We start from the raw sequence: 57,671 nt of genomic DNA on the forward strand, positions 1-57,671 counted from the left end.
CAACCTGCTGGTCACGGTGGCGGTGCTGTGGGACCTGACCCGCCGCGAGGGCAGCCGCTGGGCGGGCGTCGGCATCGGCCTGGCGACCGCGGTCAAGCTCACACCGGGGCTCTTCGTGGTGCTGCTCCTGGCGGCCGGCCTGCTGCTGTGGCGGCGGGACCGGGCGGTGAACCAGTGGCTGCGCACGGCGCTGACGGCGACCGGCACCTTCCTCGCCGTCACCCTGGCCATGGTGGTGGCGCTGCCCGCAGACTCGAAGACCTTCTGGACCCGGACCCTGTTCGAGACGGGCCGGGTGGGGCACGCCGAGGAGACCGCCAACCAGTCCCTCAGCGGGGTCCTCGCCCGGCTGATGCACACCGACGCGCCGGGCCTGTGGTGGCTGGCGGCGGCGGTCCTGCTGGGCGGCGCGGCGATGGTCCTGGCGGTCCGGGCGGCGGTCCTGGGCGACCGGGCGGTGGCCGTGGTCGGCACGGCGTTCACGGCCCTGATGGTGTCGCCGATCTCCTGGTCGCACCACTGGGTCTGGTGCGTGCCGCTCCTGATCCTGCTGTACGACCGCGCCACGCGCGCGTGGCCCGTGACGATCGCCGTGGGGCTGGTGTTCGCCTCGTTCGCGCTGTGGTGGGTGCCGCACGACCCGGGCCGGCCCGAACTGGACCAGAACGCCGGACAGATGCTGCTGTCGGCAATCTACCCGCTGACGGCGCTGGCGGTCTTCGCCGGGTACGCGCTGTCGGTGCGGCGGTCGCGCCGGGAGGGGGCTCCCGTGGTGGCACCCCGGGAGCCCGTCGCGGTCCGCGAGCCTCAGGCCGTGGCGAAGGAGTAGAAGCGCTTGAGGGTGCAGTGCTCGTCGAGGAGCCGGCCGTAGATCGGCTCCCCTTCGAGTTCGCGGTAGGTCTCGATGGGGTCGCCCTTTATGATCAGCGCCCGCGCGCACTCCTCGCACCAGTACTGGTACTCGGGGTTGACGGGGTCCATGTCCCGCACGATGGGCGTGCCGCTGCCGCACCAGTCGCACTTCCGCCTGTGCGCACCCAAAGGCCACCCTCCCGTCCGGATCCTGGTCCCCCTCCGGCGGTCCGATTCTGCCATGGCGGGGTGGTCGCCCAGAAGTGACAAAACGACAGATCCCGCCCCCCTGATGGGGAACGGGATCCGGTGATTGTGGAGCTAAGGAGAATTGAACTCCTGACCTCCTGCATGCCATGCAGGCGCTCTACCAACTGAGCTATAGCCCCTCACGTCCTTGGCGCTGCGCGCCGCGAACAAGATGAACTTTAGCCTGCGACCTGCCGGAAAGTGAAATCCGGGGCGGGTGGGCGCCCTGTGTGTCAGGTGTCGTCGCCGAGGACCGGCTCGGGCAGCGAGCCGGCGTTGTGCTCCAGCAGGCGCCAGCCGCGCGCGCCCCCGCCCAGGACGGACCAGGAGCAGTTGGAGAGCCCGCCCAGGCCCTCCCAGTGGTGGGGCTCCAGGCCGAGGAGCCGGCCGATGGCGGTGCGGATGGTGCCGCCGTGGCTGACGACGACCAGGGTGCCGTCCTCCGGCAGCTTGTCGGCGTGCCGCAGGATCACCGGGGCGGCCCGGTCGGCCACCTCGGTCTCCAGCTCGCCGCCGCCCCGGCGGACCGGCTCGCCGCGCTTCCAGGCGGCGTACTGCTCGCCGTACCGCGCGATGATCTCCTCGTGGGTCAGCCCCTGCCACTCGCCCGCGTACGTCTCGCGCAGCGCGGCGTCGTGGGTGACGGGGAGCCCGGTGAGGGCGGCCAGCTCGGCGGCGGTGGCCGCCGTCCGCTTCAGGTCGGACGCGACGATCGCGTCCGGCCGGAGCGCGGCGAGCAGCCGGGCGGCGCGGCGGGCCTGGTGGATGCCGGCGTCCGTGAGCTCGATGTCGGTCGAGCCCTGGAAGCGGCGCTCCAGGTTCCAGGCGGTCTGGCCGTGGCGCCACAGCACGATGCGGCGGCCGGTGCCGCCCCTGGCGGTGCTCAGCTCAGCTCACCGTCCGCCCCGTCGGCGCCGGTCAGGGCGGCGTGCTCGGCGGCCTTGCCGCGGGTCTTGAGGGCGTCCTCGGGCAGGGGCAGCTCGGGGCAGTCCTTCCAGAGCCGCTCCAGGGCGTAGAAGACGCGCTCCTCGCTGTGCTGGACGTGGACGACGATGTCGACGTAGTCCAGGAGGATCCAGCGGGCGTCGCGGTCGCCCTCGCGGCGGACCGGCTTGGCGCCGAGTTCCTTGAGGAGCCGCTCCTCGATCTCGTCGACGATCGACTTGACCTGGCGGTCGTTGGGCGCGGAGGCGAGCAGGAAGGCGTCGGTGATCGACAGCACGTCGCTGACGTCGTACGCGATGATGTCGTGCGCGAGCCGGTCGGCGGCCGCCTGGGCGGCGGCGTTGACGAGTTCGATGGAGCGGTCCGTGGCGGTCACAAGCAGGCTTTCGTCGGCGGTCCAGTACCCCTCAAGGGTCTCACGGACCGCCGACGACCCCACAAACGTTTACGGAGCGCCCGGAATCTCGTAGTCCCGGCCGAGGACGACGGTGACGGCGGCGGTGCCGAAGGGCTTGCCCTTGACGGCCGCGGAGGCGGGCAGTCCGAGGGTCTTGGCGACCTCGGCGGCCGTGTCCTTCTGGGCGTCGTCGGCGTAGACGACCTCGGACTTCGCCTGGCTGTCGGCCTTGGTGCCGCCGACGAAGACGTAGCCGCCGTTGATGAGGACGATCTTGGCCGCCTCGGTGGCGTCCTTGCCGGAGGCGTCCTTGATCGAGACGCGCGGGACGCCGCCGGTGTCGGGGGCGGTGACCTTGCCGCCGAGGACGTCCTTGACCACGCCGTCGCCGGCGCCCTCGGCGAGCGAGCCGTCCTCGCCGACGGGGAGCACGGTCGTCTTGTAGGCGCCGGTCTTGGCGTGGTCGGCGAGCTTGGCGAGGGAGGCGCCGAGGTCCTTCTCGGGGAGGGAGGGGTCGGCGATCTGCTGGAGGTACTCGATGGCGGTGGTGGCGTTCTTCGCGTCGCTGGGCAGCTTGCGGAGCAGGCCGCCGACGACCTGGCCGAAGCGCTGGAGCTGCTTGGCCTCGGCCTCGCCGGCGCCCCGGTGGGTGGCGTAGGCGACGGCGGCGCGGCCGTTCAGGGTCTGCTTCTCGCCCTGGGCGACGAGCGGCTCGGCGCCCTTCTTGCCCTTGGGGTCCGGGATCGCCACGTCGGTGTCGACGTCGACGCCGCCGAGGTACTCGACGAGGTTCTCCAGGTACGGGGTGTCCAGGCGCCAGGTGCCGGCGAGCTTGGCGCCGAGGAGGTTGCCGAGGGCCTCGCGGGTGCCGCTGGAGCCGTCGTCCTCGACGGACTTGCCGAGGGTGGTGGTGGCGCCCTCGGTGTCGGCGACGGCGAGCGCGTTGGGGAGCAGGACGGTGGTGCCCTGTCGGGTGGTGCTGTTGTCGACGAGGAGGGCGGTGGACGTGGCGCCGCCGGCGGTGTCGTGGAGGTGGAGGACGATCGTGGCCCGCTGCTGCGGGCCGGTGGCGGCGGCCTGCTTCTGCTCGGGCTCGCCGGTGCCGGGGAGCAGACCGGCCGACCAGAGGTAGCCGAGGCCGCCGACGACGGCGAGGGCGAGGACGACGCCGAGCGCGACGATCCGGTTGCGGCCGCGGCGGCGGGCCTCCTCGCGGCGCTCGGAGCGGCTCTCGGTGAACTTGAGCCAGTCGATGACGTCCTCGGAGTCCTCGTCGGGCTCCTCGATGAAGGAGAACTGCTCGGTCCGGTAGTCGCGGTCGTCGTCCCCGGCCGCGGGCCGGGGCACCCGGGGCGCGGCGGCGGGCGCCTGGGGCACGGGGGCGGGCCGCTGGCCGGGGACACCGGCGGGGGCGGCGGTGGGCGCGGCGGGCACGGGCGCCGGGGCGGCGGGGGCGGGCGCGACGGGTTCGGGGGCCTGCCAGCCCTGCTGTCCTCCGGCGTAGGGGTCGTACGGGTCGTGGACGGGCTGCTGGGGCGCGTAGCCCTGCGGGACGGCGTAGGGGTCGTACGGCTGCTGCGGGGGCTGCTGCGGCTGCTGTTCCTGCGGCTGGGCGTAGGCGTCGTAGCCGTACGCCTGCCGCTGGTCGGCGTACGGGTCGTACGCCTGCTGCCCGGGGGGCGGGGTCTGCTGCTGGTACACCGGCTGCCCGTACGCGTCGTAGCCGATGATCTGCGGCTGCTGCGGGTAGTACGGGTCGTACGGGTTCTGCTGGTCGTTCACCGGTGGCCCCTCCCCGGGTGTCACTCGCCTCGGTACAGCTGGCGCTTGTCGATGTAGCGGACCACGCCGTCCGGGACGAGATACCAGACGGGATCGCTCTTGGCGACCCGGGCGCGGCAGTCGGTGGACGAGATGGCGAGGGCGGGCACCTCGACGAGGGAGACGCCGCCCTTGGGCAGTCCGTCGTCGGTGAGGTCGTGGCCCGGCCGGGTGACGCCGATGAAGTGGGCGAGGGCGAAGAGTTCCTCCGCGTCGCGCCAGGTGAGGATCTGGGCGAGGGCGTCGGCCCCGGTGATGAAGAAGAGGTCGGCGTCGGCGTTGAGGGAGCGCAGTTCGCGCAGGGTGTCGATGGTGTAGGTCGCGCCGCCGCGGTCGATGTCGATGCGGCTGACCGAGAACTGCGGGTTGGAGGCCGTGGCGATGACCGTCATCAGGTACCGGTCCTCGGCGGGCGACACGGCCTTGTCGCTCTTCTGCCACGGTTCACCGGTCGGTACGAAGACCACCTCGTCCAGGTGGAACAGCGCGGCGACCTCGCTGGCCGCCACCAGGTGTCCGTGGTGGACCGGATCGAACGTCCCGCCCATCACGCCGAGACGGCGCTTGCCGCGGCCGCCAGTAGGCACTTCCTGCTCTCCCATGCGTGCAGAGCCTACTGGCACGGCCGCGGGCACCGACCCGGCGGCCTCCCGGTCGGCGTCCGGCTCAGCGGTCGCGGTTGAAGCGCGTGGTGATCCAGAGCAGCAGCATGAGCGCGATGAAGGCGCCGACGCCGGTGACGTACGGGCTCAGGCTCTCGTGGTTGCCACCGTGCTCGGCGCCCTCGGAGGCGAGCGTGACGAGGTTGGCGGCGGTGCTGTGGAGGCTCATCTTCGGCAGACCTATCCGATCGGGGGTGGGAGCGGAGACTTCGCGCACATCGTATGCGGCACGTCACGGCCGTCTCACGCCGACTCAGGCGTTGGCGTCCCCCGCGTCCTCGGAGGCACCCCGGGCGGCGGTGTCGGCGGGCCGGCCGCCGGGCTCGTCGGCGGTCTCGCCCCGGCGGTAGCCGCGGAGCAGGAACCAGGCGAGGAGGGCGCCGCCGACCATCGAGACCAGTAGCACGACGCGCAGTGTGTTGCCGGGCCCCTGCGGGGCGGCGGCGGCGAGTTCGGTGAGGGCGGCGGCGGCCGTCGCGATGTCCGGCATGGGGTCGTGCTCCCTCGTTGTCCACAGGGCCCCAGTTGTCCACAGCCCTCCGGCACACGGTAGCGCCCTCGCCTAGGCTGGGGCGTGTCAGGGGGACGAGTACCGACGCGTACGGATGGACAAGGGGGCGTTCATGACCGGAAACAACGGCGGGGACCAGCACGGAGGCGTGCCGAGCAGGCAGCGCAAGCGGTTCCCCGGCATCTCCTCGCGGGCCTACGAGCACCCGGCGGACCGCTCGGCGCTGGTGGCGCTGCGGAAGCTGAGCGGCTTCGACACCGTGTTCAAGACGCTGAGCGGGCTGCTGCCCGAGCGCAGTCTCAGGCTGCTCTTCCTCTCGGACTCCGTCCGGGTGAGCGACGCGCAGTTCATCCACCTCAACGACATGCTGCGGGACGCCTGTTACATCCTGGACCTGGAGAAGGTCCCGCCGATGTACGTGACCCAGGACCCGGTGCCGAACGCGATGTGCGTGGGCCTGGACGAGCCCGTGATCGTGCTGACGACGGGGCTGGTCGAGCTGCTCGACGAGGAGGAGATGCGGGCGGTGATCGGCCATGAGGTCGGGCACGCCCTGTCGGGGCACGCGGTCTACCGGACGGTGCTGTTCTTCCTGACGAGCGTGGCGCTGAAGGTGGCCTGGATCCCGCTGGGGAACGTGGCGGTGATGGCGCTCGTGACGGCGCTGCGCGAGTGGTTCCGCAAGTCGGAGCTGTCGGCGGACCGGGCGGGCCTGCTGGTGGGCCAGGACCTGCGGGCGTCGATGCGGGGCCTGATGAAGATCGCCGGCGGCAACCACCTGCACGAGATGAACGTGGACGCCTTCCTCGCCCAGGCGGAGGAGTACGAGAAGGGCGGGGACCTGCGGGACTCGGTCCTGAAGATCCTGAACGTGCTGCCGCGTTCGCACCCCTTCACCACCGTGCGGGCGGCGGAGCTGAAGAAGTGGTCGGAGAGCCGGGACTTCCAGCGGCTGATGGACGGCCACTACCCGAAGCGGTCGGAGGACGGGGACGCCTCGGTGCGGGACTCCTTCCGGGAGTCCGCCGGGCACTACGCGCAGACGGTGAAGGACAGCAGGGATCCGCTGTTCAAGCTCGTCGGGGACATAGCCGGCGGGGCCGGGGACCTGGCGGGCGACCTGGGCGGGAAGCTGCGGACCGTGTTCGGCGGCGGGGACCGGAAGGACTCCGGCGGCGGGACGGACCGGGGCGACGGCGGGAAGGCCGACGGGGGGAAGGCCGACGGGGGCTCCGGCAAGGACGCCTGAGCCGGCGGGCCCCGCCGGGGTCAGGGCCGGGGCTGGGCCGCGGGGTCGAGGGCGCCGCAGAGGGCGGCGGTCCCGGGGCCGCCGGTGGCGTACGGGTCGGTGAGGACCGGCCGGGCTCCGGCCGGGGGCTTCTCCCCGGCCAGGAGCGGCGCGAGCCCGCCCGCGGTGTCGGCGCCGCACGCCTGCGGCCCGGCCTCGACGGTGCTGGTGAGCAGTTCGGCCCGGTGCATGCGCAGGTCCTCGCGATCGAAGCGGAGGCGCAGGGTGCGGTGGACCGTGAAGAGGGAGGCGGGCGCGGTGGCCGGGCCCTGGGCGGGGCGCAGGACATAGGTGAAGGTGTGGTCGGCGGTGACGTCCAGGGTGTCGGCGGCGACCTCGGCGAAGCCGAGGGTGCCCTGCACGCGGGGCGCGGGGGCGGCGACGGTGACCCGGCGGGGGTCGAAGCGGACCAGCCAGGCGGCGACGGCGTGCCGGCCGTCGTCGGCGGGCCGGTCGACGCTGCGGTCGAACTGGGCGAGCTGGTCGGGGTCGATCAGCAGGCGGGCGGGCCGGACGGTCTGACCGGCGAGGACGTCGGGCTCCAGGGAGGAGGCGACGAGGTAGTCCTTGGCGATGCTGAGGGCGGTGACGATCTGGCCCTCGGAGAAGTGGAGGGTGCGGGCGGGGATCGGGAGGTTGATGCCGGCGGCCGCGGTGCGGTGGGCGGCGGCGGGGCTGCGGGCGAGGAGCCGGGCGGGGTCGCCGCCGGGGACGGGGCCCTGCGGGGCGAGCGGGACGACGGTGGTCCGCAGGGGTTCGGCGGGCTGGTCGGGCGGGGGCTGGTAGGGGTTGCGCAGGCCGAGGTAGAAGGCCGTGCCGAAGGCCAGGAGGATCAGCAGGACCAGGAGGAGTGCCTGGCCGGAGCCGCGGCGGGCGGGGCCGGGGCGGCTGCGGACGGCGAGCGCGTGCTCGCCCATCCGTTCCCGGGCGGAGTACTCCTGGAGGTGGGCAGCGCGGACGAACGCCTCGTCGAAGACGAGGGACCGGTACTCGTCCTCTCCGCCGGGGAGTCCCTCGGGATTCCCCTCAGGCGGGTCGCCACGCCCTGCCATACCTTCAGGGTAGGTCGGCGGGGGCTTCGGTAAACGCTCCGGTGCGCGACAAGTCCGGAAGTCCTCCGCGGTTGTCCGCCGTCGGGGGGGGTGCGGGCGGGCTCGTGCGGAAAGGGCCCGTGCGGGTGGGGTCAGGGGGTGTCGGCGGCCGGCGGGGCCGTCCGGGTGATGGTCGGGGGCAGTGCGCCGACCGGGTGAGCGACGGCGGTCGCGGGGGTGCCGGTGAGCACCGGCACCGGGGGGCCGGCGGCCGGGGAGGCGGTGGGTGCCGGGGTGGGCTGGTCGACGCCGGTGGAGGCCGGGGGGACCTGGTCCTGCTCGTTGCCGACGGCGCCCCGGTAGACGGCGCTGAAGGCGAGGGCGACCATGCCGACGCCCATGAGGAGGGCGAGGACCCAGGCGACGGGGCGGTGCCAGCGGGCGCTGCCCCGGTAGGGGCGCAGGGCGCCGCCGTGGCGGCCGTAGGGGCTGGCGTCGTCGCCGATGTCGTCGGGTTCGTAGGTGGGGCCGTGGGGGTCGCGGGCGTCGCCGTAGGGGTCCTCGTCGGCGGTGCGGCGGCCGGTGCGGGCGCGGGCCGCTTCGGTCTCCGCCTCGGCGCGGGCCTGGGCGGCGGCGAGGAGCCGCTCGACGGCGCTGGGCTCGTGGAAGGCGGCGGCCCGGACGAAGTCCTCGTCGAAGACCACGTCCCAGCGGCCCTCGGCGGCGCCTCCGCGCTCGTCGTCGGGCTCCCAGCCGTTCGGGGACGGCTTGCCCCCCACGTCGTCCGGCACGGTTTCAGAGTAGACCCGGGAGGGGTGTTTGGGCAGGGAGAGTGCGAAGTCTCCCCGCCCGTACCGACCCGTACCGAAAGGAGGTGTGCGGGAGGGTGTTACCGGATGTGGCCGTCGCCGGTCACGATGTACTTGGTGGAGGTGAGCTCCGGAAGGCCCATGGGGCCCCGGGCGTGGAGCTTCTGGGTGGAGATGCCGATCTCGGCGCCGAAGCCGAACTGTCCGCCGTCCGTGAAGCGGGTGGAGGCGTTGACGGCCACCGTGGTGGAGTCGACCAGCTGGGTGAAGCGGCGCGCCGCGGCCTGCGAGGTGGTGACGATGGCCTCGGTGTGGCCGGAGCTCCACGTGCGGATGTGTTCGACGGCCTTGTCGAGGGAGTCGACCACGGCGGCGGCGATGTCGTGGGAGAGGTATTCGGTCTCCCAGTCCTCGGGGGTGGCCGGGACGACGGTGGCCTTGGTGTCCCCGGCGTGGGCGAGGACCCGCTCGTCGGCGTGGACGGTGACGCCGGCCTCGGCGAGGGCGTCGAGGGCCCGGGGCAGGAAGGCGGCGGCGACGTCCTGGTGGACGAGGAGGGTCTCGGCGGCGTTGCAGACGCTGACCCGGTGGGCCTTGGAGTTGACGAGGATCTCGACGGCCATGTCGAGGTCGGTCTCGGCGTCGACGTAGACGTGGCAGTTGCCGGTGCCGGTCTCGATGACCGGGACGGTGGACTGCTCGACGACGGTGCGGATGAGGGAGGCGCCGCCGCGCGGGATGAGGACGTCGACGAGGCCGCGGGCGCGCATCAGTTCGCGGACGGAGTCGCGGGACTCGCCGGGGACGAGCTGGACGGCGTCGGCGGGCAGTCCGGCGCCGCCGACGGCGTCGCGCAGGACCGTCACGAGGGCGGTGTTGGAGGCGTAGGCGGAGGAGGAGCCGCGCAGGAGGACGGCGTTGCCGGACTTGAGGCAGAGGGCGGCGGCGTCGACGGTGACGTTGGGGCGGGCCTCGTAGATGATGCCGACGACGCCGAGGGGGACGCGGACCTGGCGGAGGTCGATCCCGTTGGGCAGGGTCGAGCCGCGGACGACCTCGCCGACCGGGTCGGGCAGGGCGGCGACGTGGCGGACGTCGGCGGCGATGGCGCGGACCCGCTCGGGGGTGAGGGTGAGCCGGTCGATGACGGACTCGCTGGTGCCGGCCTCGCGGGCCTTGGCGATGTCCTCGGCGTTGGCCTCGACGATCTCCGCGGTGCGGACTTCGAGGGCGTCCGCGATCGCGAGGAGGGCGGCGTCCTTGACGGCGCGCGGCAGTGGCGCGATCTGGGCGGCGGCGCCACGGGCCCGGTAGGCGGCCCGGGTGACCGGGGTGAGGTTGTCGAGGGGCGTGAGCGAGGTCATGCCCGCAGGGTACTGGCACGGAAGGGGGCGTTCGGCACGGATGAGGGGCGTATCCCGCAGTGCGAGACGCGTCGGTGCCGCCGGGCGGTGCCGGGTGGCGGCGGTCCGTCCGCCCGCTTCGGGAGTGGTGGCGTCGGTGTCCGGATTTCGCCGGTGCCGGTGGCGTCCCGTGCCGTCCTCCGGCGTGCGGTGGACGGCCGTCCGCGCCCCCGCCGTGGTCCGGCGCCGGGCCGCCCCGGGGGTGCGGGCGCCGGGCCGGGAGGGGCGGGGTGCGGAGGGGTCAGTACGGGTGGACGCCGACCGGGGCGGCGGGCGGCGGGCCGTAGCCCTCCGCGATGCGCTGGTGGTAGGTCTCGCGGTCGATGACCTCCAGGCCGACGATCTCCCAGGGCGGGAGCTTCGCCGTCTGCCGGTGCTCGCCCCACAGGCGCAGGGCGACGGCGGCCGCGTCGTGCAGGTCGCGGGCCTCTTCCCAGTACCGGATCTCGGCGTGGTCGTTGGCGTAGCGGCTGGTCAGCAGGAAGGGGTGGTCGTGGGCCAGTTGTTCGAGCCCGCGCCGCACCTCCTTCAGCGGCGACTCGATGCCGGACACGCTGAGGGTGATGTGCCACAGCTTGGACAGGGGGCGTTCCTTGGTGCCCGCCTCCCGTGCGGTGGTCTCGCCCGTCGTGTCGTCCCTTCCTTTCGTGGCCCTGTCCCGTGCCGCGTCGAAGTCGGCTCCGGCCTCGACACTCGTCAGGGCGCGTTCGGCCGTCCCGCGGGGCAGTGCCCCAGGGCGCGCTCGTCTCACCGGCGGCCTCCTGTGTGATGCGTGTGGTGCTGTACCCCGCGTTGCTCGTTACCCCCGAGACAAAGTTGACCAGCCCGGGAGGCCACGTGGGGCGGTTTTGGTAAAGGTCCCTTCCGGATGGCAGGAGTTTCAGCCGTTTCGGCGGCTGTCGCGCGAAAGCCCGCGCGAAACCTCTCCTGTCGTTCCAGGGACTCCCCGGGAACCCTCCCGGGGCTCTTCCGGGGCTCCTGGGACGCCTCTCCCGGGCCGGTTCAGGCGAGGACGACGAGGTCGTCGCGGTGGACGATCTCCCGCTCGTACTCGGGGCCGAGTTCCCGGGCGAGTTCGTGAGTGGAGCGGCCCAGCATCCGGGGGAGCTCCTTGGCGTCGAAGTTGACGAGGCCGCGGGCGACGGCGCGCCCGGCGGCGTCGCGGAGTTCGACCGGGTCACCGGCGGCGAAGTCGCCCTCGACGGTGGCGATGCCCGCCGCGAGCAGCGATTTCTTTCCTTCGACGACGGCGCGGACGGCCCCGTCGTCGAGCCCCAGGGAGCCCTGGGGGGTGGAGGCGTGGGCGAGCCAGAGGAGGCGGTCGGCGAAGCGGCGGCCGGTGCGGTGGAAGTAGGTGCCGGTGTCGCGGCCCGCGAGGGCGTCGGCGGCGCGGCTGGCGGAGGTGAGGACGACGGGGATGCCGGCGGCGGCGGCGATCCGGGCGGCCTCGACCTTGGTGACCATGCCGCCGGTGCCGACGCCGGCCTTGCCGGCGGAGCCGATCTCGACGTGGGCGATGTCCGCCGGGCCGGCGACCTCGGTGATCCGGGAGGTGCCGGGCCGGGACGGGTCGCCGTCGTAGAGGCCGTCGACGTCGGAGAGGAGGACGAGGAGGTCGGCCCGGACGAGGTGGGCGACGAGCGCGGCGAGCCGGTCGTTGTCGCCGAAGCGGATCTCGTCGGTGGCGACGGTGTCGTTCTCGTTGACGACCGGCAGGGCGCCCATGGCGAGGAGCTGGTCGAGGGTGCGGTAGGCGTTGCGGTAGTGGGCGCGGCGGCTGGTGTCGTCGGTGGTGAGCAGCACCTGGCCGACGCGGACGCCGTAGCGGGCGAAGGAGGCGGTGTAGCGGGCGACGAGGAGGCCCTGGCCGACGCTGGCGGCGGCCTGCTGGCGGGCCAGGTCCTTGGGGCGGCGGGTCAGGCCGAGCGGGGCGAGGCCGGCGGCGATGGCGCCGGAGGAGACCAGGACGATCTCCTTCTCGCCGCCGCTGCGGACCTTGGCCAGGACGTCGACGAGGGCGTCGACGCGGTCGGCGTCGAGGCCGCCCGCGGCGGTGGTGAGGGAGGAGGAGCCGACCTTGACGACGATCCTGCGGGCCTCCGTCACGTACTGCCGTGCCACTGCCGCCGGCACCGTCGTCATCTCCGCCGCCCTCTCCGTCGCCACCCGCGCCGACCTCGTCCGCCGTTCGGGGCACCGCGCGCTCCCGGCGCGGTCGCGAGGGGCAATCTACGCGAGCCGGGACGGCCGCCGCTCCTCCGTTCCGCTCTCCGGACCGCCGCGCTCCGGCTCCCGTACCTCCGCGTCCCGGCCGGGCGCGCCGCCGTCCCGGTCCGGTCCGGCCCGCTCCGGGGCCCGGCCGGTGAGGATCCGCCGGGAGATCAGGTACGTGAAGGGGATGGCGACGACGGCGGCGACGAGCGGCGCGATCCGGTCGTCGGTCCCGGCCCAGGTGACGAGGGCGTACAGACCGGCGCTCTGCACCAGGTAGTTGGTGACGTTGGTGAGGGGGAAGAGGGCGAACTTCTTCCAGGTGGGGCGGGTGCGGTAGGTGAAGTAGGTGTTGAGGAAGAAGGAGCCGACCATGCTGAGCAGGAAGGCGAGGGTGTACGCGGCGAAGTACGGCATCCAGGGGTGGAGGAGCAGGTAGCACCCGAAGAAGGTGGCGGTGTTGGCGCCGCCGACGAGGGCGAAGCGCGTGACCTCCGCGAGCCGGGCCCGCCCGCCGCCGCGCCCCGTCCCGGCGCCGGTCCCTCCTCCGTTTCCGGCCCCGTCCCCGTTCCCGGCCGTCGCACCCGTACCGTTCCCGTCCATCGCCGTCGGCCGTCCCTTTCCCTGTACGAGGGGGCGACCGTACGGCGCCGGGGTGGCCCGGGTGTGACGCCCGGGTGGACGGCGCGGATCCCCCCGCCGTCCGGGCGTCGACGAAGCGGCCGGCGGGAGGCCGGAGGAAGACCCTGCGGGAACCCGGGCGGGAGACCGACGGAACGACAGGCGGGGAGACCGGGGGGACAACGGGCGGGGAGACCGGAGGAAGCGACGGGAGGAAGGGCCGGGAAGGGAAGGAGCCGGGGAGGACCTGACGGCCGGAGCGTTCCCCGGCCCGGATCCGGTGTGTTGTGTGCCACTTCGCCACGACGGCGGTCGTAGGGTTTGGGGTAGGTTCTCCCCCCGTGCGCGCGCCCGCCTCCCGCGGGCCCCCGACCGGCCTCCACCTGCGGTTCCCGGCGGAGCTGGGCCGTTGCCCCGAGGGCTTCTTCTCACCTCTGTCACGATCGTGGCACGGGGGCCCGGGCGTGCGCGGAACGGGCAGGAAACACCAGGTAGCTTGGGTGTGTCTGAGAAGAAGGAAAAGTGGATCGAGGTGCAAGTGCCTGACGTCTCCGTGGTCGTCATCGCCTACAACGACGCAGAGCGTCTCCCGACGGCCGTGCAATCGGTACTGGACCAGACCCTGCACAGCGTCGAGGTCGTGATCGTCGACGACTGCAGCAAGGACAGCACCTTCGAGGTCGCCCGCGCGCTGGCGGCGAAGACCCCGGACCGGGTCAGAGCCTTCCAGCTGCCGGAGAACAGCGGCGGCTGCGGCGCGCCCCGCAATCTCGGCATCAAGGAGGCCGCCGGCACCTACGTCATGTTCCTCGACAGCGACGACGTGCTGGAGCGGAACGCCTGCCGGAACATGCTGGAGGCCGCCGAGTCCACCGGCTCCGACCTGGTGTCGGGCCTCTGCGTGCGCGTCACCGTGGACAGCCGGAAGAAGAAGACCGCCGGCTGGTACCCCTGGATATACGCCGAGACGCGGACGATCGACTCCATCACGGAGCTGCCCGACCTGCTCGTCTTCGACACCCTCTCGACGAACAAGTGCTACCGGCGCGGCTTCCTCCTGGACCAGGGCCTGGAGTTCCCCGTCGGCATCCACTACGAGGACCTGCTCTTCTCGGCGCAGGCGTACATCGCCGCGAGCCGGATCACGCTCATCCCGAACCACGTCTACTACTGGAACGTGCAGGAGCGCGCCGCCTCGAAGTCGATCAGCAACCGGCGCCACGAGATCGCCAACTTCGTGCACCGGATGACGATCCACCGCCGGGTGGACGCCCTGCTGGAGAGCAAGGGCTACGAGGACCTCCGGTACCGCAAGGACATCAAGTTCCTCAAGCACGACCTGGCGCTGCACCTGCGCGACCTGGCCCTCCTCGACCAGGACTACCAGCGCGAGTTCGCCCGGCTGGCGAACGAGTACCTGGCCGGGATCTCCCCGGAGGCGTACTCCGAGGTGCAGCCGCTCCAGGCCATCTGCGCCTTCCTGCTGACGCGGGAGGACTGGGAGAACCTGCTCCCGGCGACCGACGCGCTCACCAACCCCGGCCGCATCACCAGCCCGCTCGTCGAGCGCGACGGCCGGATCTACTGGTGCGACCGGCACCTGGACGGCGAGGAGGGCCGCGCGATCCTGGACGTGACGGCAGCCGGCCACCACACCAAGCCGCTCACGTCGCTCTCCCTGGGCAACAAGCTGACCTCGTACGAGAGCGCCGGCGGTTCGATCAAGCTGTCCGGGCGCGTCGTCAACCCGCTCGGCCGGATCGCCCCGGACGCGAAGCTCGGCGCGGCCCTGGAGTTCTCCGCCCGGCGCAACGTCAGCGGGAAGACGGCCCGGATCCCGCTGACGACGGTCCGGCACGCCGGTGACCACATCGAGTGGTCGGGCGTGGTGGACGTGGCCCGCGCGGTCCGCCCGCTCGGTGTCATCGACGCCGTCTGGGACGTCCACCTGGTCCTCACCGTCGGCGAGGACGAGCTCAGGACCCGGGTCTCGGCCGGCGGCACCCCGCTCGACGAGGCCGGTTCCGTGCGGATCCGGCCCCGCCTGACCACGCTGGTCTCCGACCGCTTCGTGCCGCAGATCACGCCGAAGGGCAACCTGTCGTACGTGCTGACCGCCGAGAGCAAGGTGGCGGTGCGCACCTCGGCGATGATCGACGGCGCGATGCACGGGCAGCCCGCCCGGCTCGCGAAGAGCGGTCTGCACCGGCTGGTCACGGCCAAGCGGAACCTGTCCTCGGGCGAGACGAAGATCCGCGTCTACCACGAGCTGTACAGCAAGCTGCCGATCAAGAAGGGGCTCGTCGTCTTCGAGAGCCACCTCGGCAAGCAGTACAGCGACAGCCCGAAGGCGATCTACGAGGAGATGCGCCGCCAGGGCGTGAAGTTCGAGGCCGTCTGGTCCTACGCGGGTGCCAAGCCGACCGGGTTCCCCAAGGACGCGACGCTGGTGCGGCGCTGGAGCCGGCAGTACCTGCGGGCGCTGGCCCAGGCCGAGTTCTGGATCGACAACCAGGGCTTCCCGCTGGCGCTCGCCAAGCGCCCGGGGACCACGTACATCCAGACCTGGCACGGCACCGCGCTGAAGCGGATGGGCTTCGACGAGCCGGGCACCAAGGCCCGCGGGCTCGGCGCGCAGGCGTCGTTCCAGAAGGCCCTGGACCGCTTCGACCACTTCCTGATCCGCGGCGAGCACGACCGGCGCACCCTCGCGAAGGGCTTCCGGCTCCGCGACGAGGTGCTGCTGCCCGTCGGCTACCCGCGCAACGACGAGCTGGCCGCCACCCGCGCGAAGGAGGCCGAGTCCGGCGTCCGCGAGCGCGGTCCGCTGGCGGCCGAGCTGGGCATCGACCCGGAGAAGAAGGTGCTGCTGTACGCGCCGACCTTCCGGGCCGGTCCGGGCGGCAAGGTGCAGGCGTTCCAGGCCCCGTTCTCCGTCGAGGAGTTCGCGGAGCGCTTCGGCGACACCCACACGCTGCTGATCAGGACGCACTACCTGAACAACGTGACGCTGCCGCCGTCGGTGCGCGGCCGGGTCGTCGACGTCTCCTCGCACCACGACGTCACCCCGCTGCTCGCCCTCGCGGACGGCCTGATCACCGACTACTCGTCCGTGATGTTCGACTACGGGCTCCTCGAACGCCCGATGATCTTCTTCACGTACGACTACGACGAGTACGCCCAGGAGAACCGCGGCACCTACTTCGACCTGAAGGAGCGCGCCCCGGGTCCCGTGGTGGAGACCGAGGAGGACCTCTTCGGCGCGGTCGCGCGCTTCGACGAGGAGGCCGACGCCAAGTACGTGGCGGCCCGTCAGCGGTTCAACACCGAGTTCAGCGAGTACGACCGGGGCGACGCGGCCCGCCGGATCGTCGCCAAGTTCTTCACCGGGAGCGGGAAGTGACCGACCAGACCACCGTGTCCGGAGCCCGCGACATCTTCATCGTCTCCAACAGCGTGGACGAGATGGGCGGTGTGACCACCTGGACGCACCAGATGGCCCGGGAGTTCACCGGCCGCGGCCACACCGTCCACGTCATCGGCGTGACGCCCGCCCCGGCCGACCGGCGGCACGAGTTCCCCGACCCGCTGCCGTACGCCACCACCACCCTGTACGAGGAGCACCCGCCGCAGCTCAAGGCGCTGAGGGGCCTCAAGGGCAAGCTCAACGCGGTGGAGCGGCGCCGGTACGCGGCCCGCTCGGCGGCCATGCAGGAGCGCGCCGACCGGATGACCGCCCTGTTCCGGGCGGCCCGGCCGGGTGCGGTGGTGATCGTCACGCAGGTGTGGGCGATGGAGTGGGTGGGCCTCGCGGACACCTCGGGGCTCCTCGTCATCGGCATGAGCCACGAGTCGTACGACGCCAGTGCGGGCTCCTCCCGGCTCCCCCGGGTGAAGCGCCACTACAAGGACGTCGACCGGCTCCTCGTCCTCACCCCGGAGGACGCCAACAAGTGGATCCGGGCGGGCATGGACAACGTCGGCCACATGCCGAACGCCCTGCCGTTCGTCCCCGAGCGTCCGGTGGCCCGCAGCGGGAAGGTGGTCGCCTCGGTCGGCCGCCTCTCCCACGAGAAGGGCGTGGACATGCTGCTCGACAGCTGGGCGGAGATCTCCTCCCGTCACCCCGACTGGAAGCTGCGGATCTACGGCGCCGGTGACGAGGAGCAGGCGCTGCTCGCCCGGACGACCGAGCTGGGCCTCGACGGCTCCGTGGAGTGGATGGGCCGGACGAACGACGTCCTCGGGGCGCTCTCGGAGGCGTCGGTCTTCGCCCAGGCGTCCCGCGCCGAGGGCTTCCCCATCACCCTCCTGGAGGCGATGGCGGCGGGCGTGCCGTGTGCGGCGTTCGACTGCGCGCCGGGCGTGCGGGAGATAATCCGGGACGGTGAGGACGGCCTGCTGGCCCGGCTCGGCAACGTCATGGAGCTGGGCGGCCACATCAGCGCCCTGATCTCCGACAAGGAGCTGCGGGACCGGATGGGCGAGGCCGCCTTCAAGAACGTGAAGCGGTACGCGCCCGAGGAGATCACCGACCGCTGGGAGGCCCTCTTCGCCTTCCTGGAGCGCTGACGGCGCGGGCGGGACGCACGGACGGTACGGGAACGGGCCGGGGAGCAGTCGCTCCCCGGCCCGTTCCCGTACCCGCGCCGCCGGACGGCGCGGGCGTGCCGGTCAGACGGTGACGCGGTGCGCGGTCCAGCCGCCCCAGGCCGACTCGATCATGTCGCGGACGTCGTGCCGGGCCGACCAGCCCAGCTCGGCGGCGATGCGGTCGGCGGAGGCGACGACGCGGGCCGGGTCACCGGCGCGGCGCGGGGTGACGAGGGGCTCGGTGGCGTGGCCGGTGACCTCGTTGATCAGGGCGACCATCTCGGTCACGGAGACGCCCTCGCCGCGGCCGATGTTGACGGTGAGGTCGCGCGGCTCGCCGGCCGCGGCCCACTCGGCGAGCTTGCGGGCGGCGACGAGGTGCGCGTCGGCGAGGTCCTCGACGTGGATGTAGTCGCGGATGCAGGTGCCGTCGGGGGTGTCGTAGTCGTCGCCGAAGATCCGGGGGGACTCGCCCGCGTCGAGCCGCTCGAAGACCATCGGGACCAGGTTGAAGACGCCGGTGTCGGCCAGCTCGGGGGTGGCGGCGCCCGCCACGTTGAAGTACCGCAGGCAGGCCGTGGCGATGCCGTGGGCGGCGCCGGTGGCGCGGACCAGCCACTCGCCGGCGAGCTTGGTCTCGCCGTACGGGCTGAGCGGGACGCAGGGGGTCTCCTCGGTGACGAGGTCGACGTCCGGCATGCCGTACACGGCGGCCGAGGAGGAGAAGAGGAAGTTGCGGACGCCGGCCGCCGCGACCGCCTCCAGGAGGACGGTGAGGCCGACGATGTTCTCGCGGTAGTAGTGCAGCGGCAGTTCGACGGACTCGCCGACCTGCTTCTTCGCGGCGAGGTGGACGACGCCGGTGACACCGTGCTCGGCGATCACGCGGTCGAGCAGGTCGCGGTCGAGGGTCGAGCCGACCACCAGGGGGACGCCCTCCGGGATCCGGTGGGTGTATCCGGTCGACAGGTCGTCGAGGACGACGACCCGCTCGCCGGCCGCCGTCATGGCCCGGACCACGTGCGAGCCGATGTAACCGGCACCGCCGGTGATCAGGTACGTCATGCGTTCCCCACATCCCTTTTCGCTGAGCACTTGCGGAGGGACAGCGTACCTTCCGGGCCTTTCGGGCCTGTCCGGCCCCGTCGCGGGGAGCGCGCGGGTGGACTCCGCGCGCCTGGCAGGGGTCCGGGAGGCGGCATACTGAGGAACGGTAACTCTCCGCGTATGTTCGTGTTCGAGGAGTAAACGGCTGTGCGAAATCCCGAATCGCCCCGGCTGCTCGGGGTCTACCGCCGAGCCGTGCCCGCCCGCGTGCGACGGGCCGTCGTCTCCCAGGTGGACGCCGATGTGCGCCGCCGCGTGAAGCTCGGCATCGCCAGCGGCACCGCCGCCGCCGAGCGGCTGCGCCGCAACCGGCTGGCCCGGCGCTACGCGGCGCTCACCTCCGGCCCCGGCCGGACGGTGATCGACATCGGCCGGGAGCCGAAGGTGGCCCTGGTCTCCGAGGGGATCACCCCGCTGCGGGCCCGCCGGGCCAACCTCGACGCGGTGCTCGCCGCGCTCGCCGCCGCCGGGATCGAGCACTTCTGCGTGCCCGGCAAGGCCGACACCTCCTCCGCCGTGGCCGTCCGCGAGGAGGACCGCGCCGAGGTCCTCGCCGCCCTGGCCGCCGCCTGCGACCACGAGCCCGGCTATGTCGCCGGGACCGGCGGTCCGGCCGGGCGGGAGTCCCGGCCCGGCTTCGCCCCCTCGACCTGGCACCGGCTGCGCGCCGCCGCCGTGCTGCGCCTCGTCTGGTACCGCACCGACCCCACCGGGCAGCTCAAGCTGGGCGCCCCGTACGGCTGCGACGTGGAGTTCTGGCGGCACGAGGACGGCGAGCTGGTCGCGCCCCGGCCGGGCCGGCTCGTCGCCGCGCTCCCCCGCCAGGGCCGTATCGTCGACGCCCCGGAGTCCTGCTTCACCGGCTTCACCGACGCCCGGGAGGAGCCCCGGGTGCCGGCCCGTGCGGAGACCGCCGTCGTCCGCACCGACCAGGTCACCTTCCCGGTGGACGTCGTCTACACCTGGGTGGACGGGTCGGACCCGGAGTGGCTGCGGCGGCGCGCGCGGTACTCCGGCGAGGGGTACCACGCGGAATCGGCCAACGCGGCCCGCTACCTCAGCCGCGACGAGCTGCGCTACTCGCTGCGCTCGCTGCACCTGTACGCCCCCTGGGTGCGGAACGTCTTCCTCGTCACCGACGACCAGGTCCCGGCCTGGCTGGACACCGCCGCCCCCCACCTGCGGGTCGTCCCGCACCAGGAGATCTTCCGCTCGCCGGCGCTGCTGCCCACCTTCAACTCGCACGCCATCGAGTCCCAGCTGCACCACATCGAGGGCCTCTCCGAGCACTTCCTCTACCTCAACGACGACGTGATGCTGAGCCGCGAGGTCACCCCGGAGGACTTCTTCCTGGCCAGCGGCATCACCCGCTTCTTCCCCTCCCCCGCCCTGGTGCCGCTGGGCGAGCGGAGCCCCGACGACCCGCCGGTGGCCGCCGCCGGCAAGAACAACCGCCGGCTGCTCCAGGAGCGGTACGGCACGGTCCTGGTGCAGAAGATGAAGCACATGCCGCACCCGCTGCGGCGCAGCGTCCTGACCGAGATCGAGACGGAGTTCGACGCCGCCTACCGGCGCACCGAGGCGAACCGCTTCCGCAGCGTCGACGACATCTCCATCGCCTCCTCGCTGCACCACTACTACGCCTTCCACACCGGCCGCGCGGTCCCCTCGACCGACCTGCCGTACGCCTACCTGGACCTCACCCACCCGTGGACGGAGACCCGGCTCGGCCGGCTGCTCGCCCAGCGGGACCGGGCGGTCTTCTGCGTCAACGACACGACCTCCGCGGAGGGGGACGCGGACGGCCAGAAGGACCTGATCACCCCGTTCCTGGAGGCGTACTTCCCGGTGCCCAGCCCGTACGAGAAGCGCTAGCGGCCGGGCGGGGCGGGGAGAGTCCTCCCCGCCCGGCCGGGTCAGTCCTTCTCGTACGGGGAGCGGACCGGGAAGTACGCCTCCAGGAAGGCCCGCAGCACCCGGTCCCGCTCGTCCTGCGGCACCTCGGCCTCCGCCGACTCGCCGACGCAGATGACGTCGCGGTGCCGGGCCGCGAGGAGCCGGCCGAGCGCCACGTGGTGCCGGTAGTCGCCGATGTTGGCGTACGCGGCGGAGATGCCGCCCGGGGACGCCTTGCCGGTCAGGTAGCCGTAGTGGTGGTGGAGCGAGGAGGTGATCGACAGGTCGGTCCGGCCCCGGAAGGGGGTCGCGGCGGTCCGCGCGGTCTCCTCCGGCCAGCGCTCGGCGATCTCCGCGAGGACGCTGCGGCGCAGGGCGTGCGGGGTGTGCAGGAAACCGTGGGTGGCGACCCGGCCGAAGGCCGCCTCCAGGAGGGCCTGGTTGTTCTTGGCCGCGACGAAGTAGCCCTCGGTCTCCTCGGTGACCTCGCCCGGCGGGACGGCGGTCGGCGAGTGGAAGAAGAGCGAGGTGCCGTTCGACCGGAAGAACTTGCCCGGGGCGAGCGGGCGGCCGAAGAACACGTCGTCGTTGAGGTAGAGGAAGTGCTCGGAGAGGCCCTCGACGCGGTGCAGCTGGGACTCGATGGCGTGCGAGTTGAAGCTGGGCAGCCAGGCCGGGTCGGCGAACAGCTCGCGGTGGCCGACCAGCCGGACGTCCGGGTGGCCGGTGTCCAGCCAGGCCGGTGCCTGGTCGTCGGTGACCAGGAAGATCCGCCGGATCCAGGGGGCGTGCGCGGCGAGCGAGCGCAGCGAGTAGCGCAGCTCGTCGCGGTTGCGGAAGCGGACGTCGCCGGACTGGGCGTCGTCGGCGGGCAGGCCGTGCGCGCGGCGGGCGGCGTCCCGCTTGGCGCGCCACGCCGGGTCGGTGTCGTCGACCCAGGTGTAGACGGCGTCGACGGGGAAGTCGACGTCCCCCATGAGCCTCCTGGTGAAGATCTCCAGGGTCGGGTACTCCCGGCCCCCGACCGCGATCCGGGCGTCGCCGTCGAGGCCGGGCAGCCGGGGGCCGACCGGGGTGGTGCCGCGCGGGGCCGCGTACCAGCCGGTGCCGCCCTCCTCCGCGGTCCAGAACTCGACGCCGCAGCCGTACACCGGCCCGTACCGCAGTGTCCGGCTGGTGGTGACCAGCGGCTTGAAGACCCGGACGCCCTCGGCCTCGGGGGCGGCGGTCAGGGTCTCGGCGAGCCGGGCGCCGGGGGCGGCGGTCCGGGGGGCGATCAGCTCCGCGTAGACCGGCCTGCCGTGCAGTTCGGTGCCGAGGGCGCGCAGCGCGCGCTCCCGGTCGGCGTCCTTGACGGCGAGCCGGTGGCCGACGGTCGCCGGGTCGTGCAGCAGGACGAAGGGGACGCCGTGCCGCTCCAGCGCGGACGCGGTCAGCTCCAGGTTGATCTCGCCCATCCGCCAGGACGGGACGTCGTCGCGGACCTCGGCGAGCCGGCCCGCCGAGCGGACCAGCGCCTTGGGGTCCTTCGCCTGGAGGACGACCTCACGGGCCTTCTGCTCCCCGGACGACGGGGACAGCCTGCCGACCGGGGCGGAGACGGCGAAGCTGCGGCCGCCGCCGGCCGCGATCCGGCGGGCCGCGCGGTCGGCGCGGGCGGCGGCGCGGGCGGCCGGGGCCTCGGCGGCGACCTCGGCGAAGAGCGCGTCCCAGCGGGCGGTGACCAGCTCGGGGGCGAAGCGTTCGCGGGCCCCGGCGCGGGCGGCGGCCCCGTAGGCGGCGCGCAGTTCGTCGTCGCCCATCAGCCGGGAGAGGGCCGCGCCGAGCGAGGCGATGTCGTCGGCGGGCACCAGGAGCCCGTCCACCTCGTGGCGGACGATCTGGGAGGGGCCGGTGAGGGTGTCGTACGCGACGACCGGGACGCCCGCGGTGAACGCCTCCAGCATCACCAGGCCGAAGGACTCCACCCGCGAGGGCATCAGGCAGAGCGCGGCCGTCGCCCACTCCTCCTCCATCCGGCGGCTGCGGCCGACGAGTTCGACCCGGTCGTGCAGGCCGAGCCCTTCGACCAGCCGGCGCAGGTTGACCAGCTGCGGCCCGTCGCCGAAGACCCGCAGCCGCCAGTCCGGGTGCTCGGCGACGGCCTCGGCGAAGGCCTGCACGGCGTGGTCGAGCTGCTTCTCCGGCACCATCCGGCCCGCCACCACGACCGTCTTCGAGCCGAGGTCGGAGCGGGGCCGGTAGCCGTCGGGCATGGCGTTGGGGACGGTGGCCAGGCGCGGGGCGGCGGACCCCAGCGACTCGGCGAACCAGTCGGTGGTCAGCTCGGTCAGCGAGACCAGGGCGTCCAGCCGGGGCGCGTGGGTGAGCAGCGGCTCGCCGGTGGCGCCGCGCAGCTGGGAGACCCGGTGCTCCTGGTGGACGACGGCCACCCGGGCGGGGGCGAGCGTGACGGCGGCGGCCATCAGCGCCGGGGTCGTGGTGACCAGGACGTCCGTGTCGAGCCCGGCGAGCGCCGCCGTCATCTCGATGTCGGAGAGCCGGTCGAAGGCGGGCTCCCAGGCGGGGTCGATCAGTTCGCTGGGCAGGGCGGCGAGGGCCGCGCACTCGGCGGCGGAGAGCGCGGAGCCGCGCACCGGGCGGGGGGCGCGGCCGGTGCGGTCCACCAGGTAGCGGAGCGTCAGTCCCCCGGCCTCCGGCAGGAAGGGCTCCGCCTCCGTGCGGAACACGCTGAGCACCTCCACCTCGTGACGTGGCGCCAGCTGGGCGGCCTGGGTGTAGGCGGCCATCTCCGTGCCGCCCATCGCGTCGCCCCAGGTGAGCAGGATGGTGATCTTCATACGCGTTCCTCCGCGCCGCCGGGGGCGCCCTCGAATGCGGCACAGGAGACGGCGAGCGCCCCGGCCGGGGTGATGTAGGCGTGGACCCGCAGCAGCGAGCCGTCCGCCAGGGCGACGATCCGGAAGGAGGTGCGGATCACCTGGTCGCGGCGGCGCAGGTCGGTGAGCCGGCGGGCGATCCTGAGCCCGGTGCGGCCCCGCTGGAGCTGGACGTCCCACCGGCCGCCCTTCCGGGCCGCCATGGTGGCCAGGGGCAGGTCGAAGGCGAAGGTGTCGCCGTCCCACTCCACCGGGGCGCCGACGACGGCGCCGCCGCCGCGCCGCACCGCCTGCGCGGTGTAGGAGGCGGCCGGGCCGCGCGGGGCGATGAGCCTGCCCCGGACCGTGACGCGGTCCCAGCGCAGGGCGAAGGTGTCGAGTTCGGCCTGGTGGGCGGGGGGCCGGACGCGGAGGACGGCGAAGCCGTCGACCGAGCGCATCAGCCGGAAGAGGGCGCCGCGGACCGGGTCGGGCGAGACGGGGGCGACGGGGCCGTCGGCGGCGGGGAGCCCGACGGCGGCGACGCCGGTGCGCGTCTCGCCGCCGTCCGCGCCGGTGAGGACGACGGCGAGACGCCACAGACCGGCGGAGAGCGGAAGCCCGGGACGACCGGGACCGCGGGCCGCGGCCTCTCCGGTGGCCTGGCCCGTGTCCTGGCTCCCGGCCGGGCCGGCGCCCTCGGCGGGGGCCTCGGCGGGGGCCCGGTCGGCGTCACGGCCGGGGCTCTCGGCGGGGGCCCGGTCGGGGCCGGGTTTCCGGGCCGGGGGGCCGTCCGTGAAGGACAGGGCGGTGGTCGCAGTGAGCAGGAGGCTGCCGTCGGCCTGCGGTTCGGCCTCCAGCGGGAGGCGGTGGGCGCTCCGGCCCCGGACGAGTTCCAGCCGGGCCGCACTGACACCGGCGGACGGCGGGGCGGGCACGGCGACGTTGAGGGTGCGGCCGCCGAGGACGGAGAGGTGGACGGGGCGGAGCGCGGAGCGGGGCGGGATCCCCCCGCCGAACGCCGGTGCGGTGTGCAGCCGTTCCATCCGCCGGCGCACCCTCACCGCCACCCGCCGGGCTCGTTTCGCGGCACCCACCGCGTAGGGCAGCAAGGCGTCACTCACGACAATCCCGGCTTCCGTTCAGGGGGTTGACAGATCGGCGCCACATAGTGGCAATGGCCCCCGACAAAGGCAAATCGGTGCTGATCCGTATGTTCGATGACGACTCTCATACAAACGGATGAAATCCAGGTGGCGGTTTTCCCCTCTCACCCTGACAAATCCCTCCTCTCCGACAGGAAGGCATAGGGGTCATGGGACGCTGGACCGCTCTCGACGACACCGCGCCGTCCCGGCGCCGCCTGCTCCTCGCCGCCGCCGTCACCGCCGTCGCCGGGGCCGTCGGCGGCTGCTCCGGACGCTCCGCCCCCGGGCCCGCGCCGGGCCCCCGGGGACCGGCGGCACCGCCGGTCCGGCGGATCGCCGGCACCGGCCCCGCGCCGGGCGCCGGTTTCGCCCCCGCCGGGCCGCCCGCCGTCCTGCAGATCCTCGCCCACCCGGACGACGACCTCTTCTTCATGAACCCCGACCTGGTCCGGGACCTGTCCGCCGGTACCCCCGTGACCTCGGTGTACGTCACCGACGGCGGCGCCTTCGGGCGCAACGCGGCCCCCGGCGGACCCCCCGCCCGGCCGAACGTGCCCGCCTACGTCTCCGCCCGGCAGCAGGGACTGCGGCAGGCGTACGCGCGGATGCTCGGCGCTCCCCTCTTCACCCCCTGGGATCGGTCCGCGCTCCCCCTGCCCGGCGGCCGGCAGGCGGAGGTCGACCGGCTCGTCCACCGGGGGCGGTGCGCGGAGCTGGTCTTCCTCGGCCTGCGCATGCACGCCGCGAACGGCGGGACCCCGGTGAATCTCACCCGATTGTGGGACGGCCCGGGGGTGAACCTGCCCACCCGTCCGGCCCCCGAGTCACCGGTCCGGCGAAGCTTCTCGTACGGCCGCCGGGACCTCGTCGACGTCCTCGTGCACCTGCTCTCCCGGACCCGGCCCACCCTCGTCCGGACCCTCGATCCCGACCCCGACGCCCAGGTCCACGACCGGCGCCACCCGCGCGGCAGCGACCAGCCCGGCTACTCCGACCACCCCGACCACACCGCCGCCGGGCTCTTCGCCTGGGCCGCGCTCGCCCGCTGGGGCGGCCGGGACCGCGCCCGGCCGTTCCAGACGGAGGCATACCGCGGCTACTACAACCAGCGCTGGCCCCACAACCTGCCGCCCTCCGCGGTCGCCCTCAAGGCCCGCTACCTCGACGCGTACGGCGGCGACCCGCGCTGGCCCTGCGGCAACCCCTCCGGCTGCGGCGACTACGCCCTCGGCGGGAACGCCGCGCTCGCCTCCCGGAAGGGCTGGATCCGCTCCACCCACCCGCGCCACCCCGGCGCCGGACCCCGGGTGCTGACCGGTCCCGGGGGCCGGCTGAGCGTGTACGGGGTCCTCGGCACCCGCCTCGCCCGCTGGCGGTCCGGGCCGTCGGCGGGCACCTTCGGGCCGCCCGAGGACCTCGGCGGCGGCCCGCTCGCCCCCGCGCTCTCCGTGGTCCGCGCCCCCGACGGGCGGCACCTCGTCTTCGGCCTGCGCTTCACCTCCCTCGGCGGGCCCGCCGCGCGGAACCTGCGGGAGGTCGTCCTGCTGCGGCAGCGGACGCCCGGCGGCGGCTTCGAGACGTCCTGGCTCGGCCTCGGCAGCCCCGAGACGGTGCCCCGCCGCACCCGGCTGACCGGCGCGCCGACCGCCGTGACCGACGCGGACGGCCGCGTCCACCTCTTCGTCCGCAACGGCGACCGGGGCGTCTGCGCCCGGGTCCTGGACACCGACGGCCGCTGGTCGCCGTGGTACGTCCTGCCCGGCGGCGACGTGCAGGAGGGGCTGGCGGCCACCGTCGACGGGCGGGGCCTCGTGCACCTCTTCGGCGCCTCCGCGGAACGGATCGAGCACTGGGCCCAGCGCACCCCCGGCGGCCCGCTGCACCGGGGCACGCGCCCGCCGGACGGGTGCCCCGGCGACGTGCCGGACGCGGTCACCGCCCCGGACGGCTCGGTCCTGCTCTGCTACCGCCGGGCCGAAGGCGACGGCGTCGTCGTCGCCCGGCTGGCCCCCGGCCGGGGCCGCCGCTGGCGGACGGTCGCCCGGCCGTCGATCCCCGGGTACGGGCGGATCGGCCTCGCCCCGTCCGGCGGGGACCTGCTCCTCGTCCCCGTCGGCGCGGACCGGCGGCCCGCCTACGACCTCACCGGCGGGCGTGTCCTCGCGGCCGGTTCACCGGCGGCCGCCCCGCAGGTCGGCGCCCCCGCCCTCCTGGTCCATCCGGACGGCACCGCCGCCACCGTCTCCCTCTCCCTCTCCTGTGTCCCGGCCCTCACCCCGCTGCGCCCGCCGGCCCCCGCCTGACCCGGCCCGCGTCCCTGGACGCGAAAGGACCCCCGGCGGCCGAAGCCGCCGGGGGTCCCGGTTCCGTTCCGCTCCGGCAGGGCCGGGCGGGGACCGCTAGAACGGGTCGAACTCGTCGTACTCGCGGTCCGCGTCGTCGTGCTCCGCCTGGCGGTCGCGGCGGCGCTGGGCGGCGGGGCGCGGGGCCTCCAGGCGGTGGTCCTCGCCACGGCGACCGAGCATCTCCGCGCCGGCCATGAGGGTGGGCTCCCAGTCGAAGACGACCGCGTTCTCCTCCGCGCCGATGGCGACGCCGTCGCCCGCGCGGGCGCCCGCCTTCATCAGCGCGTCCTCGACGCCGAGGCGGTTGAGGCGGTCGGCGAGGTAGCCGACGGCCTCGTCGTTGTTGAAGTCGGTCTGGCGGACCCAGCGCTCCGGCTTCTCGCCGCGCACCCGGTAGACCTCCTCGGCCTCGTCGTAGGTGACGGTGAAGCCCGCGTCGTCGACGGCCTTCGGGCGGATGACGATGCGGGTCGCCTCCTCCTTCGGCTTCGCGGCGCGCGCCTTCGCGACGATGTCGGCGAGGGCGAAGGAGAGCTCCTTGAGGCCGGTGCGGGCGACCGCGGAGACCTCGAAGACGCGGTAGCCGCGCTCCTCCAGGTCCGGGCGGATCATGTCCGCGAGGTCCTGCCCGTCCGGGATGTCGATCTTGTTGAGGACGACGACGCGCGGCCGGTCGTCGAGGCCGCCGTACTGCTTCAGCTCCTCCTCGATGATGTCGAGGTCGCTGACCGGGTCGCGGTCGGACTCCAGCGTCGCCGTGTCGAGGACGTGGACGAGGACCGAGCAGCGCTCGACGTGCCGGAGGAACTCCAGGCCGAGGCCGCGGCCCTGGCTGGCGCCGGGGATGAGGCCGGGGACGTCGGCGATGGTGTAGACGGTCGAGCCGGCCGTCACCACGCCGAGGTTCGGGACCAGGGTGGTGAAGGGGTAGTCCGCGATCTTCGGCTTGGCGGCCGAGAGGACGGAGATGAGGGAGGACTTGCCGGCGCTGGGGTAGCCGACGAGCGCCACGTCGGCGACGGTCTTCAGCTCCAGGACGATGTCCTGGAGGTCGCCGGGCACGCCGAGCAGCGCGAAGCCGGGGGCCTTGCGGCGGGCGGAGGACAGCGCCGCGTTGCCGAGGCCGCCGCGGCCGCCCTCGGCGGCGACGTAGGTCGTGCCGTGGCCGACGAGGTCCGCGAGGACCTCGCCCTTCCCGTCGAGGACGACGGTGCCGTCGGGCACGTACAGGACGAGGTCCTGGCCGTCCTTGCCCGCGCGGTTGCCGCCCTCGCCGGGCTTGCCGTTGGTGGCCTTGCGGTGCGGGGAGTGGTGGTACTCCAGGAGGGTGGTGACGGACTGGTCGACGACCAGGATCACGTCGCCGCCACGGCCGCCGTTGCCGCCGTCCGGGCCGCCGAGCGGCTTGAACTTCTCCCGGTGGACGGAGGCGCAGCCGTGGCCTCCGTTACCCGCGGCGACGTGCAGCTCGACGCGGTCCACGAAGGTGGTCATGGTTCTGTGCCTCCAGCAGTCAGCTTCGTACGTAATGTCTATCTAGTAACACGCGAAAGGCGGACCCTCTTCCCCGCCGGGGAAGTGAGGTCCGCCTCCGCAGTAACGTCCGATCAGGCGACCGGGACGATGTTCACGACCTTGCGGCCACGGAAGGTGCCGAACTGCACCGAACCGGCCTGCAGGGCGAACAGGGTGTCGTCGCCACCGCGACCGACGCCCGAGCCCGGGTGGAAGTGGGTGCCGCGCTGGCGGACCAGGATCTCACCCGCGTTGACGACCTGACCGCCGAAGCGCTTCACGCCGAGCCGCTGGGCATTGGAATCGCGACCGTTCCGGGTGGACGATGCGCCCTTCTTGTGTGCCATTGCTCAGTCCCTCTTTACTTCGCGGCCGACGGGATGGACGTGACCTTGATCGCCGTGTACTGCTGGCGGTGACCCTGGCGACGGCGGTAGCCGGTCTTGTTCTTGTAGCGCAGGATGTCGATCTTGGCACCCTTGGTGTGGTCCACGACCTCGGCCTGGACCTTGATGCCGGCCAGGACCCACGGGTCGCTGGTGACGGCCTCGCCGTCGACCACGAGCAGGGTCGAGAGCTCGACCGTGTCGCCGATCTTGGCGGTGGAAATCTTGTCAACCTCAACGATGTCGCCGACAGCAACCTTGTGCTGGCGACCACCGCTGCGCACGATGGCGTACACGCGGACTCTCTCTCACTCGACGGGAACCTCTGAAGCCAGCCGTCCCCCGCGAACGCGGGAGGGGCCTCCTCCGTCACCGCGCGGCGGTTCGGGAGGGTGGGGTGCTCAGGGGGTGGCGCGTACACAGACACGCCGACGGCCAAGGCTACGGTGACCGGCTTGAGAGGTCAAACCGGGCCCTGCCGGGGGCGCCCGGACCACCGGACCGGGGCCGTCGCGCGCTCGCCGGCGTCCGGGACGACGGCTTCCCGGGGCGTCGGCGGGGCCGGGTGGGGCCGGTCGCGGCGGGACGTCCGCCGTGGGCCGGCCAGGGGTCCGGTGGGCGCACGCGGCGCTGCCGTGGCCCGTCGGCACCGGGAGCCGGTCCCTTCCTGACACGGTGAAACACGGTGAAACACGGTGAAACACGGTGAAACACGCGAAGTCCCGCCCGCCCCCCTCTCGGGGGCCGGGCGGGACTTCGCACGAGGACCTGCCGGGACGTCAGTCCTGGGCCGGGGTCTTCTCCGCCGCCTTCTTGGCCGGGGCCTTCTTGGCGGCGGTCTTCTTCGCCGCCGTCTTCTTGGCCGCCGTCTTCTTCGTGGCGGCCTTCTTGGCGGTGGCCTTCTTCGCCGTCTTGCGGGCCGCCTTCTTGGCCGCCGGGGCGGCCTCGGGCTCCTCGCCGGACTCCGCGGCCGGGGCCTCGGAGTCGGCGGGGGCGGCCGCGGCGACCACGATCTCGGCGGCCTCGGCACCGGCGGGCGCACCGGCCGGGGCGGTGGCCTTGCGGACCACCCGGCGACGGGCACGCGGCGCGGCGGCGGGCGCCTCCTCGGCGACCGGCTCCGCGACGGCCTCGGCGACCGGCTCGGTGACGGTCTCCGCGACGGGCTCCGCGACCGGCTCGGGCGCGGTCTCGACGACCGGCTCCGGCGCCGGTACGGCCTCCGGCTCCGGCGCCCCGGCGGCCTGCTCGCCGGTCGAGACGACCGGGGAGGTGGCACGGCGGGTGGCGCGGCGGCGGGTGCGCGGCGCGGGCGCCGCCTCCACGGCCTCGGCCTCGACCGGCGCCTCGGCCACCACGGGCTCCGGCTCCGCGACGGGCTCGGCGACCGGCTCCGCGACGATCTCCGTGACGATCTCGGCGGCCGGCTCGGCGACGGGCTCCGCGATCGGGGTCGGGGTCACCGGCGCGGTCACCTTGCGGGTGACCCGGCGGCGGCCACGGCCGCGCGTGGCGGCGGCCTCGGCCTCCGCGGCGCTGCCGTACAGCTCCTCGTCCGGGGCGATCGGGACCGGCACGGCCACCGGGGCGGCCACCTCGGCCGCGACCTCGGCCTCGGTCTCGTGCGTCTCGGTCTCGTGCGCCTCGTGCGTGTCGTGGGCGTGGTCGTGGTCGTGACCGTCGCCGCCCCGGCCGCGCTTCTTCGCGCGCTTGCCGCCACCGCCGCCGCCGTGCGAGGCCGGCTGCTCCATGTGGACGATGACGCCCCGGCCGTTGCAGTGGACGCAGGTCTCGGAGAAGGACTCCAGGAGGCCCTGGCCGACCCGCTTGCGGGTCATCTGCACCAGGCCGAGCGAGGTGACCTCGGCCACCTGGTGCTTGGTCCGGTCGCGGCCCAGGCACTCCAGGAGGCGGCGGAGCACCAGGTCGCGGTTGGACTCCAGGACCATGTCGATGAAGTCGATGACGACGATGCCGCCGAGGTCGCGCAGCCGCAGCTGGCGCACGATCTCCTCGGCCGCCTCCAGGTTGTTCCTGGTGACGGTCTCCTCCAGGTTGCCGCCCTGGCCGGTGAACTTGCCGGTGTTGACGTCGACGACGATCATCGCCTCGGTCTTGTCGATCACCAGCGAGCCGCCGGACGGCAGCCACACCTTCCGGTCGAGCGCCTTCATCAGCTGCTCGTCGATCCGGTAGGTGGCGAAGACGTCGACCTCGCTGGTCCACCGCGTCAGGCGGTCGGCCAGGTCGGGCGCGACGTGCGAGACGTAGCCGTGGATGGTCTCCCACGCCTCGTCACCGCTCACGATGACCTTGGAGAAGTCCTCGTTGAAGATGTCGCGGACGACCCGGACGGTCATGTCCGGCTCGCCGTAGAGGAGGCTCGGCGCGGACGTGGTGATCTGGCCGGCCTTCTTCTGGATGTCGGCCCACTGCGCCTGGAGGCGCTCCACGTCGCGGCGCAGCTCGTCCTCGCTCGCGCCCTCGGCGGCGGTGCGCACGATGACGCCCGCGTCCTCGGGGACGATCTTCTTGAGGATGGTCTTCAGGCGGGCGCGCTCGGTGTCCGGGAGCTTGCGGCTGATGCCGGTCATCGAGCCCTCGGGGACGTACACGAGGTAGCGGCCGGGGAGGGAGACCTGGCTGGTCAGACGGGCGCCCTTGTGGCCGATCGGGTCCTTGGTGACCTGCACCAGGACCGACTGGCCGGACTTGAGGGCGGCCTCGATGCGGCGCGGGCCGTGGCCCATGCCGAGCGCCTCGAAGTTGACCTCGCCGGCGTAGAGGACCGCGTTGCGGCCCTTGCCGATGTCGACGAAGGCGGCCTCCATCGACGGCAGCACGTTCTGGACCTTGCCCAGGTAGACGTTGCCGACGTACGAGGTGGCCTGCTCCTTGTTGACGTAGTGCTCGACGAGGACGTTGTCCTCCAGGACGCCGATCTGGGTGCGCTCGCCGTTCTGGCGGACGACCATGACGCGCTCGACGGCCTCGCGGCGGGCCAGGAACTCGGCCTCGCTGATGATCGGGACGCGGCGGCGGCCCTGCTCGCGGCCCTCGCGGCGGCGCTGCTTCTTGGCCTCCAGGCGGGTGGAGCCCTTGATGGACTGCACCTCGTCGGCGCCGGTGCCGTGCTCGGCCTTCTCGCGGGCCGGGCGCGGCTCGCGGACCTTGACGACCGTGCGGACGCCGTCCTCGTCGGCGGCCTCGCCCTCGCCCGGGGCGTCACCGCTGCGACGGCGGCGGCGACGGCGGCGACGGGAGCTGCTGGAGCCGGAGAGGCCGGACTCGTCGTCGTCCTCGGCGTCCTCGGACTCCTCGGCGCCGGACTCCTCCTCGCCCTCGGCGTGGAACTCGTCGGCCTCGTCGGCCTCGTCCGCCTCGGCGTGCTCGCCGCGGCGGCGGCGACGGCCCCCGCGACGGCGGCGGCGGGACGGACGGTCGCCGTACTCGTCGGCCTCGTCCGCCTCCTCGGCCTCCGCCTCCTCGGCCTCGTCGGCGACGTGCTCGACCTCGGGCTCGTCCGCGACGGTGGACGGTACGGGCTCCACCGCGACGGGCTCGCCGCGGCGGCGACGGCGACGGCGCGAACCGGTCTCGGCGCGCTCGGCGGTCTCGGCGGCGGGGGCCGTCTCGACGACGGTCTCCTCGGTCTCCTCCTCCGGCTCCTCCTCGACGGTCTCGGCGACGGCGGCGGCCGCGAAGGCGGCGGTCTCCGGCGTCTGGAACATCGGCTCGGTGAAGACCGGGGCCTGGAAGACGGCGACGGCGGGGCGGGCGGCGCGGCGCGGGCCGCGCTCCTCCCCGGCGGCGGGCGGCTCGGAGGTGAACTGCGGGCTGCTGACCCGGCGGCGGCCACGGCCCCGGGTGGCGGCGGTCTCGGCGGCGGCGACCTCGGCGCCGTGGGAGGCGATCTCCTCGACGGTGTCCTCGGGGAGGGCCTCGCCGGAGGCGGCGATCTCGGCGGCGGCGTCGGGGGTGACGGCGGTCTCGGGCGCGGCGGCCCTGCGGGTGGCGCGGCGGCGGGTACGGGCCGGGGCGGCCTCCGCCACCGGCTCCTCGGCCACCGGCTCGGCGGCGGGAGCCTCGGCCGGGGCCTCGGTCCCGGCCTCGACGGTGGTCACCGGGGCGGAGACCCGGCGGGTCGCGCGGCGGCGGGTGCGGGCGGGGGCCGCCTCCGGCTCCTCGGCCGGGGCCTGCGCCTCGACGGCGGCCGGGGCCTCGGCGGGCTCCTCGGCGGCGGCCGGGGCGGTCTCGGGCGCGGCGGCCTTGCGGGTCGCGCGGCGGCGGGTACGGGCCGGAGCGGCCTCCGCCACCGGCTCCTCGGCCACCGGCTCGGCGGCGGGAGCCTCGGCCGGGGTCGCGGCGGGCTCCTCGGCGGCGGCCGTGGCCGTCACCGGCGCGGCGGCCTTGCGGGTGGCGCGGCGGCGGGTGCGGGCCGGAGCGGCCTCGGGCTCGTCCGCCGGGGCCTGCGCCTCGACGGCGGCCGGGGCCTCGGCGGCCTCGGGCGTGTCGGCGGCGGTGCCGGCCGCGACCGGGGGGCCCGCGGGGCGGGAGGCGGCGCGGCGCCGGCGGCGCGGCGGCAGCTTGTCGCCGGGGGCGTTGCTGTCGTGGGTCTCGTTGGTCTCGTCGAGCATGCGGGGGTTCTCCCGTCACGCTCCCGGGCGCCGCGTCGGATTCCGGCGGGGCGGCACGGACGCGCGTCGTGCGCGGTGCCGCCCGTCCGGGGCGCGGGCGCCGCACGGGAGCTGATGTATGGCTCGCCGGTTCCGTACGCCCGATGCGGACGGCCTGGCGAAAGTCTCCTGGTCAGTGCGCGGCCCGACCCAGGTGGCTCCCGAGTGCCAGGGCTGCGCTCGACGTCGTCCCCTACGCGGGGCCTGCCTCCGGCGCCGTCGCCGGGGCGGTCGCGGCGGCCGTGGTAGAAGCGGCCGTGACTGCCTCGCGGTCGGGCGCGAGCGGGTCGGTCACCGTGCCGGACTCCTCGTCGAAGGGCCCCTGCGCCAGCCTGGTCACCGCTGCGGGGACCGGCGGCGCCAGGTCGGCCACGGCGCGGAGACCGGACAGGACGTCGTCGGGTCGCACGGCGGGTGTCATGTGCCGAACGACCAGCCGCAGTATCGCACAGGCGTCGTCCGCGGGCCCATCGCCCCGGGGATCGCCCTGGGGCCGGTCCGCGGCGAGCGCGGCGACCGCGGCGCGGGTGTCGAAGGTGCGGATGCCGTTCTTAGTCTTGCGCTGCACCTCCACGGTCTCGGCCGCGAGGAAGGCGTCGACGGCCTTTTCCGCGTCCTCGACGGGGACGCCGTCGAGCCGCAGCTCCCACACGGAGGCGGCGAGCCGGTCGGCGAGGCCCGAGGTGCGGGCCTCGACGGCGTCGGTGATGTCGAGGCCGGCCGGGAGGGACTCGTCGAGCAGGGCCCGCAGGGTCTCGGGGTCGCGGCGCTCGGTGAGGGCGATCTCCAGGAACTCGGCCTCGGAGCCCGTACCCGTGGGGGCGGCGTTGGCGTACGACACCTTGGGGTGCGGGGTGAAGCCGGCCGAGTACGCCATGGGCACCTCGGCGCGGCGCAGGGCGCGCTCGAAGGCGCGCTGGAAGTCGCGGTGGCTGGTGAACCGGAGGCGGCCTCGCTTGGTGTAGCGCAGTCGGATGCGCTGCACCGCCGGTGCGGGCGGCGGACCTTCGGGCTGTCGCTTGCCCAGTGGTTCTTCTCCTCGGTGCGGGGCGGGCGCGGTGGCGCTCCGCCCGGAAGCTCTTGGGCGTCCCCTGGGTCCCGCCCGGCTCACCCCCGCACGGGCGGGGAGGTCTCGGGGGCGGGCGCCGCGCCGGGGACGTTCGTTGTACTACCCAGAGTACGCGCCCGGCGCACCCGGGGTTCCCCGGCGAGCCGGGGACACGGTCAGCGGGGGCCGCCGAAGAGGGCGGTCCGCACCTCGCGGGCGGCGGCGCGCACGGCCCGGGCCGCGGCGGCGACCGGCGCCCACACCCAGGCGCGCAGCCAGTGGCCCAGGGGAGTGAGGACGGTCCGGTACAGCCAGGCGAGCGGCCGGCCGACCGCGTGCCACAGCACCCACCCGACGGCCCGGCCGAGGGCCTTCAGGATCCGTCCGGCGACGTCCCAGGCCCAGGCGAGGGCCGCTCCGGCGAAGCGGACCACGGGGCCGAGGACCCACCGCCAGAGCCAGCCCAGCGGGGTGACGACGAGCAGGTCGACCACCCACCACACGGCCCGCAGGACGGGGGCGAGGACGTACCGCCACAGCCAGGCCGCCGGGACGAGGACGACCCGGTCGAACAGCCACCACAGGGCGCGGCCGACCGGGGCGAGGACCCACTCCCAGAGCCAGCGGAGCGGGACGACGAGCAGGTGGTGGACCAGCCATCCGAGGGCGCGGCCGACGGGGGCGAGGATCCAGCGCCAGAGCTGTCCGAGACACCAGGCGAGGGCGTCCCAGAGCAGCCGTACGGGCAGGACGACGACGAGGGCGACGGCGCGCGCCACCCCCGTGAGACAGCCCGGGTTCTCCGTGTTCATGCCCACAACGACGTGGGGACCCCGCGGCGGGTTTCCCCCCGGCCCCGTTTTCCCGCGGACGTCACCAAGGCGTTACCCGGCGGGGCGGGGCGCCCTTGCGCCATCCGGCCCTCCCCCGGCCCGGCACCTCCCCGGAACGAAATGATGCTCCTGTCATACTGCGAATGAGCGGTTCGACTGAGGAGACAACACGGCATGCCGTCTGCAGCTACCCCCCGGTTCAGTGTGATCGTCCCGGTCCACGGGGTCGAGGGCTACATCCGCGAATGCCTCGAATCCCTGCTCGCGCAGGACTACACCGACTTCGAGATCATCGCCGTCGACGACCGCTCCCCCGACGGCAGCGGTGCCATCCTCGACGAGCTCGCCGCCCGCGACCCGCGCGTCCGCCCGGTGCACCGCGCCGAGAACGGCGGCATCGGCGCCGCCCGCAACACCGGCATCGCCGAGGCCCGCGGCGACTACCTGCTCTTCCTCGACGGCGACGACTCCGTCCGCCCCGGCTCGCTGCGGGCCGTCGCCGACCGGCTCGCCGAGACCGGCGACCCCGAGATCCTCCTCTTCGACCACGTCCGCACCTACGCCGACGGCACCGTCGAGGCCAGCAACTCCGCCCCCCGGCTGGCCGAGATCCGCGACCGGGTCGTCCGTCCCGCCGACCACCTCGGCCTGCTGCGCCTGTTCGCCGTCGTCTGGAACCGGGCCTACCGCCGCGACTTCTTCACCTCCGGCGGCCTCGACGGCCGGGGCTTCAGCTTCACCGACGGCCTCTACGAGGACGCGCTCATGGTCTACACGACCATGGCCGCGGCCGAGCGCCTCGCCGTCCTCGAACAGGTCGTCGTCGAGTACCGCCAGCGCCGCCGGGGCAGCTCCATGCGCAGCAGCGCGCCCCGCAAACACTTCGTGATCTTCGACCAGTACCAGGCGGTCTTCGACTACCTCGAAGGCCGCCCCGGCTTCGACGACTACCGCACGGTCGTCTTCGAGCGGATGATCTCCCACTTCCTCTACACCCTCGCCCGCCCCTTCCGCATACCGCGCACCCACCGCCGCGCCTACCTCCACCGGGCCGGCCAGGTGTACCGGAAGAACGAACCGCGGGGCTTCACCCCGCCGCCCGGCGTCGTCGGTCTGAAGTTCAAGGTCCTGCGCACCGGTTCGTACGCCGCCTTCGCCTCGCTCAAGCTGGCCAACGGCACCCGCGAGACCGCCTTCCGCGCCCTCGGGGACTCCAAGCGCTGGGGCGGCCGCAAGGCCCTGAAGACGTACTACGCCGTGCAGCGGCGGCTCCCCGTCGACGAGAACCTCGCCGTCTACTCCGCCTACTGGGGCCGTACCCCCTCCTGCAATCCGCTCGCCGTCCACGAGGCCGCCCGGGAACTCGCCCCGCACCTGCGCGGTGTCTGGGTCGTGAACCCCTCCCACGCCGCCTCGCTGCCCCCCGGGACCACCCGGATCGCCCCCGCCACCTTCGGCTACTGGAAGGCCATGGCGCGGGCCAAGTACCTGGTCAACAACGTCAACTTCCCGGACTCCGTGGTCAAGCGCCCCGGCCAGGTCCACCTCCAGACCCACCACGGCACTCCGCTCAAGCGGATGGGCCTCGACCAGCAGCGCTTCCCGGCCGTCGCCAGGAGCATGGACTTCGACAAGCTGATGGAGCGCGTGGACCGCTGGGACTGGAGCGTCTCCGCCAACCCGCACTCCACCGAGCACTGGGAGCGGGTCTACCCGGCGCCCTTCACCTCCCTCGACACCGGCTACCCGCGCAACGACGTCTACCAGCGGGCCACCGCCGAGGACGTCCGCCGGATCCGGGCCGCCCTCGGCATCGCCCCCGGCCGCAAGGCGCTGCTGTACGCGCCCACCGTCCGCGACCACCAGAAGGACGCCTTCGTCCCCCGGCTCGACCTCGCCCGCTTCGCCCGCGAGCTCGGCCCCGACCACGTCCTGCTGGTCCGCGCCCACTACTTCTACGGCGCCGACCCCGAGCTGGACGCGCTCGCCGGACGCGGCGCCCTCGTCGACGTCTCCCGCCACCCCTCGGTGGAGGAGCTGTGCCTGGCGGCCGACGCCCTGATCACGGACTACTCGTCGATCATGTTCGACTACGCCAACCTCGACCGGCCGATCGTCACCTACGCCGACGACTGGGAGATGTACCGCACCTGTCGCGGCGTCACCTTCGACCTGCTCTCCGGCGAGCCCGGCGACACCCCCGGCGTGATCGCCACCACCGAGGACGAGCTGATCGAGGCCTTCCGCAGCGGAGCCTGGGAGGGCGGGGCCGCCGCCGCGCTGCGCCGGGCCTTCCGCGAGCGGTTCTGCGTCTGGGACGACGGCCACGCCGCCGAGCGGGTCGTCCGCCGCGTCTTCCTCGGCGAGGAGGGGACGAACCCGCCCTTCGTGCCGCTCGCCGAGCGCACCCCGGCCCCGACCCCGGCCGAGGCCGCCGAGCCCGCCGGGGCGGAGCCCGTGGCGAAGTGACCCCGCGCGTGCGAGAGGGGCGCCCCGGCGGATCTCCGCCGGGGCGCCCCTCTCGCGTACGGGAGCCGTACGGGACTACTTGACCACGCTCAGCGGCAGCAGCTTCTTGCCGGTGGGGCCGATCTGGATGTGGGTGTCCATCTGCGGGCAGACGCCGCAGTCGAAGCACGGGGTCCAGCGGCAGTCCTCGACCTCGGTCTCGTCGAGGGCGTCCTGCCAGTCCTCCCAGAGCCAGTCCTTGTCGAGACCGGAGTCCAGGTGGTCCCAGGGCAGGACCTCCTCGTAGGAGCGCTCGCGGGTGGTGTACCAGGCGACGTCCACGCCGTACTCGGGGAGGGTCTTCTCCGCGCACTCCATCCAGCGGTCGTAGCTGAAGTGCTCGCGCCAGCCGTCGAAGCGGCCGCCGTCCTCGTAGACCGCGCGGATGACGGCGCCGATGCGGCGGTCGCCCCGGGAGAGGAGGCCCTCGACGATGCCGGGCTTGCCGTCGTGGTAGCGGAAGCCGATGGAGCGGCCGTGCGCCTTGTCGCCGCGGATCTTGTCGCGGAGCTTCTGCAGGCGGGCGTCCGTCTCCTCGGCGGAGAGCTGCGGGGCCCACTGGAAGGGGGTATGCGGCTTGGGCACGAAGCCGCCGATGGAGACGGTGCAGCGGATGTCGTTCTGGCCGGAGACCTCGCGGCCCTTCCTGATGACGTTGATCGCCATGTCGGCGATCTGGAGGACGTCCTCGTCGGTCTCGGTGGGCAGGCCGCACATGAAGTACAGCTTCACCTGGCGCCAGCCGTTGCCGTAGGCGGTGGCGACGGTCCGGATGAGGTCCTCCTCCGAGACCATCTTGTTGATGACCTTGCGCATGCGCTCGGAGCCGCCCTCGGGGGCGAAGGTGAGACCGGAGCGGCGGCCGTTGCGGGTCAGCTCGTTGGCCAGGTCGACGTTGAAGGCGTCGACGCGGGTCGAGGGGAGCGACAGGCCGATCTTGTCGTCGGTGTAGCGGTCCGCGAGGCCCTTGGCGATCTCGCCGATCTCGGAGTGGTCCGCCGAGGAGAGCGAGAGGAGGCCGACCTCCTCGAAGCCGGTGGCCTTCAGGCCGCGGTCCACCATCTCGCCGATGCCGGTGATGCTTCGCTCCCGCACGGGGCGCGTGATCATGCCGGCCTGGCAGAAGCGGCAGCCGCGGGTGCAGCCGCGGAAGATCTCGACGGACATGCGCTCGTGGACGGTCTCCGCGAGCGGGACGAGGGGCTGCTTGGGGTAGGGCCACTCGTCGAGGTCCATGACGGTGTGCTTGGAGACGCGCCACGGCACGCCCGAGCGGTTGGGGACGACGCGGCCGATGCGGCCGTCCGGCAGGTACTCGACGTCGTAGAACGCCGGGATGTAGACGCCGCCGGTCCTGGCGAGGCGGAGCAGGACCTCCTCGCGGCCGCCCGGCCGGCCCTCCGCCTTCCACTGCCGGATGACCTCGGTCATGTCGAGCACGGCCTGCTCGCCGTCGCCGATGACCGCCGCGTCGATGAAGTCCGCGATCGGCTCGGGGTTGAAGGCGGCGTGGCCGCCCGCGAGCACGATGGGGTGGTCGACGGTGCGGTCCTTGGACTCCAGCGGGATGCCCGCCAGGTCCAGGGCCGTGAGCATGTTGGTGTAGCCCAGCTCGGTGGAGAAGGACAGGCCGAAGACGTCGAAGGCGCCGACCGGGCGGTGGCTGTCCACGGTGAACTGCGGCACCTGGTGCTCGCGCATCAGTTCTTCGAGGTCGGGCCAGACGCTGTAGGTGCGCTCGGCGAGGACGCCCTCGCGCTCGTTCAGCACCTCGTAGAGGATCATGACGCCCTGGTTGGGCAGGCCGACCTCGTACGCGTCCGGGTACATGAGAGCCCAGCGGACGTCGGCGGACTCCCACGGCTTGACCGTGGAGTTCAGCTCTCCACCGACGTACTGGATCGGCTTCTGCACGTGCGGGAGCAGAGCTTCGAGCTGCGGGAAGACAGACTCGGCAGCAGACATCTCGAACCTTCGTGAGCGGGCAGGGGGGCGACTCTCAAGCGTACCCCGGTGCTCAGTGCCCCGGCGCCGCCGTGAGGGGCGGGGCCGAGGCGCGGGCCCAGACCTCCGGCAGGGCCCGTACCGCGTCGGCGGCGGCCGCTTCCTCCCGGCCGTACAGGAGTCCCCAGGTGAAGGCGGATTCCCCGGCGCCCTGGGCCCGGACGGCGAGCTCGCGCAGGGCGGCGCGGGCGACGACGGAGTCCTGGTGCTCGCCCAGCAGGGACTGGACGGCCTTCACCCGTTTCGCCAGGCGCTTCGCGGGCTTGCCGAGGGTGGGGACGGCGGCGTCGGCGGCGTACCGGGCGCGCTTGGCGGCCTTGCGGGCCGCGTGGAGGGCGAGGTCGCGCTCGGGGCCGGGGTCGAGGGAGAGGGCGTGCGCGATCCGGGCGGCGAGCCGGTCGTGGTCCCCGCGGACGGCGCGGGCGAGGACCTTCGGGGCGGGGCGGTGCGCGGCGCCGCGCGCGGGCGGGTCGGCGAGGAGCGCGTCGAGGCGGTCGAGGAGGGCGAGGTGGCGGTCGGAGTCGAGGGCGGCGAGGGCGGCGCGGCGGGCTCCCGCGCCGCGGGCGACGCTCCCGGCGCGCAGCCGGGCCCGGACCGGGCCGAGGCGCAGGGTGCGGGGCAGCGCGTCGAGCCGGGCGCCGAGCCGTTGGGTGAGGACCTCCTGGTCGCGGGCGGCGCCGAGCTGTCCGGCGAGCCATTTCAGCTCGTCGCCGATCGGGTCGGTGGCCGTGCGGTCGAGGACCGCGCGGTGGGTCCTGAGGGCGCTGCGCAGGCGGCGGCAGGCGACCCGGAGCCCGTGGACGGAGTCGGGCAGGTCGCGGCGGACGGCGGGGTCGAGGGTGACGATCGCCTCGACCTGTTCGCGTACGTACGCGAGGACGGCGGCGCCCGCGGTGCCGTCCTCGTACGGCCGGGCGGGCGGCGGGGGCGCGAGGCCGGCGCCGGTGAGCGCGCGGGCGAGTTTGGAGGGGGCGCCGGCGGGGCGGATGCCGGCCTTGCGCAGGCGCTTGTGCACGGCGTCGAGGACGGCGGGGTCGGCGCCGTCGGCGAGTTCGACCTCGATCTCGGTCCAGTCGGCGGTGGCGCCGTCCCCGGCGCCCGCGAGGAGGACGGCGTGGACGGTGTCGACGGAGAGTTCGGCCAGGAGGGTGCCGTCGGCGGCGTGGAGGCGGCGGACGTCGCGGGAGGAGCGGACGCGGACGAGGGGGACGACCCTCCCGGTGCGGACGCGGGAGCGCAGGAGCGCCGCCAGGGGGCGCGGGAGGGTGTCGGAGAGCGGGGCGGCGAGTTCGTCGCGGACGCCGGGGGCGACGGGGAACTTGAGGTGCCAGCCGGCGTCGGCGCCGCCGGTGCGGCGGCGCAGGGTGAGTCCGTCGGCGAAGAGGCGCAGGTCCGGGGTGTCGTGGTAGACGGCGTCGAGTTCCGTGACGCCCTCGTCGGTGACGCGGGCGACGCCGGGGGCACGGGTGAGGTCCGGCAGCTCCGTGTCCCCGGTGGCTTCGTACTTCCGCTCGATCTCGCGCTTCGTCCCGGCCATGTCTCGCATCTTGCCCGTTCCTTCCGGATCATGCCGGATCGCGCCGGATCGGGAGGCGGGCGGGCGTCAGGCGGTCATGGGCCGTTGGACGCGGATCGACTGGAGGAGGCCGATGGCCACCCAGACGGCGAACATCGAGGAGCCGCCGTAGGAGACGAAGGGCAGCGGCAGTCCTGCGACCGGCATGATGCCGAGGGTCATGCCGATGTTCTCGAAGGACTGGAAGGCGAACCAGGAGACGATGCCGGCGGCGACGATCGTCCCGTACAGCTCGGTGGAGCTGCGGGCGATGCGGCAGGCGCGCCACAGGATGACGCCGAGGAGGACGAGGATCAGTCCGGCGCCGACGAAGCCGAGCTCCTCGCCCGCGACGGTGAAGACGAAGTCGGTCTGCTGCTCGGGGACGAACTGGCCGGTGGTCTGGGAGCCGTTGAAGAGGCCGGCGCCGAAGCGGCCGCCGGAGCCGATGGCGATGCGGGCCTGGTTGGTGTTGTAGCCGACGCCGGACGGGTCGAGGTCGGGGTTGGCGAAGGCGGCGAAGCGGTTGATCTGGTACTCGTCGAGCATGCCGAGGGCGGTGACGAGGACCGCGCCGAGGACACCGGCGCCGATGAGGCCGAGGATCCACCGGTTGGAGGCGCCGGAGGCGAGGAGCACGCCGAGCACGATCACGATCATCACCATGACCGAGCCGAGGTCGGGCATCAGCATGACGATGCCCATGGGGAGCGCGGCGAGGACCAGCGCCTTGGCGACGGTGCCGTGGTCGGGGTGGATCTGGTCGCCCGCGTCGACCTTGGCGGCGAGGAGCATCGCCGCGACCAGGATGATGGTGATCTTCACGAACTCGCTGGGCTGGAGCGAGAAGCCGCCGCCGATGACGATCCACGCGTGGGCGCCGTTGATGGTGGCGCCGAGCGGGGTGAGGACGGCGAGGATCAGCACGATCGACAGGCCGTAGAGGACGGGCACCGCGCCGCGCAGGGTGCGGTGGCCGAGCCAGATGGTGCCGATCATCAGGGCGACGCCGATGCCGGTGTTGAGCAGGTGGCGGAAGAGGAAGTAGTACGGGTCGCCCTGGTTGAGCGAGGTGCGGCCCCGGGTGGCGGACCACACCAGGAGCGAGCCGATCAGGGAGAGGGCGAGCGCGGAGAGCAGGATCGGCCAGTCGAGGCGGCGGAGCACCGAGTCGCGGGCGGTGAGCCGGGCGAGGGTGGAGCGCTCGGGGGCGTAGCGGGAGACGGAGAAGCCGTGCGGCGCGGTCATGGTCAGTCCCTCCGCCAGGTGGCGGCGGGCGGCCCGGCGAGGGCGGCGGTGCCGTCCTTCGCGGGGTCGGCCTTCTGCGCCTCGGGGTCGTAGGGCTTGACCGTCGGGGCGTCGATGGAGCCGTCGGCCGCGATCTTCGGGAGGGCCGCCTGGGGCTTGGGCAGCAGGGCGCGCTTGAGGTCCTGGTTGCCGGCGTCGTCGAGGCCGTAGAGGGCGTCGTAGATGTTGCGGACGGCGGGGCCGGAGGCGCCGGAGCCGGTGCCGCCCTGGGAGATCGTCATGACGATCGCGTAGTCCTTGGTGTACGTGGCGAACCAGGAGGTGGTCTGCTTGCCGTAGACCTCGGCGGTGCCGGTCTTGGCGTGCATCGGGATCTTGTCCTGCGGCCAGCCGCCGAAGCGCCAGGCGGCCGTGCCGCGGGTGGCGACACCCGCGAGGGCCTCCTCTATCAAGCTCTGCGTCTTCGCGTTCATCGGGAGCTTGCCGTGGGCCTGGGGCTTGATCTCGGTGACGGTCTTTCCGTCGGGGCTGACGACGGCCTTGCCGACGGAGGGGTTCCACAGGGTGCCGCCGTTGGAGATGGCGGCGTAGATGGTGGCCATCTGGATGGGGGTGACGAGGGTGTCGCCCTGTCCGATGGAGTAGTTGACCGAGTCACCGGCGCGCATCAGGTTGCCTTCGAGGCAGTTCTCGTACGAGAGCTGCTCGACGTAGCTGCCGCCGCGCTTGCCGATCTTGCACCAGTAGTCCTTGTTGGCCTCCCAGAAGGTCTGCTTCCACTTCCGGTCGGGGACGCGGCCGGAGACCTCGTTGGGGAGGTCGATGCCGGTGGTGGCGCCGAGGCCGAACTGGTGGGCCGTCTTGTAGAACCAGTCCTTGGCGTCCTTCTTCGGCTTCATGCCGCCGTCCTTCTGCCACTGCTGGTGGGCCAGCGCGTAGTAGACGGTGTCGCAGGAGACTTCGAGGGCCTGGCCGAGGGTGATGTTGCCGTGGCCCTGGGACTCGAAGTTCTTGAAGACCTGGTTGCCGATGGAGTACGAGGACGGGCAGGGGTAGCGGCCGTTGAACTCGTAGCCGGCGTTGACGGCGGCGGTGGTCGGGATGACCTTGAAGATGGAGCCGGGGGCGGCCTGGCCCTGGATGGCGCGGTTGAGCAGCGGGAAGTTGGAGTTCTTGCCGGTCAGGGCGGCGTAGTCCTTGGCGGAGATGCCGCCGACCCAGGCGTTGGGGTCGTAGTCGGGCTGGGAGGCCATGGCGACGACGCGGCCGGTCCTGGCCTCCATGACGACGACGGCGCCGGCGTCGGCCTTGTAGTTCTCGTTGGTGTTCTTGTCGAAGGTCTTGCGGGCCTCGACCATCGCGTTGTGCAGCTCCCATTCGGCGACCGCCTGGACGCGGGCGTCGATGGAGGTGACGACGTTGGAGCCGGGGACGGCGGGGTCGGACTGGGCCTGGCCGATGACGCGGCCGAGGTTGTCGACCTCGTAGCGGGTGACGCCGGCCTTGCCGCGCAGTTCCTTGTCGTAGGTGCGCTCCAGGCCGGAGCGGCCGACCTGGTCGGAGCGGAGGTACGGCGAGTCGCCGTCCTTGGCCTTCTCGATCTCCTGGTCGGTGACGGGCGAGAGGTAGCCGAGGACCTGGGAGGTGCGGGACTCGCCGGGGGCCGGGTAGCGGCGGACGGCGGTGGGTTCGGCGGTGATGCCGGGGAAGTCCTCGGCGCGCTCGCGGATCTGGAGGGCCTGCTGGGTGGTGGCCTCGTCGGTGACCGGGATCGGCTGGTACGGGGAGCCGTTCCAGCACGGCTTGGGCGTCTTGGCGTCGCAGAGCCGGATCTTGTTGATGACGTCCTCGGGCTTCATGGCGAGGACGCCGGCGAGCCGGGTGAGGACGGCCTTGCCGTCGTCCTTCATCCTCATCAGCTCGGTGCGCGAGGCGGAGACCACGAGGCGGGTCTCGTTGTCGGCGAGCGGGACGCCCCGGGCGTCGAGGATGGAGCCGCGGACGGCGGGCTGGACGACCTGCTGGACGTGGTTGTTCTTGGCCTCGTCCGTGTACTCCTTGCCGTTGCGGATCTGGAGGTACCAGAGCCGGCCGCCCAGGGTGAGCAGCAGGGAGAAGACGAGGATCTGGATGACGACGAGCCGGGTCTGGACGCGGGGGGTCCGTCCCGTCTCGGGGATGTTGGTCATGCTGCCGGTGCCCCCTCGGTCACAGTCGCTTGACTCCCTTGATGCGGCCGGCGCGTCCGGCGCGGGAGCGGGCCGCCTTGACGCGCAGTCCGCCGCGCTGGCTGCCGATCCTCAGGCCGGTGCCGGAGGAGAGCCAGCCGGCGGAGACGTCGCCGCCGCCCGCGCCGGTGGCGTCGGCGACCGGGTCGTTCTCGGCGCGGCGGGCCAGGGCCATGAGGAACGGCACCGTGAACGGGGCGAGCAGCAGGTCGTAGACGACGGCGGTGAGGAGCAGCGAGGTGAGGCCCACGTGCCGGGCGGCGGTGTCGCCGACGAGGGCGCCGACGCCCGCGTAGAGCAGGGTGGAGCCGACGGCCGCGCCGACGACGGCGGCCATCGGGCCGAAGGCGGAGGTGAAGCGGCCGTTCTCGGGCCGGACGAGGCCGACGAGGTAGCCGACGACGCAGAGGACGAGGGCGTAGCGGCCGGCGGCGTGGTCGGCGGGCGGCGCGAAATCGGCGAGCAGGCCGGCGCTGAAGCCGACGAGGGCGCCGGTGACGGGCCCGTGGACGAGGGCGAGCGCGACGACGGTGAGGAGGACGAGGTCGGGTACGGCGCCGGGGAGCTGGAGCCGGGCGAGGACGGAGACCTGGACGACGAGGGCGACCACGATCAGGGCCGCGGAGAGGAGGATGCGGTTGAACTTCACGGTGTCGCGTCCTCCTGGGCGTTCGGGTCCTGGGCCGGATTCTGGGCCTGGTTCTGGGCCGGGTCCTGGGCCTGGTTCCGGGCCGGGTCCTGCGCCTGGTTCTGTGCCGGATCCTGTATCGGCTTCTCGGCCCGGCCCTGGGCCTCCTGGCCGGCCGGCTTCTCGGCGTCGCCGGGCTCGGCGGTGACCGTGACGGTGACGGTGGGCGCCGGCTCGGGCTTCCGCGGCAGCACCATGTCGCGCGGGTCGGAGCGGGGGGCCTGGACGACGACGCCGACGATGTCGAGCTTGGTGAAGCCGACGTACGGGCGGACGTAGACGTTGCGGGTGAGGCCGCCGCCGGAGGGGTCGACGCGGACGACCTCGCCGACCGGGACGCCGGGCACGAAGGGCTTGTCGCCGCTGGAGCCGAAGGTGACGAGCCGGTCGCCGGCCTTCACCTTGGCCTTGCCGTTGAGGAGCTGGACGAGGAAGGGGCGGTCGCCCTGGCCGGTGGCGAAGCCGAGTTCGTCGGTCTTCTCCATGCGGGTGCCGACGGTGAAGTCGGGGTCGTTGGCCAGCAGGACGGTGGAGGTGGAGGGGCCGACGGTGGTGACCCGGCCGACGAGTCCGGAGCCGTTCAGGACGGTCATGTCGCGCTTGACGCCGTCGCGGGCGCCGATGTCGATGGTGACGGTCCAGGAGAAGCCCTGGGCCGCTCCTATGGCGACGACCTGGGCGCCCTTGATGCCGTACTGGCCGGCGCCGGCGGTCTTGAGCATCGTGTCGAGTTCGCGCAGCCGGTTGCGGTTGCGGTCGTCGCTGCCGAGCTTCGCCTTGAGCTCGGCGTTCTCCTTCTCCAGGGCGGCGATGCGGGTGTGCCGCTCGCCGGAGTCGCGGACCGCGCCTATGGCGTTGCCGATCGGGTCGACCGCCGCGGCGACGCCGTTCTCGACGGGGCCGAAGACGGCGGCGGCGGCCTGCCGGGCGCCGTCGACCGGCGACTCCTGGCCGCCGCGGATGTCCACCGTGATCAGCGCGAACGCGATCGCGACCAGCAGCACCAGGAGCAGCCGGCTCTCTCGTGTGTCCCTCACGTGCGGCGGCCGTGCCCTTCCTCGTGGTTCGTTGTGCAGATGTGCGTACCGTACGGGGTCCCGTGCGGAACGGTGCTCAGCGGCGCGGCTGGGCGTCCAGGACCTGCTGGAGGGCCTCGAACTCCTCGACGCACTTGCCGGAGCCCAGCGCCACCGAGTCCAGCGGGTCCTCGGCGATGTGGATCGGCATGCCGGTCTCGCGGCGCAGCCGCTCGTCGAGGCCGCGCAGCAGGGCGCCGCCACCGGTGAGAACGATGCCGCGGTCCATCACGTCACCGGAGAGCTCCGGCGGGCACTTGTCGAGGGTCGTCTTGACCGCGTCGACGATGGCGTTGACCGGCTCCTCGATGGCCTTGCGGACCTCGGCGGCGGAGATGACGACGGTCTTGGGGAGGCCCGAGACGAGGTCGCGGCCGCGGATCTCGGTGTGCTCGTCCTGCTCCAGGTCGTAGGCCGAACCGATGGTGATCTTGATCTGTTCGGCGGTGCGCTCGCCGAGGAGGAGCGAGTACTCCTTCTTGATGTGCTGGATGATCGCGTTGTCCAGCTCGTCGCCGGCGACCCGGATGGACTGTGCCGTGACGATTCCTCCGAGGGAGATCACGGCGACCTCGGTGGTGCCGCCGCCGATGTCGACGACCATGTTGCCGGTGGCCTCGTGGACGGGGAGGCCGGAGCCGATGGCGGCGGCCATGGGCTCCTCGATGATGTGCACCTGGCGGGCGCCGGCCTGGGTGGACGCCTCGATGACGGCGCGGCGCTCGACGCCGGTGATGCCGGAGGGCACGCAGACCACGACGCGGGGACGGGCCAGGTAGCGCCGCTTGTGGATCTTCAGGATGAAGTAGCGGAGCATCCGCTCGGTGATCTCGAAGTCGGCGATCACGCCGTCCTTCAGCGGGCGGACCGCGACGATGTTGCCGGGGGTCCGGCCGATCATCTTCTTCGCCTCGGCACCCACCGCGAGGATCCCGCCGGTGTTGGTGTTGATCGCGACGACGGACGGCTCGTTGAGGACGATGCCTCGACCCCTGACGTACACCAGCGTGTTGGCGGTCCCGAGGTCGACAGCCATGTCACGGCCGATGAACGACATGAAGTTCCCCTTGTTTCCCATGGGTGAGGGTGGTGCGGCGTGGAGTTTTCCATCGTAGTGCCGCCGACGCGGAAGACGCGCGCTGGTCCACCTCTGTAGTAGGTGACGGTAGGACGCGGCGATCCGTTCCCGGGATTGGCGTTCATATGCCTGGGGGCGGCCGAATTCCTTCGGTCGCCCCATCAGGTGGCCGCCGTCCGGCTGACGCGGGGTCAGACGGGCGGCGGAGCGTGCGGTCCGCGCTCAGCCGAGGCCGGGGAAGAAGATCTTCAGCTCGCGCGCGGCGGACTCCTCCGAGTCCGAGGCGTGGATCAGGTTCTCGCGGACGATGGTGCCGTAGTCGCCGCGGATCGAGCCCGGGGCGGCGGCGATCGGGTCGGTCGGGCCGGCCAGCTGCCGGACGCCCTCGATGACCCGCTCGCCCTCGACGACGAGCGCGACGACCGGACCGGAGGCCATGAAGCCCATCAGCGGCTCGTAGAAGGGCTTGCCCTTGTGCTCGCCGTAGTGCTCCTCCAGCGTCTCCTGGTCCAGGTGGCGCAGCTCCAGGGCCGCGAGGGTCCAGCCGGCCTTGCGCTCGATGCGGCCGATGATCTCGCCGATCAGGCCGCGTCGGACCGCGTCGGGCTTGAGCAGGACGAGCGTGCGCTGACTCACGGGAGGAACTCCTTCGGGGAAAAGGTGTGCGGACCTACGAATCTACAGGGCCCGCACCGCCTTCCGTCACGCAGCGTCAGGCCCTGCGGAGCCCTGGGCGGCGGCCCAGCGGGCCTTCGTCTCGTCCACTCTGCGCCCGTAGTGCACCGAGCACCACCAGAGCACGGCGAAGAGGGCCCCGAGGAAGAACATCACGGGGACGAAGAAGCCGCTGACGACCAGACCGGCCTGGAGCGCCCAGCCGAGCTGCACGCCGCCGGGCCGGGTGATCATCCCGCAGAGCAGCACCGACAGGACCATCGCCACCCCGCACACCCACCAGACGGTGGACGTGGCCAGGGAGGCGTCCTTCATGGCGACCAGACCGGCGAAGCCGATGACGAAGAACTCCCCGATGAGGGTGGAGGAGCAGAGCGTGCGCATGCGGGTCAGCCCCTCTTGAGCAGCAGCCGGGCGTCCCCGACCGTGAAGATCGAACCGGTCACCAGGACGCCGGCGCCGCCGTACTCGGCCTCCTCCTCGGCGAGCGTGATCGCCGCCTCCAGGGCGTCGGGCAGCCGGGGCTCGACGACCACCCGGTCCTCGCCGAAGACCTCGACGGCGACCGCGGCGAGCGCGTCGGCGTCGGTGGCGCGCGCGGTGGAGTTCTGGGTGACGACGATCTCCGCGAAGATCGGCTCGAAGGCCTCCAGGAAGCCCCGCGCGTCCTTGTCGCCGCTGGTGGAGACGACGCCGATGAGCCGGGAGAAGCCGAACGCCTCGGAGACCGCCTCGGCGGTGGCGCGGGCGCCGTGCGGATTGTGCGCGGCGTCCAGGATGACCGTCGGGGAGGAGCGGACGACCTCCAGGCGGCCGGGCGAGGTCACCCGGGCGAAGGCCTGCCGGACGGTCTCGACGTCGAGGGTGCGGGCGTGGTCGGCACCGATGCCGAAGAACGCCTCGACGGCGGCGAGCGCCACCGCCGCGTTGTGCGCCTGGTGGGCGCCGTACAGCGGCAGGAAGACGCCGTCGTACTCGCCGCCGAGGCCGCGCAGGGTCAGCAGCTGGCCGCCGACGGCGATCTCGCGGGAGACGACGCCGAACTCCATGCCCTCGCGGGCCACGGTGGCGTCCTCCTCCACGGCCTTCTTCAGGAGGACCTGGGCGGCGTCCACCGGCTGCTGGGCCAGGACGACGGTCGCGCCCCGCTTGATGATCCCGGACTTCTCGGTCGCGATGGCGCCGGTGGTCTCGCCGAGCCGGTCGGTGTGGTCGAGGTCGATGGGGGTGACGACGGCGACGGAGCCGTCGATCACGTTGGTCGCGTCCCAGGTGCCGCCCATACCGACCTCGACGACGGCCACGTCGACCGGGGCGTCGGCGAAGGCCGCGTACGCCATGCCGGTGACGACCTCGAAGAAGGAGAGCCGGTACTCCTCCTTGGCGTCGACCATCTCCACGTACGGCTTCACGTCCTGGTACGTCTCGATGAACCGCTCGGCGGAGATCGGCGCGCCGTCCAGGCTGATCCGCTCGGTGATGGTCTGCACGTGCGGCGAGGTGTAGCGGCCGGTGCGCAGCTCGAAGGCGCCGAGCAGGATCTCGATCATGCGGGCGGTGGACGTCTTGCCGTTGGTGCCCGTGATGTGGATCGACGGGTACGCGCGCTGCGGCTCGCCCAGCACGTCCATGAGCGCCGCGATCCGGGTGACCGAGGGCTCCAGCTTGGTCTCGCCCCAGCGGGTGGACAGCTCGGTCTCGACCTCGCGCAGCGCCCGGTCCACCTCGGGGTCCTCGGGGCGGGTCGGCACCGGGTCGCCCTGCGGCGGTCCGGCCTGGGTGCGCAGGGTGCGGCTGCCGGCCTCGATCACCGCCAGGTCGGGGTCTCGGCCGGTCTCGGCGTCGACGAGGTCGTCGAAGGCGTCGGCGGGCTCGTCGGCGTGGTCGCGCGGATCGCTCGGGTCACTCACGGCCCCCAGTCTACGGAGCCCCGCCGACAGGACGGCGGACGCACCCCCGAGTGGGGGGCGGGGGCCGACGGGCGGGGGCGCGTCAGCGGGGTGGGAGGCCGGAGGGGAGGCGGGCCTCCACCACGTACGCGTCGCCCCGGACGCCCGCCGCGAAGGTGCCGCCCATGCTGGCGACCCGCTCCTCCATCGAGACGAGGCCGGTGCCGGTGGAGACCGGGGCGCGGTCCGGCGGGTCCTTCGGCAGCGGGTTGCGGACCTCGATCCGCAGGTCGGGCCCCGCCACGTCGACGGCGATCCGGACGGGCAGGCCGGGAGCGTGCTTGGCGGCGTTCGTCAGGCACTCCTTCACCACCCGGTGGACGGCGGTCTGCCGCAGCGGGGACAGCGCCTTCGCCTCCTCGGCGACGCGCAGGGCGACCGGGCCGCCCAGCCGCCCGCTCTCGGCGGCCAGTTCGGCCAGCCCCTCCAGGCCGGGCGTGGCGCCCTCCCGGTCGGCGCGGCGCACCAGGGTCTCGTTCAGCATGAGGTGGGCGCGGCGGGCGGTGTCCGCGAGCTCCTCGAAGTCCCGCTGGTGCGCCCCGCCCCGGGCCCGGACGGCGAGCACCTCGGCGCGGACGGCGAGCACGGTCAGCTCGCGGCCGACCAGGTCGTGCACGTCCCGGCCGACCTGGATGCGCTCCTCCTGGACGGCCTGCCGGGCGGCCGCCGCCCGCGCCTGGGCCTCCAGGGCGCGGACCAGGTCCTGGCGGTAGGCGGCGATGCCGACGCCCGCCGAGAGGACGCCGATCGGGACGACGAGGCTGAGGAAGTCGCTGAGGGTGTCGCCGTGCCGGGCGGGCCAGCCGGGCGTCTGGAAGAGGGCGTAGGCGACGGCGATGTAGAGCGCGGTGGCGCCGATCGCGGCCCGCCGGCCCCGGAAGCGGCCCAGCGAGTACAGCGCGAACTGGATCATCGTGACCTCGTGCAGCCAGCCCATCAGGCCGAGCGCCACCAGGTACGGCACCCAGGGGGCGCGCCGGCGCAGCACCAGGGTGGCGGCGCCGGCGGCGAGGACGAGGGTGGCGGTGACCCCGCTGAGGGAGTTGTCCTCCCGGGCCAGTCCCGGCACGTCCAGGACCATCAGGCCGAAGGCGCTGAGGGCGGCGACGACGTCGAGGGCGCGGGGCGAGGCGGCCCACCGGTCCGCGTGGCGGCGCAGCGCGGGGACGCCGGGGAGGCGGAGCATGCCTCCATCATCCAGGGTCCTTGGTCCCGACGCGGTGGACCCGAAGTCCCGGATGGCGTGAGATCGGGCACTTCGCCCTTTTTCCTGTTTGACTCGGAGACGTGCCCGACCATCCGCCGGACCCCGACGGCCCTCCGGCCCCCGAACCCCCGCCCGCCGGGACGCCGCGCCACGGGGCCGGGGCCCGGCCGCCCGGCGGGGAGCCCGGCGCGGGGTCCGGTGCGGAGCCCGGCTCGGGGCCCGTGGCGGAGCCCGGCTCGGAGCCCGTGGCGGGGTCCAGTGCGGAGCCCGCCGAGGAGCCCGGCTCGGAGCTCGGGGCGGGGCTCGACGACGACCCCGGCGCGCTCGCGCGGGCCGTGCTCGACGCGCTGCCGCAGGCCGCCGCGCTGGTCGGCGCCGACCGGCGGTTCCACCACGTCAACCGGCGCTTCCGCGAGGTGCTGCGGCTGCCGGACGACCTGGACCCGACCGCCCCCGGCGGCACCGGGCGGCTGCTCGCCCACGTCGCCGCGCTGCTCGCCCGCCCCGGGGACCGCGACCGCTTCCTCGCCGAGGCGCACGGCCGTCGGCCCGTCACCCGGACCGCCGACCACCACCTGGAGGACGGCCGGGTCCTGCGCCGCCGCCGCTCCCCCGTCGGCGGCCCGGACCGGCCCGCCGGGCACCTGCTGCTCGTCGAGGACGTCACCCGGCGGCACGAGGAGCGGGAGAACCTGGACCGGCGGCTGCGGGAGCTGACCGCGCTCGCCGACGAGCGGGCCGCCTTCGCCGGTCGCGCCCTGCACGAGCTGCGCACCCCGCTCGCCACCGTCCTCAGCTTCGCCGAACTGCTCCTCGACCCGGCCGGCGGCCCGCTCGGCCAGGAGCAGACCCGCTATCTGGAGGCGGTGCTGCGCAACGCCCGCCGGATGAGCTCGATCGCCGCGAACCTGCCCCGGTCGGCCGCCGGGGCGCCGGTGGCCGAGCCCCGCCCCGGCCGGGTCCTCGTCCCCGAGCTGGTCGAGCGGGTGGCCCTGGAGGCGCTCCAGCGCGGCGGCGGCGCGGGGCCGTACCTCTCCGTGGACGTCCCGGCGGACGGCCCGCCGCTGCGCGCCGACGGATGGCTGCTGACCGGGGCGCTGGAGGAGCTGGTCGCCAACGCGCTGCGCTTCACCCCCGCCGACGGGCGGGTGGAGCTGGGCGCGCGGTACGAGGACGACGGCTGGACCGTGCGGGTGAAGGACACCGGGATCGGCGTCCCGCTGGAGTACCAGGAGGAGGTCTTCACGCCGTACGTGCGCGCCCCCAACGCCCGGCGCGGCGGCTTCCCCGGCACCGGCCTCGGCCTGGCGGGCGCCCGGGAGGCGGCCCGCCTGCACGGCGGCACCCTCACCGTCCGCGACCGCCGCGACGGCCCGGGCGCCGCCTTCACCCTCCGCCTCCCCCTGCCCGGCCCGTACGCGAACCCGAACCCGGGGCCGGGCACGGACCCGGACACGGGCACCGGCACTCAGCCGGAGGTGGACCCCGGTACGGGCCCGTCTCCGGGCCCCGGCGGTCGTGCGGGCGGTGACGGCGGGGCCGCCGGATGACCCGGCTGCTCGTCGTCGAGGACGATCCCGACCTCGCGCTCGCCCTGCGGGTGCTCCTCTCCCGGGACGGGTACGAGGTCTCCCTCGCCGCCGACGGCCGGGAGGCGCTGCGGCTGCTGTTCGCCGAGCGGCCCGCGCTGATGGTGCTCGACCTGGTCCTGCCCGGACTGGACGGCTGGGAGGTACTGGACCGGACCCGGGACATGAGCGATCTGCCGGTGCTCGTCCTCTCCGGCCTCGGCGAGCCCGAGGACCGGGTCAGGGCGCTGCGCTCCGGCGCCGACGACTACCTGGTGAAGCCGTTCGCGCAGGCCGAGCTGCTGGCCAGGATCGAGGCGCTGCTGCGCCGCGCCGGGCCGGGCGGCTGGGCGGGCGAGACGGTCGAGCAGGACCTGCGCCTGGTCCCGGAGCGGCGCTCCGCCCTGTGGCTGGGCACCGAGATCCGGCTCAGCGACATCGAGTACCGCCTGCTCCAGCTCCTGGTCCGCAACCGGGGCCGGGTCGTCACCACCGAGCAGCTCCTGGACCAGGTGTGGGACGACGCCGCCGCCGTCGGCCGCGACCGGGTCAAGTTCGGGGTGCTGCGGCTGCGCCGGAAGCTGCGGTACGCGGGCGGCCCGCTGGCCCGCGACCCGATCGAGTCCGTACGCGGCCTGGGCTACCGCTACGAGACGACCGACCGCCGCTCCCCCGCCGGGTGACGAGGAACACCCCGAAACGGGCCGAAGGTCCCGGGACCAACCTCACGAGAACGCCCGGGAGGCCCATGACAACCGTCCGGCAACCGTGCGCCACCGGACCCCGCCACCGACCCCCGGCACCGTCGTCCCATGCACACCCTCCCCGCCCGCAGCATCGCCCTCGTCCTCGGCACCCGCCCCGAGCTGGTCAAGCTCGCCGAACTGATCCGCGTCCTCGGCCCCGCCGCCCGCGTCGTCCACACCGGCCAGCACTACGACGACGAGCTGTCCGGGGACTTCCTGGCCGAACTGGGCCTGCCCGAGCCCGAGTACCTCACCGGCGTCGGCGGCCGGCCGCGCGCCGTCCAGGTCGCCGCCGCGCTCGGCGCCCTCGACGAGCTGTTCGCCGCCGACCCGCCGCTGGCCGTCGTCGTCCAGGGCGACACCAACGCCGCCCTCGCCGGCGCGCTCGCCGCCAACGCCCGCGACCTGCCCCTCGTCCACGTCGAGGCCGGTCTGCGCAGCCACGACCGGGCCATGCCCGAGGAGCACAACCGGGTCCTCATCGACCGGCTCGCCGACGTGCTGTGCGCCGCCACCCCCGACAACCGCGCCCTGCTGCTCGCCGAGGGCCTGCCCGAGGACCGGATCGCCGTCACCGGCAACCCGGTCGTCGAAGCCGTACGCGACCACCTGCCGCCCGCCGGGGAGCGGGCCCGGCTGCTCGCCCGCCACGGCCTCGCCGCCGACGGCTACCTGCTGGCCACCGTGCACCGCCCCGAGAACACCGACGACCCGGCCGCGCTCGCCGCCGTCCTCACCGGGCTCGCCGACCTCGCCGCCGAGCTCCCGGTGGTCCTCCCGCTCCACCCCCGCACCCGCGCCCGGATCGCGGCGGCCGGGCTGACCGGGCTCCTCGACGGCCTGACCGTGCTGCCCCCGGCCGGTTACGGCACCTTCCTCGCGCTCGCCCGGCACGCCGCCGCGCTGGTCTCCGACTCCGGCGGCGTCCAGGAGGAGACCACCGTCCTGGGCCGCCCGCTGGTCGTGGTCCGCCGCTCCACCGAGCGCCCCGAGGCCCTGGCCGACTTCGCCGAGCTGGTCGCCCCCGGCCCGGCCATCGCCGCCGCCGTCCGCCGCCGCCTCGCCGAGGGGCCCGCCGGACTGCGCCGGCTGTCCGCGCTGCCCAGCCCGTACGGCGACGGCACCGCCTCCGACCGGATCGCCGACCTCACCGCCCACCTCGCCCGGGAGCGGGCGGTCCCCGGCTCGGGCCACGCCATGGCGGCCTGACCCCTCCCCGGACCCCTCTCCCTCCTGCCCCCTCCCGGAGACCGTCCCCATGTCCCTCCAGCTCCTCCTCTACGTCCTGCCCTTCCTCCTCCTCGGCGGCTTCCTCGTCTACTGGGCCGGTGCCCGGCACGCCTACGCGCGCCGCCGGCCCACCGAGCCCGGCGACCCGGCCGCGTACGACTGGCACTTCTTCGTGCCCTGCCGCGACGAGGAGGCCGTCATCGCCACCACCGTCGCCCGGCTGCGCGCCGACTTCCCCGCCGGGCACGTCTGGGTCATCGACGACGCCAGCGACGACCTGACCGGCCCGATCGTCACCGCCCTCGGCGCGCACGACCCCCGGGTCCACCTGGTCTCCCGGCGCCGCCCCGACGCCCGGGTCGGCAAGGGCGCCGCGCTCAACGCCGCCTACGACGCCCTCGACGCGCACCTGCCGGCCGGCACCGACCGCGCCCGGGTCGTCGTCTGCGTCGTCGACGCGGACGGGCAGCTCTCCCCCGACGCCCTCGCCCGGGTCAGCGGCCCCGACGCCTTCGGCGACCCCGACACGGGCGGCGTGCAGATCGGCGTGCGGATGCGGAACGTCGAGGACGAGCGCCCGCTGCCCGACCGGGGCCGGCTCGCCAACGCGTACGCGCGGCTCCTGATCCGCATGCAGGACGCCGAGTTCGCCGTCTCCAACACCGCGATGCAGCTGCTGCGCCGCCGCACCGGCTCCGTCGGCCTCGGCGGCAACGGCCAGTTCACCCGCCTCACCGCCCTGGACCGGATCGCCGCCGCCGAGCGCCGCCCCTGGCAGCGGGACGCCCTCCTGGAGGACTACGAGCTGGGGCTGCACATGCGGCTCGCCGGGTACGGCGTCACCCACGTCCACGACGTCTGGGTCAGCCAGGAGGCGCTGCCGTACACCCGCCGCTTCCTCACCCAGCGCACCCGCTGGGCACAGGGCAACATCTCCTGCGTCCGCTACACCGGCCGGATCGTCTCCTCCCGCCACTACCGGGCGCGCGGCGTCCTCGAATCGCTCTACACCTTCTTCCAGCCGGTCGCGCACCTGGCGACGCTGCTGCTGACCGCGCTCATGCTGGTGCTGCTCGTCCTCGGCGGGGCCGCCGGGGCGGTGCTGCTCGCCGCCTGGCCGCTCGCGCTCGGCCTCGCCCTGGTGTCGGTGGTGCCCTTCGTGCTGTGGGGGCCGGTCTACCGCCGCGAGTTCGCCCCCGACCGCTCCCGGCTGACCGGCGTCCTGTGGGGCCTCGCGCTCTGGCTGTACGCCTACCACCTGTTCGTCGTCTCGGCGCGCGGCTTCGTCCGGCTGCTGCGCGGCCGCACCGGCTGGGCCAAGACCCGGCGCAACGCGGAGACGGCCGGGGTGGGACCGGTGGCCACCGAGTCCTGAGGGGCGCGGACACGCCGAAGGGGCCCGGGACCGTCATGGTCCCGGGCCCCTTCCGGCGGTACGGCTACGCCTGCGGCAGCTTCTCCAGCTGGGCCTGGATGCGGGCGATGTCCTCGTCCGCCTTGGCGAGACGGCCCTTGATCTTGTCCACGACGTTGTCGGGGGCCTTGGCCAGGAACGCCTCGTTGCCCAGCTTGGCCTCGGCCTGCGCCTTCTCCTTCTCGGCGGCGGCCAGGTCCTTCGCGAGCCGCTTGCGCTCGGCGGCCACGTCGATGGTGCCGGACAGGTCGAGCGAGACCGTGCAGCCGACGACCGGCAGGGAGGCGGTGGCCTCGAAGCCCTCGCCCTCCGGCTGGAGGCGCAGCACCTGGCGGATGGCCGCCTCGTGCGCGGCCAGCGAGGTGCCGCTCAGGTCCAGGCGGGCCGGGACCTTCTGGGCGTCCTGGAGGCCCTGCTCCTTGCGGAAGCGGCGGATCTCGGTGACGAGCCGCTGGACCAGCTCGATCTCCTTCTCGGCGGCCTCGTCGCGGAAGCCCGAGTCCTTCGGCCACTCGGCGATCACGAGGGACTCGCCGCCGGTCAGCGTGGTCCACAGGGTGTCCGTGACGAACGGGACGATCGGGTGGAGCAGCCGCAGCATGACGTCCAGGACCTCGCCGAGGACCCGGCCGGAGACCTTGGCGCCCGCGCCGCCCGCGAAGAAGGTGGTCTTCGACAGCTCGACGTACCAGGCGAAGACCTCGTCCCACGCGAAGTGGTAGAGCGACTCGCTCAGCTTCGCGAACTGGAAGTCCTCGTAGTAGGCGTCGACCTGCGCGACCGTCTCGTTGAGCCGGGACAGGATCCAGCGGTCCGTCGCCGACATCTCCGAGGCGTCCGGCAGCGGGCCCTCGATGGTGGCGCCGTTCATCATCGCGAAGCGGGTCGCGTTCCAGATCTTGTTGGCGAAGTTCCGGGACGCCTGGACCCAGTCCTCGCCGATCGGGACGTCCGCGCCCGGGTTGGCGCCCTTGGCCAGGGTGAAGCGGACGGCGTCGGAGCCGTACGCGTCCATCCAGTCCAGCGGGTCCACCGCGTTCGGGTTCGACTTCGACATCTTCTTGCCGAACTCGTCGCGGACCAGGCCGGTCAGGGCGACCGTCTTGAACGGGACCTCGCCGTCCATCGCGTACAGGCCGAACATCATCATCCGGGCGACCCAGAAGAAGATGATGTCGTGGCCGGTGAGCAGGACGTCGGTCGAGTAGAACTTCGCCAGGTCCGGGGTCTTCTCCGGCCAGCCGAGCGTGGAGAACGGCCACAGGCCGGAGGAGAACCAGGTGTCCAGGACG

General features: G+C 73.8%; 45 protein-coding genes and 1 tRNA gene (2 of these 46 running past the window's edge). 11 read left to right on the forward strand and 35 right to left on the reverse strand.

Annotated elements, in window-relative coordinates:
- A protein-coding gene (locus IE219_RS04395; protein WP_189975177.1) for a glycosyltransferase 87 family protein crosses the window boundary here: on the forward strand, positions 1 to 829 show its 3' portion. The gene continues 467 nt to the left of window position 1, outside the view; 829 of the gene's 1,296 nt are visible here — the last part of the coding sequence; its start codon lies off the left edge, out of view; the stop codon is at positions 827 to 829.
- Here the strand turns inward: IE219_RS04395 and IE219_RS04400 are convergent.
- The 8 genes from IE219_RS04400 to IE219_RS04435 form a co-directional block, all read right to left on the reverse strand.
- Positions 808 to 1,041 carry a hypothetical protein gene (locus tag IE219_RS04400; RefSeq protein ID WP_026277450.1) on the reverse strand — a complete coding sequence of 78 codons (234 nt, stop codon included), beginning with the start codon at positions 1,039 to 1,041 and terminating at the stop codon, positions 808 to 810. The two genes, IE219_RS04395 and IE219_RS04400, sit on opposite strands and share 22 nt — an antisense overlap.
- Before the next feature lie 127 nt (positions 1,042 to 1,168).
- Positions 1,169 to 1,241: transfer RNA gene (locus IE219_RS04405), tRNA-Ala, on the reverse strand.
- 93 nt (positions 1,242 to 1,334) lie between these two features.
- Positions 1,335 to 1,988 carry a histidine phosphatase family protein gene (locus IE219_RS04410; RefSeq protein WP_189975499.1) on the reverse strand — a complete coding sequence of 218 codons (654 nt, stop codon included), beginning with the start codon at positions 1,986 to 1,988 and terminating at the stop codon, positions 1,335 to 1,337.
- Complete coding sequence (gene rsfS / locus IE219_RS04415) at positions 1,985 to 2,422, reverse strand: ribosome silencing factor (RefSeq protein WP_189975178.1); 438 nt, start codon at positions 2,420 to 2,422, stop codon at positions 1,985 to 1,987. Before rsfS ends, IE219_RS04410 begins: the two co-directional genes overlap by 4 nt.
- 69 nt (positions 2,423 to 2,491) lie before the next feature.
- Positions 2,492 to 4,225: an LCP family protein gene (locus IE219_RS04420; protein ID WP_189975179.1), complete on the reverse strand. Its 1,734-nt coding sequence runs from the start codon at positions 4,223 to 4,225 to the stop codon at positions 2,492 to 2,494.
- A 20-nt stretch (positions 4,226 to 4,245) separates the two neighbouring features.
- A complete protein-coding gene (gene nadD, locus IE219_RS04425; protein ID WP_189975180.1) occupies positions 4,246 to 4,866 on the reverse strand; it encodes a nicotinate-nucleotide adenylyltransferase in 621 nt (206 codons plus the stop codon).
- A gap of 64 nt (positions 4,867 to 4,930) precedes the next feature.
- A complete protein-coding gene (locus IE219_RS04430; protein WP_189975181.1) occupies positions 4,931 to 5,095 on the reverse strand; it encodes a hypothetical protein in 165 nt (54 codons plus the stop codon).
- Positions 5,096 to 5,179: 84 nt separating this feature from the next.
- Positions 5,180 to 5,416 (reverse strand): hypothetical protein, encoded by a 237-nt coding sequence (locus tag IE219_RS04435; RefSeq protein WP_189975182.1) that lies wholly within the window; start codon positions 5,414 to 5,416, stop codon positions 5,180 to 5,182.
- Positions 5,417 to 5,549: 133 nt separating this feature from the next.
- Between IE219_RS04435 and IE219_RS04440 the strand changes: the two genes are divergently transcribed.
- Positions 5,550 to 6,686: a M48 family metallopeptidase gene (locus tag IE219_RS04440; protein ID WP_189975183.1), complete on the forward strand. Its 1,137-nt coding sequence runs from the start codon at positions 5,550 to 5,552 to the stop codon at positions 6,684 to 6,686.
- 20 nt (positions 6,687 to 6,706) lie between these two features.
- Here the strand turns inward: IE219_RS04440 and IE219_RS04445 are convergent, their stop codons facing one another.
- The 6 genes from IE219_RS04445 to IE219_RS04470 all read right to left on the reverse strand — a co-directional run bounded on the left by IE219_RS04445 (position 6,707) and on the right by IE219_RS04470 (position 12,782).
- Positions 6,707 to 7,777: an SCO2583 family membrane protein gene (locus IE219_RS04445; RefSeq protein ID WP_189975184.1), complete on the reverse strand. Its 1,071-nt coding sequence runs from the start codon at positions 7,775 to 7,777 to the stop codon at positions 6,707 to 6,709.
- Between the two features lie 131 nt (positions 7,778 to 7,908).
- Complete coding sequence (locus tag IE219_RS04450; RefSeq protein WP_229849581.1) at positions 7,909 to 8,547, reverse strand: SCO2584 family spore wall biosynthesis protein; 639 nt, start codon at positions 8,545 to 8,547, stop codon at positions 7,909 to 7,911.
- A gap of 98 nt (positions 8,548 to 8,645) precedes the next feature.
- Positions 8,646 to 9,929, reverse strand: coding sequence for a glutamate-5-semialdehyde dehydrogenase (locus IE219_RS04455; RefSeq protein WP_189975185.1), 1,284 nt, complete (start codon positions 9,927 to 9,929; stop codon positions 8,646 to 8,648).
- A 280-nt stretch (positions 9,930 to 10,209) separates the two neighbouring features.
- Complete coding sequence (locus IE219_RS04460) at positions 10,210 to 10,719, reverse strand: DUF8830 family protein (protein ID WP_189975186.1); 510 nt, start codon at positions 10,717 to 10,719, stop codon at positions 10,210 to 10,212.
- 251 nt (positions 10,720 to 10,970) lie between these two features.
- Positions 10,971 to 12,110, reverse strand: coding sequence for a glutamate 5-kinase (gene proB, locus IE219_RS04465; protein ID WP_189975500.1), 1,140 nt, complete (start codon positions 12,108 to 12,110; stop codon positions 10,971 to 10,973).
- A gap of 87 nt (positions 12,111 to 12,197) precedes the next feature.
- Complete coding sequence (locus IE219_RS04470; RefSeq protein ID WP_189975187.1) at positions 12,198 to 12,782, reverse strand: GtrA family protein; 585 nt, start codon at positions 12,780 to 12,782, stop codon at positions 12,198 to 12,200.
- A gap of 550 nt (positions 12,783 to 13,332) precedes the next feature.
- Here IE219_RS04470 and IE219_RS04475 point away from each other — a divergent pair.
- Both IE219_RS04475 and IE219_RS04480 read left to right on the forward strand, forming a co-directional pair.
- Positions 13,333 to 16,203, forward strand: a complete 2,871-nt coding sequence (locus IE219_RS04475) for a bifunctional glycosyltransferase/CDP-glycerol:glycerophosphate glycerophosphotransferase (RefSeq protein WP_189975188.1) — start codon at positions 13,333 to 13,335, stop codon at positions 16,201 to 16,203.
- 62 nt (positions 16,204 to 16,265) lie between these two features.
- Positions 16,266 to 17,372, forward strand: coding sequence for a glycosyltransferase (locus IE219_RS04480; RefSeq protein WP_189975501.1), 1,107 nt, complete (start codon positions 16,266 to 16,268; stop codon positions 17,370 to 17,372).
- 102 nt (positions 17,373 to 17,474) lie between these two features.
- Here the strand turns inward: IE219_RS04480 and galE are convergent, their stop codons facing one another.
- Positions 17,475 to 18,458, reverse strand: coding sequence for a UDP-glucose 4-epimerase GalE (gene galE, locus IE219_RS04485; RefSeq protein WP_189975189.1), 984 nt, complete (start codon positions 18,456 to 18,458; stop codon positions 17,475 to 17,477).
- A 189-nt stretch (positions 18,459 to 18,647) separates the two neighbouring features.
- Between galE and IE219_RS04490 the strand changes: the two genes are divergently transcribed.
- Positions 18,648 to 20,375, forward strand: coding sequence for a stealth family protein (locus IE219_RS04490; protein WP_189975190.1), 1,728 nt, complete (start codon positions 18,648 to 18,650; stop codon positions 20,373 to 20,375).
- 41 nt (positions 20,376 to 20,416) lie between these two features.
- Here IE219_RS04490 and IE219_RS04495 read toward each other — a convergent pair whose 3' ends face one another.
- Both IE219_RS04495 and IE219_RS04500 read right to left on the reverse strand, forming a co-directional pair.
- Positions 20,417 to 23,236: a stealth family protein gene (locus IE219_RS04495; protein ID WP_189975191.1), complete on the reverse strand. Its 2,820-nt coding sequence runs from the start codon at positions 23,234 to 23,236 to the stop codon at positions 20,417 to 20,419.
- A complete protein-coding gene (locus tag IE219_RS04500) occupies positions 23,233 to 24,300 on the reverse strand; it encodes a hypothetical protein (RefSeq protein ID WP_189975192.1) in 1,068 nt (355 codons plus the stop codon). The genes IE219_RS04495 and IE219_RS04500 overlap by 4 nt, the downstream gene beginning before the upstream one ends.
- A gap of 269 nt (positions 24,301 to 24,569) precedes the next feature.
- Here IE219_RS04500 and IE219_RS04505 point away from each other — a divergent pair, with 269 nt between their 5' ends.
- A complete protein-coding gene (locus IE219_RS04505) occupies positions 24,570 to 26,705 on the forward strand; it encodes a PIG-L family deacetylase (RefSeq protein WP_189975193.1) in 2,136 nt (711 codons plus the stop codon).
- A gap of 96 nt (positions 26,706 to 26,801) precedes the next feature.
- On the opposite strand, the gene obgE is transcribed toward IE219_RS04505, so the two are convergent.
- The 6 genes from obgE to IE219_RS04535 form a co-directional block, all read right to left on the reverse strand.
- A complete protein-coding gene (gene obgE / locus IE219_RS04510) occupies positions 26,802 to 28,241 on the reverse strand; it encodes a GTPase ObgE (RefSeq protein WP_189975194.1) in 1,440 nt (479 codons plus the stop codon).
- A 113-nt stretch (positions 28,242 to 28,354) separates the two neighbouring features.
- A complete protein-coding gene (rpmA, locus tag IE219_RS04515; protein ID WP_030494090.1) occupies positions 28,355 to 28,609 on the reverse strand; it encodes a 50S ribosomal protein L27 in 255 nt (84 codons plus the stop codon).
- A 14-nt stretch (positions 28,610 to 28,623) separates the two neighbouring features.
- Positions 28,624 to 28,944, reverse strand: coding sequence for a 50S ribosomal protein L21 (rplU, locus tag IE219_RS04520; protein ID WP_189975195.1), 321 nt, complete (start codon positions 28,942 to 28,944; stop codon positions 28,624 to 28,626).
- 483 nt (positions 28,945 to 29,427) lie between these two features.
- On the reverse strand, positions 29,428 to 33,285 hold the full coding sequence (locus tag IE219_RS04525) for an Rne/Rng family ribonuclease (RefSeq protein ID WP_189975196.1): 3,858 nt from the start codon (positions 33,283 to 33,285) through the stop codon (positions 29,428 to 29,430).
- A 232-nt stretch (positions 33,286 to 33,517) separates the two neighbouring features.
- The gene (locus IE219_RS04530) at positions 33,518 to 34,309 is read right to left on the reverse strand and encodes a TIGR03936 family radical SAM-associated protein (RefSeq protein WP_189975197.1); all 792 of its coding nucleotides are present in this window, start codon (positions 34,307 to 34,309) and stop codon (positions 33,518 to 33,520) included.
- 239 nt (positions 34,310 to 34,548) lie between these two features.
- Complete coding sequence (locus IE219_RS04535) at positions 34,549 to 35,184, reverse strand: hypothetical protein (RefSeq protein ID WP_189975198.1); 636 nt, start codon at positions 35,182 to 35,184, stop codon at positions 34,549 to 34,551.
- 177 nt (positions 35,185 to 35,361) lie between these two features.
- Here IE219_RS04535 and IE219_RS04540 point away from each other — a divergent pair, with 177 nt between their 5' ends.
- Complete coding sequence (locus IE219_RS04540; protein ID WP_506004919.1) at positions 35,362 to 37,674, forward strand: bifunctional glycosyltransferase/CDP-glycerol:glycerophosphate glycerophosphotransferase; 2,313 nt, start codon at positions 35,362 to 35,364, stop codon at positions 37,672 to 37,674.
- 75 nt (positions 37,675 to 37,749) lie between these two features.
- Here the strand turns inward: IE219_RS04540 and IE219_RS04545 are convergent, their stop codons facing one another.
- The 11 genes from IE219_RS04545 to IE219_RS04595 form a co-directional block, all read right to left on the reverse strand.
- Positions 37,750 to 39,678 carry a TIGR03960 family B12-binding radical SAM protein gene (locus tag IE219_RS04545; RefSeq protein ID WP_189975200.1) on the reverse strand — a complete coding sequence of 643 codons (1,929 nt, stop codon included), beginning with the start codon at positions 39,676 to 39,678 and terminating at the stop codon, positions 37,750 to 37,752.
- Between the two features lie 52 nt (positions 39,679 to 39,730).
- Positions 39,731 to 41,254: a CYTH and CHAD domain-containing protein gene (locus IE219_RS04550; protein WP_189975201.1), complete on the reverse strand. Its 1,524-nt coding sequence runs from the start codon at positions 41,252 to 41,254 to the stop codon at positions 39,731 to 39,733.
- Between the two features lie 66 nt (positions 41,255 to 41,320).
- Positions 41,321 to 42,520 carry a rod shape-determining protein RodA gene (rodA, locus tag IE219_RS04555; RefSeq protein ID WP_189975202.1) on the reverse strand — a complete coding sequence of 400 codons (1,200 nt, stop codon included), beginning with the start codon at positions 42,518 to 42,520 and terminating at the stop codon, positions 41,321 to 41,323.
- Between the two features lie 2 nt (positions 42,521 to 42,522).
- Positions 42,523 to 44,709, reverse strand: coding sequence for a penicillin-binding protein 2 (gene mrdA / locus IE219_RS04560; RefSeq protein ID WP_189975203.1), 2,187 nt, complete (start codon positions 44,707 to 44,709; stop codon positions 42,523 to 42,525).
- A gap of 19 nt (positions 44,710 to 44,728) precedes the next feature.
- On the reverse strand, positions 44,729 to 45,397 hold the full coding sequence (gene mreD / locus IE219_RS04565; protein ID WP_189975204.1) for a rod shape-determining protein MreD: 669 nt from the start codon (positions 45,395 to 45,397) through the stop codon (positions 44,729 to 44,731).
- Positions 45,394 to 46,473 carry a rod shape-determining protein MreC gene (gene mreC, locus IE219_RS04570; protein WP_189975205.1) on the reverse strand — a complete coding sequence of 360 codons (1,080 nt, stop codon included), beginning with the start codon at positions 46,471 to 46,473 and terminating at the stop codon, positions 45,394 to 45,396. Before mreC ends, mreD begins: the two co-directional genes overlap by 4 nt.
- Before the next feature lie 76 nt (positions 46,474 to 46,549).
- Complete coding sequence (locus tag IE219_RS04575) at positions 46,550 to 47,569, reverse strand: rod shape-determining protein (protein WP_019886273.1); 1,020 nt, start codon at positions 47,567 to 47,569, stop codon at positions 46,550 to 46,552.
- Between the two features lie 243 nt (positions 47,570 to 47,812).
- Positions 47,813 to 48,226 (reverse strand): nucleoside-diphosphate kinase, encoded by a 414-nt coding sequence (ndk, locus tag IE219_RS04580; protein WP_189975206.1) that lies wholly within the window; start codon positions 48,224 to 48,226, stop codon positions 47,813 to 47,815.
- 66 nt (positions 48,227 to 48,292) lie between these two features.
- On the reverse strand, positions 48,293 to 48,649 hold the full coding sequence (locus tag IE219_RS04585; RefSeq protein ID WP_189975207.1) for a DUF4233 domain-containing protein: 357 nt from the start codon (positions 48,647 to 48,649) through the stop codon (positions 48,293 to 48,295).
- 5 nt (positions 48,650 to 48,654) lie between these two features.
- Complete coding sequence (gene folC, locus IE219_RS04590) at positions 48,655 to 50,175, reverse strand: bifunctional tetrahydrofolate synthase/dihydrofolate synthase (protein ID WP_189975208.1); 1,521 nt, start codon at positions 50,173 to 50,175, stop codon at positions 48,655 to 48,657.
- 82 nt (positions 50,176 to 50,257) lie between these two features.
- A complete protein-coding gene (locus IE219_RS04595; RefSeq protein WP_189975209.1) occupies positions 50,258 to 51,400 on the reverse strand; it encodes a sensor histidine kinase in 1,143 nt (380 codons plus the stop codon).
- 101 nt (positions 51,401 to 51,501) lie between these two features.
- Here IE219_RS04595 and IE219_RS04600 point away from each other — a divergent pair, with 101 nt between their 5' ends.
- From IE219_RS04600 to IE219_RS04615, 4 genes are all read left to right on the forward strand, one after another.
- Positions 51,502 to 52,971 (forward strand): sensor histidine kinase, encoded by a 1,470-nt coding sequence (locus tag IE219_RS04600; RefSeq protein ID WP_189975210.1) that lies wholly within the window; start codon positions 51,502 to 51,504, stop codon positions 52,969 to 52,971.
- Complete coding sequence (locus IE219_RS04605) at positions 52,968 to 53,672, forward strand: response regulator transcription factor (RefSeq protein ID WP_189975211.1); 705 nt, start codon at positions 52,968 to 52,970, stop codon at positions 53,670 to 53,672. Before IE219_RS04600 ends, IE219_RS04605 begins: the two co-directional genes overlap by 4 nt.
- Positions 53,673 to 53,801: 129 nt before the next feature.
- Complete coding sequence (wecB, locus tag IE219_RS04610; RefSeq protein ID WP_189975212.1) at positions 53,802 to 54,944, forward strand: non-hydrolyzing UDP-N-acetylglucosamine 2-epimerase; 1,143 nt, start codon at positions 53,802 to 53,804, stop codon at positions 54,942 to 54,944.
- A 49-nt stretch (positions 54,945 to 54,993) separates the two neighbouring features.
- Entirely contained in the window at positions 54,994 to 56,340 is a 1,347-nt protein-coding gene (locus tag IE219_RS04615; protein WP_189975213.1) for an XrtP-associated glycosyltransferase, read from the forward strand.
- Positions 56,341 to 56,404: 64 nt separating this feature from the next.
- Here IE219_RS04615 and IE219_RS04620 read toward each other — a convergent pair whose 3' ends face one another.
- Positions 56,405 to 57,671: the 3' portion of a valine--tRNA ligase gene (locus tag IE219_RS04620; RefSeq protein ID WP_189975214.1), read on the reverse strand. 1,361 nt of this gene lie beyond the right edge of the window; only the last 1,267 of its 2,628 coding nucleotides appear in the window; the start codon falls outside the window, past its right edge — the gene reads right to left on this strand; the stop codon is at positions 56,405 to 56,407.

The sequence above is a fragment of the Streptomyces termitum genome, from assembly GCF_014650175.1.
In the GTDB taxonomy this organism is placed as follows: Bacteria; Actinomycetota; Actinomycetes; order Streptomycetales; family Streptomycetaceae; genus Streptomyces; species Streptomyces termitum.

Bases quoted from the DNA above. Each gene is read 5' to 3' on its own strand.
- nadD (WP_189975180.1), bottom strand. From the start codon at position 4,866: ATGGGAGAGCAGGAAGTGCCTACTGGCGGCCGCGGCAAGCGCCGTCTC.
- IE219_RS04430 (WP_189975181.1), bottom strand. From the start codon at position 5,095: ATGAGCCTCCACAGCACCGCCGCCAACCTCGTCACGCTCGCCTCCGAG.
- IE219_RS04435 (WP_189975182.1), bottom strand. From the start codon at position 5,416: ATGCCGGACATCGCGACGGCCGCCGCCGCCCTCACCGAACTCGCCGCC.
- IE219_RS04440 (WP_189975183.1), top strand. From the start codon at position 5,550: ATGACCGGAAACAACGGCGGGGACCAGCACGGAGGCGTGCCGAGCAGG.
- IE219_RS04445 (WP_189975184.1), bottom strand. From the start codon at position 7,777: ATGGCAGGGCGTGGCGACCCGCCTGAGGGGAATCCCGAGGGACTCCCC.
- IE219_RS04455 (WP_189975185.1), bottom strand. From the start codon at position 9,929: ATGACCTCGCTCACGCCCCTCGACAACCTCACCCCGGTCACCCGGGCC.
- proB (WP_189975500.1), bottom strand. From the start codon at position 12,110: ATGACGACGGTGCCGGCGGCAGTGGCACGGCAGTACGTGACGGAGGCC.
- IE219_RS04470 (WP_189975187.1), bottom strand. From the start codon at position 12,782: ATGGACGGGAACGGTACGGGTGCGACGGCCGGGAACGGGGACGGGGCC.
- IE219_RS04480 (WP_189975501.1), top strand. From the start codon at position 16,266: ATGGGCGGTGTGACCACCTGGACGCACCAGATGGCCCGGGAGTTCACC.
- galE (WP_189975189.1), bottom strand. From the start codon at position 18,458: ATGACGTACCTGATCACCGGCGGTGCCGGTTACATCGGCTCGCACGTG.
- IE219_RS04495 (WP_189975191.1), bottom strand. From the start codon at position 23,236: ATGAAGATCACCATCCTGCTCACCTGGGGCGACGCGATGGGCGGCACG.
- IE219_RS04500 (WP_189975192.1), bottom strand. From the start codon at position 24,300: ATGGAACGGCTGCACACCGCACCGGCGTTCGGCGGGGGGATCCCGCCC.
- IE219_RS04505 (WP_189975193.1), top strand. From the start codon at position 24,570: ATGGGACGCTGGACCGCTCTCGACGACACCGCGCCGTCCCGGCGCCGC.
- obgE (WP_189975194.1), bottom strand. From the start codon at position 28,241: ATGACCACCTTCGTGGACCGCGTCGAGCTGCACGTCGCCGCGGGTAAC.
- rpmA (WP_030494090.1), bottom strand. From the start codon at position 28,609: ATGGCACACAAGAAGGGCGCATCGTCCACCCGGAACGGTCGCGATTCC.
- IE219_RS04525 (WP_189975196.1), bottom strand. From the start codon at position 33,285: ATGCTCGACGAGACCAACGAGACCCACGACAGCAACGCCCCCGGCGAC.
- IE219_RS04535 (WP_189975198.1), bottom strand. From the start codon at position 35,184: ATGAACACGGAGAACCCGGGCTGTCTCACGGGGGTGGCGCGCGCCGTC.
- IE219_RS04545 (WP_189975200.1), bottom strand. From the start codon at position 39,678: ATGTCTGCTGCCGAGTCTGTCTTCCCGCAGCTCGAAGCTCTGCTCCCG.
- IE219_RS04550 (WP_189975201.1), bottom strand. From the start codon at position 41,254: ATGGCCGGGACGAAGCGCGAGATCGAGCGGAAGTACGAAGCCACCGGG.
- rodA (WP_189975202.1), bottom strand. From the start codon at position 42,520: ATGACCGCGCCGCACGGCTTCTCCGTCTCCCGCTACGCCCCCGAGCGC.
- mrdA (WP_189975203.1), bottom strand. From the start codon at position 44,709: ATGACCAACATCCCCGAGACGGGACGGACCCCCCGCGTCCAGACCCGG.
- IE219_RS04575 (WP_019886273.1), bottom strand. From the start codon at position 47,569: ATGTCGTTCATCGGCCGTGACATGGCTGTCGACCTCGGGACCGCCAAC.
- IE219_RS04585 (WP_189975207.1), bottom strand. From the start codon at position 48,649: ATGCGCACGCTCTGCTCCTCCACCCTCATCGGGGAGTTCTTCGTCATC.
- IE219_RS04595 (WP_189975209.1), bottom strand. From the start codon at position 51,400: ATGCTCCGCCTCCCCGGCGTCCCCGCGCTGCGCCGCCACGCGGACCGG.
- IE219_RS04605 (WP_189975211.1), top strand. From the start codon at position 52,968: ATGACCCGGCTGCTCGTCGTCGAGGACGATCCCGACCTCGCGCTCGCC.
- wecB (WP_189975212.1), top strand. From the start codon at position 53,802: ATGCACACCCTCCCCGCCCGCAGCATCGCCCTCGTCCTCGGCACCCGC.
- IE219_RS04615 (WP_189975213.1), top strand. From the start codon at position 54,994: ATGTCCCTCCAGCTCCTCCTCTACGTCCTGCCCTTCCTCCTCCTCGGC.